This is a genomic window from Pseudomonas sp. FH4 (genome assembly GCF_000510915.2).
GTDB lineage: Bacteria > Pseudomonadota > Gammaproteobacteria > Pseudomonadales > Pseudomonadaceae > Aquipseudomonas > Aquipseudomonas brenneri.
Genome location: NZ_AOHN01000020.1, coordinates 113,795 through 171,465 on the forward strand (window position 1 = coordinate 113,795; position 57,671 = coordinate 171,465).

The following is a 57,671-nucleotide window of genomic DNA, read 5'->3' on the forward strand; positions in this document are numbered from 1 at the left end:
CGGTGCCGGTGGGCCATCCCTTGGCCAACCAGCCGGCAGTCACCCTGGAGCAAACCCTGGCCTATCAACATATCGGCCTGCACGAAGGCAGCACCTTGCTCAGTTTCTTGCGTGAACACGTCGAACGCCTGGGCAAGCAGCTGTCACTGCGTATCCAGATGTCGAGCTTCGAGGCCATCTGCCGGATGGTCGAAGCCGGGGTCGGCATCGGCATCATCCCCGAGTCCGCTGCCGTGCGGCACAGCCGGACCATGCAACTGGTGACCGTCAAGCTCGATGAAAGCTGGGCGGTGCGCGAACGCAGCATTCTGGTACGCGAACTGGATGCCCTGCCGGGGGCGATCAAGGCGCTGATTGCCACTTTGCGAGCAGAGCCAACAGGCTGAAACCCGCGCTTAACAGTCTTTGACAGTTTCCCGACAAAGCTGTCAAAGACCGCTGGACACCCACTGCCTAGCATTTGAGCCTTCGATAGAACGATGAAGGCCATCATGCGTACAAAAACGATCTACCTGTCTGCCACGTCACTGTGGCTGGTTACCTGGGCCCAACTGTCCACCGCGGCTGACTGGGAGTACAGCCTTCAGGCCGGCGTAGCCAGCATGCCACGCTATAGCGGCAGCGATGAGCGGACGACCTTGCCAGTGCTGGGCGGGCAAATCGTCAGCCCGTGGGGGATTTTCCTCGACACCCATACGGGGCTGGGTTGGGGCTATGAGGATGACAACGCCAGCTTCAGCGCCTACGTCGGGGCCAGTGCGTCGCGCAAGGACAAGAAGAAAAGCGGCCACCTCGGCTCCGATCGACTCAAGGGCATGGGCGATATCAAGTCGCGGCCGCAGATCGGCGTCAGCGCCAGCTACACCTTGGGCTCGGCGATCCTGGGCGCGACCCTGGAACATGCCTTGGAGGAAGACGACAAGAAAGACAGCGGCAAGGCGTTCACCTCGTTAGAACTGAGCATCGGCACCAACCTGTATGACGGTGACTACGGCACCGTGGACGCCAGCCTCAACAGCCGTTTTGGCGATAGCAACTATGTGCAGACCTGGTATGGCGTGACCCCAGGCCAGGCCCAGCGCAGCCGCTTTCGCGCGTATGACGCCAAGGGCGGGATGGTCAGCCGCGGCTTGAATGTGAGCTGGACCCTGCCCATCAGCGACCAGACCACCTTCTCCACCCAGCTGGATATGCAGTATTTGTCCGGTGATGCGGGTAAAAGCCCGATTGTCGAGCGCAGGATGCAGACGTCGGTGATGGGCGTGCTGAACTACACCTTCTGATCCGATAACCGCTTCAACTGTAGGAGCTGGCTTGCCAGCGATAGCGGTCTGTCAGTGATAGATGTACTGATTGATCCACCGCAATCGCAGCCTCGCCGGGGCTCGACAGCTCCCACCTTTGATCTTCACTCAGCCCAAAATCCCGGCTCCACCGCCAATCCCCTGTGGGAGCTGTCGAGCTTCAGCGAGGCTGCGATGGCGGCGGCACAGGCAGCGAAGATGTCGCCTGATCCACCGCTATCGCAGCCTCGCTAAAGCTCGACAGCGCCTATCAAAAATAAAATAAGCTGCTGATTTTAAAGGGTTAAAAATTACCTCTAAAAGCTGAAATTTAGTAGGTGCCTCCAGTTTGCTGCGCGACAGCGCTACGTCGAAGAGGTAGTGGGGACTCCCACATATTTTGAACTTCACAGGATCAGTCGGCATAAGCCCAGGTCATGCGGAACGACGCCCCGCCCCACTGCGAATCCAGGACCTGTACCTGCCCGCCGTGCCACTGGCTCACCCTCTGCACCAATGCCAACCCCAGGCCGAAACCACCGGTGCGACGGTCACGGCTGGCGTCCAGGCGCATAAAGGGCTGGAAGATTTTCTCCCGACCGTCCTCGGGAACGCCGGGGCCATCGTCGCAGACGCGGACCTCATACCCACCGCCAAACCTGACCAGCGACACCTCCACCCGATGCTCGGCGTATCGAATGGCGTTGCGCAGCAGGTTGATCACCGCGCGCGCCATAAATCGCGGCTCGATCTGGATGAAATCGACTTCACAGGTGCGCAGTGACAACTGCACGCCTTCGGCCTCCGCTTCCAGGGCCACGCTGCCGATCACACTGTCGAGCCAGCTGTGGGCTTCGATATTCTCCCGGGTGACCTGCGTTGCACCACGCTCCAGGCTGGCGTAGGTCAACAGTTCGGAAACCATCTCCTCCAGCTCGCCGAGGTCGGCGTACATGTCGCCAATCAGCGCGCGACTCTGGCGCGGATCCGCTTCCTGCTTGAGCTGATCGAGCTCGAACGACAGGCGCGCAATCGGTGTGCGCAACTCATGGGACACCGCATTGGTCAGTTCGCGCTGGTTGGCGATCAGGTGCTCGATGCGCTCGGCCATCTGGTTGAAGTGCCCGGCCAACTCACGCACGGTGGAGCGGCGCGGCAACAGGATGCGCGAGCCCAGGTCATTGTCACCAAAGCGCTGGGCCGCCAGGCGGATGTGCTCCAGGTCACGCCAGTGCGGCCGCACCCAGAAATACAGGACGATGGCCAGGCACAAGCCCAATAAGCTGTAGGCCCACAGGTACAGCCAGCGCGGTTCCACCGGCAGCTTGACCTCAAGCAACTGCACGCCGCCGTCGATTTCAGTAATGAATGCCATGAAATCGCCGCGCACCACCAACTTGCCGTCTGCCAGTAATTGTTGTTCGCGGGGGTTGAGCCCGGCGGCGTCGCGGTCAATAAACCCCAGGCGCAAGCCATAGTGCTTTTGCAGCTCGGCCAGGCGCGCCACGCGGGCCTCGCCAGCCGGCAACGGGCGCAACTGCTCCACCAGGCCGTAGGCCGGACCGCGCAAGGCTTCACGGTTGTAGGTTTCGTTGGCTTCGGGCAGCAATTCGTCGAAGGTGTAGTTCACCAGCCAGATCGCCCCTGCCAACCCCAGGGCCAGGATGATGTAAAGACGCAGGAACAGGCGCAGCATCTGGCTAGACCTCCCAGGCAAACGGATTGAACAGGTAGCCCTTGCCCCAGATGGTCTTGATGCACACGGGCTCGCGGGGGTTGTCGTTGAGTTTGCTGCGCAGCTTGCTGATATACACATCGACACTACGGTTGAGCCCATCGAAGGCGATCCCGCGCATGCGATTGAGGATATCGTCACGCGAGAGGATCTTCCCCGCGCTGCTGGCCAGCAACCACAACAACTCGAACTCCATGGTGGTCAGGTCGATCTTCTCGTCACCCAGGCTCACCCCCCGGCAGCTGCGATCAATCGCCAACTGGCCGAACGCCAGCGAACCACGCACGGTCGGCTCGGGCGCCTGGCGCCGTTGCAGGGCCCGCAGGCGCGCCAGCAACACCGGGGGCTTGATGGGTTTGATGACATAGTCATCGGCGCCGGACTCCAGGCCGAGGATGTGGTCCAGGTCATCTTCCTTGGCGGTGAGGATCACGATGGGCGTGTCGGACACATTACGAATTTCGCGACACACATGCAGGCCGCTCTGGCCTGGCAGCATCAGGTCAAGGACGACGATCTTGGGCTTGAATGCGAGAAAGGCCGCCAAGGCCTGATCCCCGCGATACACGGTCGACACCTCGAAACCGTGCTGGGACAGGAAGTGCGCAATCAGGCCTGCAAGCTTCTGATCATCCTCAACGAGCAATACCCTGCCAAGACCCAAGTTTTCCATAAGCTTCCACTGTACGAGCACTGATTGAAGTGCGCGCATTATAGGGGCCAACACCGGTCGACACGCGCACCCAACCCCTTTGCCGAGGGGCTTTGGCGCAAACTTCATGTTTTTAAGAGTTTTTAACAAATAGCCCGCAGTCTTTTACGGGGGTTTAGCCTCAGGCTGGCACGCCGCTGTGGAAACGGAACTCGACGTCCGGCGATTCGATCAACGCCTGCTCGGCGGCACGCACCCGTTCGATCACTTGGGCAACGTCCTTGGCCTCACCATACTGATAGGCCAACTTCAGGTAACCCTGGAAATGCCGCGCCTCGCTTTTCAGCAGGCCGAAATAAAACTTGCCGAGCTCTTCGTCCAGATGTGGCACCAGTGCTTCGAAACGCTCGCAACTACGGGCTTCGATAAAGGCGCCCACCACCAGGGTATCCACCAACTTGACCGGTTCGTGGCTGCGTACCACCTTGCGCAAGCCCGAGGCATACCGGCTGGCATGCAGCTGGCGCAGCTCGATCTTGCGCTTTTTCATCAGGCGCATGACCTGCTCATGGTGCACCAGCTCTTCGCGGGCCAGGCGCGACATCATGTTGATCAGGTCGACATGGGAGTGGTACTTGGCAATCAGGCTCAAGGCGGTGCTGGCGGCCTTGAACTCGCAGTTCTTGTGGTCGATCAGCATCGTTTCCTGGTCGGCCAGTGCCGCCTGGACCCAGGCGTCGGGGGTGCGGCAACCGAGGAAGTCGTGGATTTCTGGCAGGTTCATCGGGCTCACGGGCAAAGGATCACAAAAGGCCGCCGATTATACCGACCCCGCCGCAGACCACCAGTCACGGGCCTTGATGTGCATCAACATGACGTACGGCGGGCAACAACTATAGTTGTTCCAAGCCTTGCCCTTCCCACCCCTGGAGATCCCGCTCATGAACGAAATTGGCAAAATCCTGGTGATCATCGAGCCCGAACATTCAGAAAGCCTGGCCCTCAAGCGCGCCAAGCTGATTGCCGGGGTGACCGACGCCCACCTGCATTTGCTGGTGTGCGACAGAAAACATGAGCATTCGGCATTGCTGAGCTTGCTCAAGGAACAACTGCTAGCAGACGGCTACAGCGTCAGCACCGAACAGGCCTGGAGCAACAACCGACACGAAACCATCATCGACGTTCAACAGGCCGAAGGGTGCGCATTGGTGATCAAGCAGCACTACCCCGACAGCCCGTTGAAAAAGGCCCTGCTGACGCCGGATGACTGGAAACTCTTGCGTTTGTGCCCAGCGGCAGTGCTGTTGGTCAAGACCGCGACCCCATGGACCGACGGTGTGATCCTGGCGGCCATCGACGTGGGCAACCTCGATAACGAGCATAAAACCCTGCATGCCGCCATTGTCGATCATGGTTTTGACATCGCCAGCCTGGCCAAGGGTCAGTTGCATGTGATCAGCGCCCATCCGTCGCCCATGTTGTCGGCCGCGGATCCGGTGTTCCAGCTCAAGGAAACCATCGAAGCCCGCTATCGCGAGCAGTGCAAGGCATTCCAGGCCGAATTCGACATTGATGACAGCCGCCTGCATATCGAAGAAGGCCCGGCCGATGTGCTGATTCCCCATGCTGCCCATAAATTGCGCGCGGCGGTCACGATCATTGGCACCGTGGCGCGCACCGGGATTTCCGGGGCATTGATTGGCAATACGGCGGAAGTGGTGCTGGATGCGCTGGAGAGTGATGTGCTGGTACTCAAGCCCCAGAGCATCATCGATCACCTGGAAGAACTGGCCAGCCAGGAATAACAAAGATCAAAAATGTGGGAGTGGGCCTGCTCCCACATTTTGATCGGTGTCTTCAGCCAGAAAGTGCATCCTTGAGGAACCCAGGCGCGATGTAACGCTGGTAATGCGCCTCGGACAGGATAAAAAACTCCCGATCAATGGCATCGCGCAGTTCCGGCAGGTTCCAGTCGCGAAACTCCGGCATCAGCACCATCCCATAGGCTTCCAGATTGTTGATCACCCGCGCACCCCGGGCGATCAACTGGTAGGCCCAGCAGTATTCGGACTGGTGCGGCACAAAGCGGATTTTGCGCTGTTCCAGCTGCCAACGCAGCTGTTTGGGATCGAAAACCTCCAGTTTGCCCGCCATGACCTGCACCAGCAGTTGCTCAAGCCGCAGCCATACGGCACGTTTTTCTTCCTCGCCATAGCCGTTCCACTGGATCACTTCGTGGTGGAAACGCTTGCAGCCCCGGCATACAAGATCGCCGTAAACCGTGGAGCACAGGCCGATGCAGGGGGTCTTGATGGTTTGGTTGGACATGGGTGGCAACGCACGAATCAGAAACAGTGGCCCATGTTAGCCCTTTGTCTAAGGTTCATCACCCTGCAAACTTGCTGTGGCAACTTACCTTTAGAAATTTTTTGCCGTAGAATCATCCGGCCTTGTAAGGCGCCAAATAATCCGTTGGAAGCTGTTTTCAAAGCGTCACGAGCACAGTCGTTCCTTCAGAACGGTGTTGGCGCTGGTTATTTACCCTTTAAATAACCAGCGCCAACCCTCATCAGCTCCGTTCTGCAGGCGTAAAACTTTGAAAGCAGCTTCTGTGAGAAATGCCGGCAGCGCTGGCTCTACGGCCCAAAAAGCCCCCGAGCGCATGCGTGCCGTGCATGTCTGGATGAGCGTCCCGTGGGACCACTGATGAGGGTAATAACTGTGCTTGAAGCCTACCGCAAACATATCGAAGAGCGTGCAGCCCTGGGTATCGTTCCCCAGCCGCTAAACGCCGAACAAACCGCAGGCCTGGTCGAGCTGCTAAAAAATCCCCCGGCTGGCGAAGAAGAGTTCCTCGTTGACCTGATCACCAACCGCATTCCACCAGGCGTTGACGAAGCTGCCTACGTCAAGGCCGGTTTCCTGTCTGCCCTGGCCAAGGGCGAAGTCTCTTCTCCCCTGATCGACAAAAAACGCGCTGTTGAACTGCTCGGCACCATGCAAGGCGGCTACAACATCGTGACCCTGGTCGAGCTGTTGGACGACGCCGAACTGGCCTCCGTTGCAGCTGCCCAGCTCAAGCACACCCTGCTGATGTTCGATGCTTTCCACGACGTCGCGGAAAAAGCCAAGAATGGCAACCAGCACGCCAAGGAAGTGATCCAGTCCTGGGCCGACGGCGAGTGGTTCAAGAACCGCCCGACCCTGGCCGACAAGATCAGCCTGCGCGTGTTCAAGGTCACCGGCGAAACCAACACCGACGACCTGTCCCCTGCTCCCGATGCCTGGTCCCGTCCTGACATCCCGCTGCACGCCCTGGCCATGCTGAAAATGGCCCGTGAAGGCATCGTGCCGGACGAGCAAGGCAAGACCGGCCCGATGAAGCAGATCGAAGAAATGCGCGGCCAGGGCTTCCCGATCGCCTACGTCGGTGACGTGGTCGGTACCGGTTCGTCCCGTAAGTCGGCGACCAACTCGGTACTGTGGTTCTTCGGCGACGACGTTCCTTACGTGCCGAACAAGCGCGCTGGCGGCTTCTGCTTCGGCAGCAAGATCGCTCCAATCTTCTACAACACCATGGAAGATGCTGGCGCACTGCCAATCGAATTCGACGTCACCAACATGCACATGGGCGACGTGATCGACCTGTACCCGCATGCTGGCAAAGTCTGCAAGCACGGCACCGATGAAGTCCTGACCACCTTCGAAATGAAGACCCCGGTCCTGTTGGACGAAGTCCGTGCCGGCGGTCGTATCCCGCTGATCATCGGCCGTGGCCTGACCGAGAAGGCGCGCACCGAACTGGGCCTGGGCCCTACCGACCTGTTCAAGCTGCCTGAAGCACCTGTCGACACTGGCAAGGGTTTCACCCTGGCGCAGAAAATGGTCGGCAAGGCCTGCGGCCTGCCAGAAGGCAAAGGCGTTCGCCCAGGTACCTACTGCGAACCGAAGATGACCACCGTCGGCTCCCAGGACACCACAGGTCCCATGACCCGTGACGAACTGAAAGACCTGGCGTGCCTGGGCTTCTCGACCGATCTGGTGATGCAGTCCTTCTGCCACACCGCGGCTTACCCTAAGCCGATCGACGTGACCACCCACCACACCCTGCCTGACTTCATCATGACCCGTGGCGGTGTATCGCTGCGTCCAGGCGACGGCATCATCCACAGCTGGCTGAACCGCATGCTGCTGCCGGACACCGTGGGTACCGGTGGTGACTCCCACACCCGTTTCCCGATGGGCATCTCGTTCCCGGCCGGTTCTGGCCTGGTCGCGTTCGCCGCAGCCACTGGCGTGATGCCACTGGACATGCCGGAATCGATTCTGGTGCGCTTCAAAGGCAAAATGAAACCTGGCATCACCCTGCGTGACCTGGTTCATGCCATTCCTTACTACGCGATCCAGTCCGGCCTGCTGACCGTTGAGAAGAAAGGCAAGAAAAACGCCTTCTCCGGCCGCATCCTGGAAATCGAAGGCCTGAACGACCTGACGCTGGAACAGGCTTTCGAACTGTCCGACGCCTCGGCCGAACGTTCGGCTGCCGGTTGCACCATCAAGCTGTCGAAAGACTCCGTGACCGAGTACCTGAACTCCAACATCACCCTGCTGCGCTGGATGATCGGTGAAGGCTACGGCGATGCGCGTACCCTGGAACGTCGTGCCCAAGCGATGGAAGCCTGGGTTGCCAACCCAGAACTGATGGAAGCCGATGCCGACGCCGAATACGCCGAAGTCATCGAGATCGACCTGGCACACATCAACGAGCCAATCCTCTGCGCACCAAACGACCCGGACGATGCCCGTCTGCTGTCCAGCGTGGCTGGCGAGAAGATCGACGAAGTGTTCATCGGTTCGTGCATGACCAACATCGGTCACTTCCGCGCTGCCGGCAAGTTGCTGGAACAGGTCAAGGGTCAGCTGCCAACCCGTCTGTGGCTGTCGCCGCCGACCAAGATGGACGCTCACCAACTGACCGAAGAAGGCTACTACGGCATCTACGGCAAGGCTGGCGCGCGCATGGAAATGCCGGGCTGCTCGCTGTGCATGGGTAACCAGGCACGTGTTGAGCCGAATTCGACCGTAGTGTCGACGTCGACCCGTAACTTCCCGAACCGTCTGGGTGATGGCGCCAACGTCTACCTGGCCTCGGCCGAGCTGGCGGCAGTCGCCTCCACGCTGGGTCGCCTGCCGACCGTCGAAGAGTACATGGGCTACGCGGCCAAACTGGACACCATGGCCAGTGACGTCTACCGCTACCTGAACTTCGACCAGATCGCAGAGTTCCGCAAAATCGCTGCAAGCGCCAACATTCCGGTGGTTCAAGCCTAAGGTCTGTTGATGTAAAAACGCCGCGTATCGCAAGGTACGCGGCGTTTTTTTATGCCTGGAGAAATGTGGGGCCTGTTGTGGCCTCATCGCGGGCAAGCCCGATCCCACAGGGGATCTCGGCGAGGTAGGGAGTTTTGGACACACCACAAAACAAATGTGGGAGCTGGCTTGCCTGCGATAGCGGTGGGTCAGTCGACATCTTAATTGACTGACCCACCGCTATCGCGAGCAATCCCGCTTAGCGCTGTACAGCCTTGAGGCTTAGGCCAACAGGGAGTACACCACCGCGGTGATCGCCACCAAGCCTACCGCCGTGACAAAGATATTGGACGCCTGCCCACGGTACTTGGCCATGGCTGGCACCTTGCGAATCGCATACATCGGCATCAGGAACAGGATCGAAGCGATGATCGGCCCACCCAGTGCCTCGATCATTCCCAGGATGCTCGGGTTCAGCGTGGCGACGATCCAGCACACCACCAGCATGAAGCCTGCGGTCATGCGGTCCAGGGCCTTGGCACCCGGGCGGCGGCCACTCTTGACGATCAGGCCCTTGAGGCCTTCGCTGGCGCCGATGTAGTGGCCCAGGAACGACTTGGCAATTGCGACGAACGCAATCAATGGCGCAGCAAAGGCGATGGTCGGGTTATCGAAGTGGTTGGCCAGGTAAGACAGGATCGACAGGTTCTGCGCCTTGGCCTCGGCCAGTTGGCCTGGCGACAACGTCAGTACGCAGCTGAATACGAAGAACATCACCATCGCCACCATCAACAGGTGGGCACGGGACAGAATCTGCGAGCTACGCTCCTCGGCGTGGGCGCCGTACTGGCGTTTCTGGTCAACGGCGAAGGCCGAGATGATCGGCGAGTGGTTGAACGAGAACACCATCACCGGAATCGCCAGCCACAGCGTATGCAGCAGCGCCGACGGCGCCGGCACGGTGCTGGCAGTGCTCAGGATCCCGCCATTCCAGTGCGGGACCAGATACACCGCCAGGAACAGCAAGGCGACAATAAACGGATACACCATCAGGCTCATGGCCTTGACGATCACCTGTTCGCCGCAACGCACCACGGCCAGCAGGCCAAGGATCAGCACAAACGACAGCAGCGCCCGAGGTGGCGGTTCAATGTGCAATTGGTGCGACATGAAGCTGCCCACCGTATTGGTCAGCGCCACACTGTAGATCAGCAGAATCGGGAAAATCGCGAAGAAGTACAGCAAGGTGATCAATGCACCGGCCTTGATGCCGAAGTGCTCCTCAACCACCTCGGTGATGTCCGAGCCCGCACGGCCCGACAAGACAAAACGCGTCAGGCCACGGTGTGCGTAGTAGGTCATCGGGAACGCCAGCAGCGCCAGGATCAGCAACGGCCAGAAGCCGCCCAGGCCAGCATTGATGGGCAGAAACAAAGTACCGGCGCCAATCGCCGTGCCGAACAGGCCAAGCATCCAGGTCGTGTCCTGGCGGCTCCAGCCCGTGAGGGTTACAGGTGTCGTTGCGTAGCGTTCATCGACGCTATTGGCCTGATCATTCATCCGCTCGGATCTCCGCTTTCATACGATCGCGACGAGTCAGAAAAACCTGACAGGCAGCGCCACGACCGTAACAGGGGCGCGATTGTCCGGGATTCGCCTGAATAAGCAAAGACTTAGCTGAGGAATGGTTGTGCGGAGCAGATAAATCCGATTGACGACAATATGTGTGAGTCAGGAACGCTTTTTACGATGCAGCCCACTCAGTTGAAGCTCTACCCCTGACTGGAGACTCATTATGACAACCTCATTATCGAGCATAGACAACGCCGGCCACATCATCGATAGCGTGTCATCCCACATTGCAGACCAAATGGCTGCGCAAGGCAAACCCAAACAACAACAGACTAATACCTTCACGTTCGGCGGTGTGGAATACACCGCCCCGCCCAAGCCTCGCAATACCTTGATACCCACGCCTCGAATTGGCTAAACCTCGCCACACCCTGTGGGCACCGAATCTATTACGCAATAGATTCGTTGCCCTATCACTACGGGTGCAGGCGCTCACGCCGCCATCACATAAAATATCGCATACTCTCTCTTCCATCCGCCCCCTCAGGAAGAGCCGCCCCATGCCCGCAACCGTTCTGGTCCTGGTTGAAACCATCAATGATTACCTGCCGATCATCGAGAGCAACGGCTTTCACGTGATCCTCGCCCCCACACCTGCTGAGCGCAGCCAGGCAATCAAGACCCATGGCGGACAGATCCAGGCCGTATTGACCCGTGGTCCGCTGGGCTTGTATGCCGAGGAAATCGCTGCCCTGCCCTTGTTGGAGATCATCTGTGTGATCGGTGCCGGCTATGAGCATGTCGACCTGCAAGCCGCCAGCAATCGGGGAATAGTGGTGACCAACGGCGCGGGCGTGAATGCGCCGTCGGTGGCAGACCACGCCATGGCACTGCTGCTGTCGATGGTGCGAGACATTCCCCGGGCAGACGCTGCCGTAAGGCGCAGCGAATGGCCCAAGGTCATGCGCCCGTCCCTGGCCGGCAAGCACCTGGGCATCTTGGGCCTTGGCGCGGTGGGCCTGGCGATCGCCAAGCGCGCAGCCCTGGGGTTTGACATGCAGATCAGCTATCACAGCCGCCAGCCCCGTAGCGATGTGGACTACACCTACTGCGCCACGCCGGTTGAACTGGCCCGTACCGCGGACTTCCTGGTCATCGCCACCCCCGGCGGCCCCGGCACCCGCCACCTGATCGACCGCCAAGCCCTGGACGCCCTTGGCCCCCATGGCTTTTTGGTGAACATCGCCCGTGGCAGCGTGATTGCCACCGCCGACCTGATCAGCGCCCTCGAACAACGGCGCATTGGCGGTGCGGCGCTGGATGTGTTCGACGATGAGCCCAGCGTACCCGACGCCCTCAAGCGCCTCTGCAACACCGTCCTCACCCCGCACGTAGCCGGTCTGTCGCCGGAAGCGGCCCATGACACCGTGCAACGGGTGGCGGACAACCTGCTGGAGTACTTCGCCGGGCGCCCGGTCCTCACGCCGGTGGCCTTGCCTGCGCCCGAAAAGTGACCGATCAGGCACGCTGATTATCATCCAACACGCTAACCTATTAAGCCGTGCCAGCCTTGTGGCGGGTCGGCTGTGCGCATTAGATTAGCCAATAGTCCAAGGCCTCAAGAATAAGCAGAAGGGATAAGCATGGCGCTCAATGACCAATCCACCCAGATCCGCCCCGGCGAAGAACTGGATGCCAGCCTCATCGACCCGTACCTCAAGGCCCATATCCCTGGCTTGAGTGGTAGCGCCAAAATCAGCCAGTTTCCTGGCGGCGCCTCCAACCTGACCTACCTGCTGGAGTACCCCGACCAGGAATTCGTCCTGCGGCGCCCGCCCTTTGGCCACAAGGCCAAGTCCGCCCATGACATGGGCCGTGAGTTTCGCATCCTCAATCAGCTCAAGGATGGTTTCCCCTACTGCCCCAAGGCCTACGTGCACTGCACCGACGAATCGGTGATCGGCGCCGAGTTCTATGTGATGGAGCGGGTCAAGGGCATCATCCTGCGCTCGGACCTGCCGCCGGAGCTGGGCCTGGACGCGGCGCGCACCGAGGCCTTGTGCAAGAGCTTTATCGACAAGTTCGTCGAACTGCACCAGGTCGACTACAACGCCTGCGGCCTGGCAGACCTGGGCAAGCCCGAGGGTTACGTGCAGCGCCAGATCCGTGGCTGGAGCGAGCGCTATGAAAAAGCCCTGACCCCCGACGCGCCGAAATGGGAGGCCGTGCGTGCCTGGCTCAATGACAAGATGCCGGCCGATCATCCGACCTCCAGCATCGTGCACAACGACTATCGCTTCGACAACGTAATCCTAGACCCGCACAACCCGATGCAAATCATCGGTGTGCTGGATTGGGAACTGACCACCCTGGGCGATCCCCTGATGGACCTGGGCAACAGCCTCGCCTACTGGATCGAAGCCGCAGACCCTGCGCCCGTGCAACTGATGCGCCGCCAACCGAGCAACGCCCCCGGCATGCTCACCCGCCGCCAGTTTGTCGATTATTACGCCGAGCGCTCAGGCATCCAGATCGACAATTTCGACTTCTACTACACCTACGGCCTGTTCCGCCTGGCCGGCATCGTGCAGCAGATCTACTACCGCTTCTTCCATGGCCAGACCCAGGACAAACGTTTTGCGCAATTCATTCACATGAACAAATTACTGGAGCAGATGAGCCTGAATGTCATCGGCAAATCCGCCCTCTGATAGCCCTCACAAGGAACCACCATGTCCAAGACCAACCTGTTTGACCTCGACGGCAAGATCGCTTTTGTCTCCGGCGCCAGCCGTGGCATCGGTGAAGCCATTGCCAAACTGCTGGCCCAACAAGGCGCTCATGTGATTGTCTCAAGCCGCAAGATCGATGGCTGCCAGCACGTGGCCGACGCCATCGTCGCCGCCGGCGGCAAGGCCACGGCCATTGCCTGCCATATCGGCGAGATGGAGCAGATCACCGAGGTCTTCGCCGGCATCCGCCAGCAGTTCGGGCGCCTGGACATCCTGGTCAATAACGCCGCCACCAATCCGCAGTTCTGCAACGTGCTGGACACCGACTTGGGCGCGTTCCAGAAAACCGTTGACGTGAACATCCGTGGCTACTTCTTCATGTCGGTGGAAGCCGGCAAGCTGATGCGTGAAAACGGCGGCGGCAGCATCATCAACGTGGCCTCGATCAACGGTATTTCCCCAGGGCACTTCCAGGGCATCTACTCGGTGACCAAGGCCGCCGTGATCAACATGACCAAGGTCTTCGCCAAGGAGTGCGCGCCATTCGGCATCCGTTGCAACGCCCTGCTGCCGGGCCTGACCGACACCAAGTTCGCCTCGGCGCTGGTCAAGAACGAATCGATCCTCAACATGGCCCTGGCGCAGATCCCGCTCAAGCGTGTGGCCGATCCGAGCGAGATGGCCGGCGCCGTGTTGTACCTGGCCAGCGATGCATCGACCTACACCACCGGCGTATCGCTGAATGTGGACGGTGGTTTCCTCTCCTGACCCACATTTTTGATTAGGGGTTTGGCGGTTGCTTGCGAAAGCTCACCGCCAAGCGATTCCAGCCGCTGATGGCAGACACCGCCATGGTCAGGTCCACCAGCTCCTGCTCACTGAGCACCTCGCGCATCGACGCATACAGTTCATCCGGCACATTGGAGCTGGGCAGCAAGGCAATCGACTCACTCCAGGCCAGCGCGGCCTTTTCCCGCAGTGTAAAAAACGGTGAATCCTGCCACACGCACAGGGCAAACAACCTGCGCTCACTTTCCCCATGTTGACGCGCAGCCGTCGAGTGCATGTCCGTGCAAAACCCACAGCGATTGAGCTGTGACACACGGATCTTGATCAGTTCCAGCAACGGCTTTTCGATGGACAGATCAAAGATCGACGCCTCCAGCATCAGCATGCCCTTGAGCGCTTGAGGCGAGGCGGTGTAGTAATTGAGGCGTTCCATTGGGCAATCTCGGGTGGCGAATGCGGTGACCGTCCAGCCTAACGGCACCCTGCCACAAGCCCAATAGCCAATCTGCAGGTTTAGCGGGAGGCCATCTTGACGATACCGGCACGCAGCACTTGCGAGTAACCTTGGCAGGATCGACCGCTTCGGGATCAAACATGGAACTGCACGTTGTCATCAACGGCCGCAAGGATCTGGCCGAACAGCTTTACCAACAATTGCGCGAGGCCATTGAATCGGGGCGCCTGGCAGCCGGCGCGCAATTGCCCCCCAGCCGCTTGCTGGCCGAGCAACTGGGGGTGTCGCGCAAGACCGTGTCCGACACCTACACCACGCTGACCTACGAAGGTTTGCTGATCGGCAAGACCGGGCGCGGGACCTTCGTCAACGCCCACGCGCTGCGTGCCAAACAGCTGCAAAGTGCCACGGACCTGGCCTGTGCCGCCAACCTCGCCAAGTGGCAGGCACTGCCCTCCCCCATGCGCCATCCAACCCGCGATAGCACCCTGCGCTACGAATTCATCGGCGGGGCCACCACCCGCAGCCTGTTCCCCCAGGACGAGTGGCGACGCTGCACCCAGGACGCATTGCGCCGCGCCGCCCAGAACAGTGGCTTCTACAGCCAGCCCGAAGGCCTGCCCGCCTTGCGCAGTGCGATTGCCGGGCACGTTGCCTTTTCCCGAGGCGTGAACTGCCGGGACGACGACATTGTGGTGTGCAACGGCGCCCAACAGGCGCTGGACCTGATCGCCCGCGTGGTGCTGGAGCCGGGAACTATCGTCGCCATGGAAGACCCCGGCTACACCCCGGCGCGCCTACTGTTCGAAGCCATGGGCGCATCGGTTGCCTGCGTGCCGGTGGACGAGCAAGGAATTGAAGTGGCGTTGATTCCCGACGGCACGCGGCTGATCTACGTCACGCCATCGCACCAGTTCCCCCTCGGCATGCCAATGAGCCTGCCACGGCGTGAAGCCCTTCTGGCGCGAGCCCTGGAGCTGGGTGCCATTGTGATCGAGGACGACTATGACAGTGACTTTCGCTACGAAGGCCGCCCCACCCACTCCCTGCAAAGCATGGACCAGTGGGGCATGGTCGCCTATGTCGGGACCTTCTCCAAAAGCCTGCTGCCGGAACTGCGCCTGGGCTATGCCGTACTGCCGCCGGTGATCCACGGCGCCGTCCTCAAGGCCAAGCAACTGACAGACCAGCACACCTCGACACTGGCGCAATGGGCGCTGGCCAAGTTCATCAACGAAGGCTATTTGCTCAAGCACATCCGGCGCTGTCACACTGTGTACGCTTCTCGCCGCGAGCGCATCCTCAGCCGCCTGGCCGGCGACTTGTCACCCTGGTTCGACGTCGTGCCCAGCGTGGCAGGCTTCCATTTGGCGGCGCTGTGCAAGGTGCCCGTCAACATTGCGCTGCTGATCGAGCTGGCGCGCCAGGTCGAAGTCGGGCTGTATCCGCTGGATGTATTTTTTCATCAGGCACCGGTGCGCAGTGGCCTGATCATTGGTTTTGGCGCCATCGAGACTCTGGATATCGACCCTTCGCTGGACAAGGTCCGCACGATCTTGCAGCAGATTGGCTGAGGGTTTTTCCGGCAGATTGGCTATAGGTACGCCACGCTGCCGGGCGTAGGGTTAAGGGGTCTGGAATTACTGGAAACCTCACCATGAAAACCCTGCTCGGCACCACCCTTCTATTGGCTTCGTTAAACGTCTTCGCCCACGAACCGGTCTACAACCAGGAATCGATCAAGGTGCTGCAAGAGCACGCCCTGAGCAACGTGCCAGGCAAGAAAACCATCATGCTGACCGTGGACTATGCGCCGGGCCAGGCCACCGTCCCTCACAGCCACACCGGCACCGCCGTGGCCTACGTGCTCGAAGGTGAAATCACCTCGCGGGTCAACGATGAGAAAGCCATTACCTACAAGGTCGGGCAGTCGTTCTACGAACCGGCCGGCTCGCGCCACTTCGAATCCAGCAATGCCAGCCAGACCCAGCCGGCCAAGTTGCTGGTGGTGATGGTTCTGGATGATAAGGCTGAGGTACTGACGCCCCTGCCAGCGCAGAACTAAAGTTCAGGGCGCCTGAACTGGCGCCGCAGATCTTCGATCGGCTGCCGGCAGGCGCAGCCCTCCAAGTGGTCATTGACCATGCCCATCGCCTGCATGAACGCATACATCGTCGTCGGTCCCACGAATGTCCAGCCACGCTTTTTCAAGGCCTTGGACAAACGCACCGACGCCGGCGACGTCGGATTGCCCGTCCAATAAGCCAGGTCCACCAACGCCGGACGCTCCTCGGTGCCCGGCTCGAACGCCCATAGCCAGGCGGCCAGCGACCCGCTTTCATCCACCAGCTCACAGGCCCTGCGCGCGTTATTGATGGTCGAGACAATTTTCGCCCGATTGCGCACGATGCCAGGATCAGCCATCAAGCGCTCAACATCCCGCTCGGTGTACAGCGCCACGCGGCGAAAATCAAAGCCCTCGAACGCCCGGCGAAAGTGCTCGCGCTTACGCAGGATGGTGATCCACGCCATACCGGCCTGGAAGCCTTCCAGGCAGATCTTCTCGTACAACGCAATGTCATCGGCAACCGGCACGCCCCACTCGTGATCGTGATAATCAGGGTATTGGGCGGCGGCCGTGCGCCATGTACAACGGGTCAGTCCCGTTTCATCCGTCGTCAGTCCGGGCTTATCCATTTATCACCTCAACGGCCAAGCGACAGATGATAAGCGAAAAAAATTCCAGGCCACCAACCGCTCAAGCATCACGCTTACCGAGCAACTGGTCAGACCGGAGACTCTAAACACCCCACTCCCCCCTTGTAGTTTTCAAAAAACCCAGCGTAGACTGGCCACGCACTGGACTTACCGGTCAGACCACAACAATTAAGCCCTGGACCCACCAGGGCACCGAATAGAGATCCTTCCCATGCTCAGATGGTGCTCGCGTTCGATTTTCCTGCAAGTCGTCATAGGCCTGATGCTCGGCATCGCTTGCGGCTTGGCCCTTCCCGAATTTTCCGCACAACTCAAACCCCTGGGTGACGGCTTTATCAAGCTGATCAAGATGCTGATTGGCCTGATCGTCTTCTGCGTGGTGGTCAGCGGTATTTCCGGTGCCGGCGACCTGAAAAAGGTCGGGCGCATTGGCCTCAAGTCGGTGATCTACTTTGAGGTGCTGACCACCATCGCGCTGGTGCTGGGCTTGATCCTGGCCTTCAGCACCGGGATCGGCAGTGGCGCCAACATCCACCTGGAACAGCTGTCTTCAGCAGGTCTCAATGAACTGGCGGATCGCGGCCAGCACATCAAGGGCACCAGCCAGTTCCTGATGGACCTGATCCCCAACTCGGTGATCGGCGCCTTTGCTGACAACAACGTATTGCAGGTGCTGTTGTTCTCGGTGCTATTTGGCAGCGCCCTGAACCTGGTGGGTGAAGCGGCCTCGGGCATTTCACGTCTGATCAACGAGTTGAGCCATGTGATCTTCCGCATCATGGGCATGATCGTGCGCCTGGCGCCGATTGGTGTATTCGGCGCCATCGCCTTTACCACCAGCACTTACGGCCTGGACTCGCTGCAACACCTGGGCAGCCTGGTGGGTTTGTTCTACCTGACGTGCATGGCGTTCGTCGCCATAATCCTCGGCGCCGTGATGCGCTTCTCGGGCCTGCGCATGTTGTCACTGCTCAAGTACCTGCGCGAAGAACTGCTGATCGTGATGGGCACCGCCTCCTCCGACGCGGTGCTGCCACAGATCATGCGTAAACTGGAGCATTTGGGCATTGGCAGCTCCACGGTCGGCCTGGTGATCCCAACCGGTTACTCGTTCAACCTCGACGGTTTCTCGATCTACCTGACCCTGGCCATTGTGTTTATTGCCAACGCCACCGGTACACCGCTGTCGATGACCGACCTGCTGACAATCTTGCTGGTATCGCTGATCACCTCCAAGGGCGCCCACGGCATCCCGGGCTCGGCCCTGGTGATTCTGGCCGCGACCCTGACCGCCATTCCCGCGATCCCGGTGGTAGGCCTGGTGCTGGTGCTGGCGGTGGACTGGTTCATGGGGATTGGCCGGGCGCTGACCAACCTGATCGGCAACTGCGTGGCCACCGTGGCTATTGCACGCTGGGAAAAAGACATTGATATCCAACGGGCCAACAAGGTGCTCGATGGGCAACAAGGGTATGCGTTCCAGGCCAAGAAGCCGGTGTTGCCGGCCCATCAGGAGTTCTGAACCTTCCCCATACACTGTAGGAGCGAGCTTGCTCGCGAAAAACTTCAAGGCACCGCGCGCACCCAGCCTGCCCGCGTTATCGTTGACGACCTTCGCGAGCAAGCTCGCGCCTACAGTTGAAGGGTTATTTAAATTCAAGGAGCCCACGACGTGATCAGCACCTCAACCGTCGTCAATTCAGTCGTAGAAAAACTGCGCGCCGCCCTGGCCCGAGGCCAATGGCGGCGTGGCGAAATGCTGCCCGGCCAGCGCGAACTGGCCGAACAAATGGGCATCAGCCGCCCCAGCCTGCGTGAAGCAGTGATCGTGCTGGAAACCCTCGGCCTGGTACGTTCGATGCCCGGCAAAGGCGTGGTCGTGCTGGAAACCAGCGTCAACGACCCCCAGTCCCATGACGCTGTGGCCGACGCCAGCCTCGCCGACATCCTGCAACTGCGCTACACCCTGGAGCCGTTTATCGTCGGCTTGGTGGCCCAGTCCATCACCAGCAAGGAAATCGGCCAACTGCGCCTGACCCTGATGGACATGCGCGAAGCCCTCGACGCCAACGACAGCGAGGCGGGAATGAACGCCTACATCGCGTTCCACGAAGAACTGTTCGCCCTGACCTCCAACCCGATCTTCCAGAATGTGGTGCAGCAGACCAGCAACGCCCTCAAGCAAAGCGCCCAGGTGCTGCGCAACTCCCCCGAGCACCTGGCCGAACGCCTGCAGGAAAACGATGCGGTCGTGCGCGCCATCCGCAATAAAAACAGTGCCCTGGCCAGTGCCGAAATGCGCCGCCATATCCTCAACGAAGGCCAGCGCATGGGCGTTGCCCTGAACATTCCTGACGATCATCTCGGCAACTGACTCCGGAGACTGGCCATGAACGCTCACGCCCTGCTACGCAACATCGCTGTCACCGCCCCGCCCAGCATGTGCCTGGTGGCCGGTAAAAAGCGCTCGGCGCAGGACATCTACCCACAACTGTTCGATGCCATTCTGGAGCAACGCATCGTGCCGACCAGTCGCTTTACCGAAGAAAGCCTGGCACACAGTTTTGGCGTCAGCCGCAGCGCAATTCGTCGAGTCCTGGCACGCCTGGCCGATCAGCAAGTAATCATCCTTCGCCCCAATTTGCGCGCCCAAGTGGCGGCACCGGATACCCACCACATGCAGCAAGTCCTGCAAGCACGGCGGTTAATGGAGGTGACGGTGGTCCACCTGGCTTGCGCCCAGGCAAAACCCGCTCAGATATCCCAATTGCGCGAGCTGATCGCACAGCAGGACGAATGCACCGAGCGGCGCCAGTATGGGTCGGCGATTCGACTGTCGGGGGAGTTTCACCTGCATCTGGCAACAATTGCAGGAAATCGACCGTTGGCACATTTCCTCAATAGCCTGGTGCCGCTGACATCGTTGTTCGTTGCCCGACACGACGCACAGGCCTACAGCGATAGTGCAGGCCAGGCACAGATGGCCATTGTTGAAGCACTAGGGAGCGCTGATGCGACAATCGCCGCTGCACGGATGACCCAACACCTGGAACATCTCCAGCACCGTTTGGGCCAGCCCGATCGAGGCTAATCGCCCGCAGACCCTTGCAGTAACTATCTAGCCACTCCTACCAGCAAATTCTCCATAGCCTGTATCTCGCACAACTTGAGTGCTTTATTACAGGTATCGAATATGTCTATTGATTCACCCGCGCTGTCGTCGCTGTTCACTCTGCTCACACAGCTGAACACCCAGGCCGAAACAACTCCAGCAGTCCTGGGCCTTTCCTTGGGCCAATTGAATGAGGCGGCCAAAAAAACCGGACTTGCACTGTTCAAACTGGAGAACTATGAAAAAGCCAGGTACCACCTGACCATTGCCGCCGCCGCTGGAGACGCAGAGTCGCAATACGCCATGGCGACCTGTGAAACACGCCTGGACGGAGGATTTCGCTCTGCGAGTGAGAACACCAAAAAATGGCTGAGACTGGCTGCAGCCCAGGATCACATTCCGGCACTGATGCGACTGGGCGACCGCGACTCGCTGGCAAAGGCCAAGGACTTGGCAACAAGTGCTGCAGCCGACGGCAGTGCTCGCGCCATGCTGTACCTGTATACACTGACCCAGGATGCCGAGTGGCTGGTCAAGGCCACAGCAACGGGCAACCCCGAAGCTCAGTACACACTTGCCGAGGCTTACCACGAACGACCAGAGCTGATTACCAACACGGTAGAACGTGCAGCACTGATTGCAGAGCTGCATCAAAAGTCTGCCGACAGCGGATATCCAGAAGCGGTCTACACCCGGGCTTTTACGTCGGATAAAACGATCAGTGTCGAGGAAAAACAAACACGGATTACTCAACTGGCACTGATGGGGCAGTTGGACGGAATCCTGGAATATGGCTATGCACTGGCCGGTCTGTCGCAGGACAGGACCAGGGCACCACACACTTATGGGCTTGAGAGAAACCTGCCCAAGGCCTATGCAATGCTGCAGTTCGTACTGATGAAAACAGACGGTGCACTGCTTCTACAGACCGTCGAGCAAGACGCCTGGGCACTGCGGCACCAGTTGTCCCCACAAGACAGCCACACGGCACAGACCATTCTCAACGAGCTCCAGGACACCCTGCCGGTCGTGTTCAAAACCCTCAACCCCATGGTCATTCTGGGCAGAGCCTACTGACGCCCAGCCTTTGCGCAAACCATGAAAAAGCCCCGTATCGTACGATACGGGGCTTTTTTTTCAGCGCTTGAGCGAGACGGTTACAGCACCGATTGACCACTCAACGCCAGGTCCAGCAACTCACGGTTAGCAACTGCATACATGGCGTAATCCGTACCGACTGCAGCACGAATTTCCACCATCATTGCGCGCCAGCGCTCGACCATGCCCAGGTTCTGCTCAAGCCACAGAGCCACGCGGGTCTCCATGTCTTCTGGCGCATCGGCCATCTGCAGCACCTTGATCGTGATCGCCCGTTGCTGCCAATCCACATCATCGCGGAAGGCTTCGCGGGCCTGGGCCTGCCAGTTGTTGCCTACCGGCAGATCGCTGATCTGCTGCAGGTACCACGGCAAGTCCAGGGCGCTGCCCACAGCGAAGTAAGCCTTGGCCACATCCGCGGCGCTCTGGCCGGTGACGTCGGCCGCTTCGATGATCGGCAACAGGGTGTACAGGTGGGTCGTGCCAGCAACCATGCGCGCCAGCAACTCCGGTACGCCAGCCTCGACGTACTTCTGATAACGGTTCTGCCAGCCTTCGCGGGTCGGCCCTTCCAGCAACTCGTCGAGCTTGAGGCCCAACGCCGCCAGATGCGGACCGAAGTGCGCCACATCTCGCGCTGCGTCCTGCTCATTACGACGGCTGCGCAGGAACCAACGCGTGGCACGGCGACCCAGGCGCATCAGCTCATCCATCAGCGCCAGCTGCACTTCAGCGGAGACCTGGTGGTCCAGGGCTTCGATCTGACGGAACCAATGTGGGAGGTGAAAGATGTCACGCACGATCACATAGGCGCCGGCCACGTTTGCCGGGCTCATGCCGGTCGACTCTTTGAGTCGTTGCACGAAAGTGATGCCCATGTGGTTGACCAGGTCGTTGGCGATCTGGGTGCTGACAATCTCGCGCTTGAGGCGGTGACGACGCATGGCCTCGGAGAACTTGGCCACCAGGCTCGGCGGGAACGCGGTCTCCATATCACGGGTCAGGTAGTCGTCATCCGGTACCAGGGACTTGAGCAGGGCTTCCTTGAGGTCGATCTTGCTGTACGAGATCAACACCGACAGCTCCGGACGGGTCAAGCCCTTGCCGGTGGCAGCGCGCTCGGTGAGCTGCTCCTCGGTCGGCAGGTACTCGATGGCGCGGTCCAGTTTGCCACGGCCTTCCAGGTCGCTCATCAGGCGTTTGTACTCGGCAGCACGCTCGTAGGCTTTGCGCGCGGCCAGGGACAGGGCCTGGGTCTGCTTGTAGTTGTTGCCCAACACCAGGTTGCCGACTTCGTCGGTCATGCTCGCCAGCAACTGGTTGCGTTGCTTGTCGGTCATGTCGCCGGCCTGCACCACTTCGTTGAGCAGGATCTTGATGTTCACTTCGTGGTCGGAGCAGTCCACGCCACCGGCGTTATCGATGAAGTCGGTGTTGGAACCGCCGCCATTGAGGCCGAATTCCACACGACCCAGTTGGGTCATGCCGAGGTTACCGCCCTCGCCCACCACCTTGCAGCGCAGTTCGTTGCCGTTGACCCGCAGTGCGTCGTTGGCCTTGTCGCCCACGTCTGCATGGCTTTCAGTGCTGGCCTTGACGTAAGTACCGATACCACCGTTCCACAACAGATCCACCGGTGCCTTGAGCAAGGCGTTCAGCAGTTCGGTCGGGGTCAGCTTGTCGGCCTGGATGTCGAAGCGTTCTTTCATCTGTGGCGAGATGGCGATGCTTTTGGCACTGCGCGAGAAGATCCCGCCGCCTTCGGACATGATGCTGGTGTCGTAGTCGCTCCAGGCCGAACGCGGCAGCTCGAACATGCGCTGGCGCTCGACGAAGCTGGTCGCCGGGTTCGGGTTCGGATCGACAAAGATATGCAGGTGGTTGAAGGCCGCGACCAGTTGCAGCTTGTCAGACATGAGCAAGCCGTTACCGAACACGTCACCGGCCATATCGCCGACGCCGACCACGGTGATGCTGTCTTCCTGCACGTTGATGCCGCGCTCGCGGAAGTGACGCTGCACACCGACCCACGCGCCTTTAGCGGTGATACCCATCTTCTTGTGGTCGTAACCGGCCGAACCACCGGAAGCAAACGCATCGCCCAGCCAGAAGCCGTAATCGATGGCGATGCCGTTGGCGATATCGGAGAAGGTCGCGGTGCCTTTGTCGGCCGCCACGACCAGGTACGGGTCATCGTTGTCGTGGCGCACCACGTTCAACGGTGGCACCAGGGCGCCGTCTTTCAGGTTGTCGGTAATGTCCAACAGGCCGGAAATGAAGATGCGGTAGCAGGCGATGCCCTCGGCTGCGATCTCGTCCCGGCTGCCGCCCAGTGGCAGGCGACGCGGCAGGAAGCCGCCCTTGGCGCCCACCGGCACGATCACCGAGTTCTTCACTTGCTGGGCTTTTACCAGGCCGAGCACTTCGGTACGGAAGTCTTCTTCGCGGTCGGACCAACGCAGGCCGCCGCGAGCGACGTTGCCAAAACGCAGGTGTACGCCTTCGACGCGTGGCGAGTAGACGAAGATTTCAAACTTCGGCACTGGCTTGGGCAATTCAGGAATGGCGTGCGGGTTGAACTTGAAGCTGAAGTACGACTTGTTCTGACCGTTGGCATCCGTCTGGTAGAAGTTGGTGCGCAACGTGGCCTTGATCAGGTCCAGGTAGCGCCGCAGGATGCGGTCTTCGTTGAGCACCTGCACATCGTCCAGGGCAGTGAGGATCGCTTGTTCCAGGCGTTGCTGCTTGTCTTCCAGGTCGTCGCTGGTCAGTTTGCGCGCTAGGTAGAAGCGGGTCTTGAACAACCGGGTCAACTCGCGGGCGATGTCGGTGTGGTTGTTCAGGGTGCTGGCGATATAGCCCAGGTCAAAGCCCAGGCGGATCTGCTTCAGGTAACGGGCATAGGCACGCAACAGCGCCACGTCACGCCATGGCAAACCTGCGGTCAGCACCAGGCGGTTGAACGCATCGTTCTCGGCATCGCCATTGACGATGTGTACGAACGCGTCCTGCAGGGTGTCGTTGAGCTGCTGGATATCGAGGTTCAGGCCTTCGGCGGCGGTGAACGCAAAGTCGTGGATCCAGAACTCGCGGCCATTGGCGTGGCGCAGGCGGTACGGGAACTCACCCAGCACACGCAGGCCGAGGTTTTCCAGGATCGGCAGCACGTCGGACAACGCCAGCGGGGTGTCGGCGTGGTACAGCTTGCAGTGCAACTCCTGCTGGCCAGTCACATGGCCCAGCGGCTGATAGAAACTCATCACCAGCGGCTTGGCTTCGGTCAGGTTCAACAGGTGCTGCATGTCGACCACGGCCGAGTGTGCGGCGAAGCGCTCCCGGTAGCCTGCGGGGAAGCCTTTCGGGAAGTCCGCCAGCACGTTGGTGCCGTGGGCTTCGCCGAAGCTCTCGACCACCAGGCTGGCGTAGTCGTCCTGCCAGCTGCGGCAGGCCTGCACCACTTCTTTTTCCAGCAGCAGCGGGTCGATATCCAGGCGGTTCTTCGGGTCAACCCGCAGAATCAGCTGCACACGGGCCAGCACGGACTCGGAGAAGAATGTCCAGAACTCGCAATCCGAGGCCTTCAGGCGATCCATCAGCACTTGCTGGATCTTCTGGCGCACTTCGGTGGAGTAGATATCACGCGGCACGTAGGCCAGGCAGTAGCAGAAGCGACCGTACGGGTCTTTGCGCAGGAACACGCGGATCTTGTTGCGTTCCTGGATCTGCACGATGGACATCACGGTGCTGAACAGCTCATCCACCGGGGTCTGGAACAGGTCGTCGCGGGGCAGTACTTCAACCACCTGGGCCAGTTCCTTGCCCAGGTGCGCCTTGGCCTGGAAGCCCGAGCGGCGCTCGATTTCCGCAACCTTGCGCCGGATATAAGGAATCACTCGCACGCTTTCGCCGTACACCGAAGAGGTGTAGAGGCCCATGAAGCGGCATTCCTTGATGACCTTGCCGTCAGCATCGATCTGGCGGATCGACACGTAGTCGGGGTAAGCCGGGCGGTGCACACGGCTTGGGTGCGCGGCCTTGGCGAACGACAATACAGTCGGCTCGCGCAGGTAGGCCACGGCGTAGTCTTCAATGCGCAGGTCTTCAGCGGTGAGGCCGGCGCGCAGCAGCTTGGTCAGGCCGAGGAAGGAATTGGCGTCATATTCCAGATGACCGCCGTCCTGCTCGTCGCGCACCACAAACTCTTCATAGCCCAGGAAGGTGAAGTGGTTACCCACCAGCCATTCGAGGAAGCTCTTGATCTCGGCCTTTTCTTCGCCTTCGATGGCGAACTGGCTGTTGTCGATCCCGGCCAGCAGCTCCTGGACCTTGGCCTTCATCGGCTCGAAATCAGCCACGGCCACGCGCACTTCGCCCAGCACTTGCTCAAGTTCCTTGCTCAGGACGTTGAGTTCGGCGGCATTGGCGCAGCGGTCGATTTCCAGGTACATCAGCGATTCTTGCTGAACGTCATCGCCCTGGGTGCCCTTTGGCAGGATTTCCAGCAACTCGCCCTTCTTGCCACGACGCACGCTGAGTACGGTGGTTTGCAGGGTATGGATGCTGTAGCCGCGACGGTTCAGCTCGGTACGCACCGAATCCACGAGGAACGGCAGGTCGTGGTGCAGCACTTCGACCGCCGTGTGGGTCGATTGCCAGCCGTGGCGTTCGTAGTCGGGGTTGTAGACCCGCACTTGCGGTTGGGTGTGGTCAAAGCGCTCAAGCAGGCGCCAGGCAGACAGGGTACAACCGGCCAGGTCGGACATGCGACGCTGGGTCAGTTCGTCCAGGGAAATGATGCCGAAGAATTGCTCAGCGAACAGCGCCACTTGTGGCAGTGCCTGTTCACTGATGTGCTGCGCCAGTGCCGCTTGCAGTTGATGCTGGAAGTCGGCTTTGCTGGCTGCGGTGAAGAACGCCATCTGTGGTACTCCGCTTGGGCTTGTTATTGATGGAAGCGTCGCGTGTTATCCCCTTGCGGGGAGACCGTCATTTCTGTTCGCAGGCAATGATGATAAACACCATAAACGAATCAGGGTGACAGGTGGGTGAAGCTGGACAAGTCAATGAGGTCACATTCGACGTCCACTGGATGTGCCACCTGCGGACGACGGCACGACGGGCAGGTCAGGGTCACGCAGAAGGCACATCCGTTACGCAGCTTAACGAGTGCAGCAAGCAGGCTGCTTGCTGCACTGCGACATATTCGGTCAACACCCGGCAATGCACGGTTGCACCAAGAGCAACCGCCCCCGCCACTCAAGTGTTGACTGCCGATTAAAAGCGAGGCGGGTCATGCATGAATGACCCGTTAGCTGACAGGTAAAATCTCATACATTCGTACAATCTAATTCCTAGCTCCATACAGGAACCGCACTTCAAAATTCAGTCACTTAGTTTGAGCAGGTATTTCCTTCAGCAAAGGCCCTACTACCACTCAACGAGGCTCAATTGAACATACATTCACCCGCCATTAGCACCCCATCCGGTGGGAACCAGGTCCCTTCCGTACGGCCCGCTACGCAATCAAGCCCGGACAAGGCAGCCATTGCACCCAGGCAGGACCTTTCGGCGGCCTATTTCGAAGCGCCAGTATCCGCTAATAAGGCAGTGGAACAACTCATCACCGACTATACGTACCCCAAGACACCGGACGAAGTCACTTCGCTTGAGGTTAGGCGCCAGATCAAGGAAAAGTTTGGTAAAGATATTGACCCCGATAAAACTTACTTAGTGAGTATTCAGTATGATCACCGTACTAACACCCCACCTTATAGTGGAGTCATTGTTCAAAAAATATCACTGACCCAGGCGGCAAGGCTCAACCAGCAGGACGAACCTGATTTCCACGGGGCGAAACGCTCAAAAGAAGACGGCCCCTTTGAAATAAGAAAAAGTTCAAGGCATACAGAAAAGCCTGATGCCTTTGGTATGTTCCCCCGCCCAAATGAGACCGGGTTCAGCAGCCACTTTCAAGGCATTTACACTGAACCGCAGCAGGCGTCTGCGAATGTCTATGATGCAAGCAATAGAATCGACATCTCAGCAACTGACTTCAAACAGATGGTCTGGGACAACAGCTACAAGTCCCCCTATGACCAGTATCTGAACAGTTACTGGACCAGCAATTCCCGACATGCCTATACCGAAGCGTCCAGAGGCGCCTTTTTGAAGGCATCGCACACACAACACCAGGACAGGTCCCTTACCGAAAATGATCGACAGACTGCCATGGGCGTCGCAGGCATACCGGCCGACAAAAATTACCTGTCCCTCAATCACAATGACCTGATACAGCCCTACAAGGCTGATCCAAATCTGGAAACCAAATTCCTCACGTTCAAAGGTTTTAACATGCGCGCTTTTTACACACAGGATAAGTCCACAGGAAGGATCTTGTTGTATCTACCTGGCCAGGCATCCATGTTGAAAGGCTTCGATTCCAAGAAAGAAATGAATAAGTGGCTGGCCGAGCAATTGAAAGATCCGGAACAAGCCGAAAATTTCAAACTTTACTTCCGCCCCCAGGACCGCCCCAATGAATTCCTGTCCAAAGGCATCGATGCACTCATAGACAATACCCGCGATGTGCTTAACAGTGACCTTCCTGTCTCCACGCAAGAAAAGCTCGGCTACTTTGACGAGGGCGGCCTATTCGGCGGCCAGGTTGTCCAAGGGAACCCGTTCGAGGAACTCCAGCAACGCACCGAGGAGGACCTGAAAAGCGCCACTCGTTTTCAATTCGTACTCAATCGCGACGTCACGGCAAAGACGGTGTTCAAGTACCTCGACTGGGCAAAATATGGGCTGCTCCTTCTAGCCCCGCTAGGCATCGCTTACCCACCGCTGGGGATTGCACTGACTGTGGCAAGCGTCTCACTGGGTGCAGCCGAGTTCGGCGTTGGCATAGACAGCTATATCAACAAGCGCCCAGAGGCAGACAAGCTCATCAGCGAAGGTGCCTCGAAAACCCTTACACCAATCTTTACCAGTGGTTTGGGGAATGCCTTAAAACCGATAGGCAGCACAATCAGTGCTTGGGCCCTCAAACCCTGATGCCCGCTTGATACAAAAGCCGACACAAAGTTCGAGGTAGTGGCAGAATTAAAGCCTGCCGGCCTGAAGCCGCCTTTCCAGACAGGATTTTACATGCAACTGACCACCCTCCACCTGCTCGCCACCCCCTGCGACGACGAAGAAGACAACATGGCCATGCTCTGCTGCCACGGCACCCATGGCGAGATGTTCATGCTGTCCCGTTATCCGGATGAGGACGAGGTGGAGCTCACCTGGGATTACGAGCCTTCGACCCTGGACGGCCTGAAGATCACCCTCGGTGCAACCACCTTGCTGGTGGAGATTGGTGCGGCGGACAAGGACGCATTGGGCGGCAGCGATCACCTGCAAATCACACACAGCACGCCTGATTCGGACATGGCCGAGGTGGAGCAAACCCTGCAGAACATTCTCAAGGGCACCGGCACCTACATCCGCACGCCTTGATTGGCGGCTGAAAAATCGCCATCGCGGGTAAGCCCTAATGCCAGTCAGTTAAGCGGACTCTGCTTTCTGTAGGAGCGAGCTTGCTCGCGAAGGACGTCAACGATAACGCGTGCTTGCTAGGTAAACGCGGCGCTTTCAAGTTCTTCGCGAGCAAGAACTAGGCGTCCCCCTCGCTCCTACAAAAAGGCTTAACTGACTGGTATTAGGGTAAGCCCGCTCCCACATTTGGATTGGTGTAGGAGCGGTCTTGCCCGCGATGAGGCCCTCAGCGACGCCAAAAACCCCAGACCTTTCCCACAAACCCCAAAAAATACCCCCCGGTTCGTTAGTCGCCAGCCCCTCCAATGCATTAAAGTAAGCCCCCCAGGCCCTGGCATTTTTCACACTCCCCAGGCTCATCTTTCCAGGAACCGTCATCGATGGAACATCGTGAAGCGCTGCTCGCGCTGCGAACCTTTCTTTCTACGCAGATTCTCGGCCAGGAAAAACTCATCGAGCGCCTGCTCATTGCCCTGCTCGCCGACGGCCACATGCTGGTAGAAGGCGCTCCCGGCCTGGCCAAGACCAAGGCCATCAAGGAGCTTGCCGAAGGGATCGAAGCACAGTTCCATCGCATCCAGTTCACCCCCGACCTGTTGCCCGCCGATATCACCGGCACCGAGATCTATCGCCCGGAAACCGGCAGCTTCGTGTTCCAGCAAGGGCCGATCTTCCACAACCTGGTGCTGGCGGACGAAATCAACCGTGCCCCGGCCAAGGTGCAGTCGGCCTTGCTGGAGGCCATGGCCGAGCGCCAGGTCAGTGTCGGGCGCAGTACTTATGAGCTGTCGCCGCTGTTTTTGGTGATGGCCACGCAAAACCCCATCGAGCAGGAAGGCACCTACCCCCTGCCCGAAGCCCAGCTCGACCGCTTCCTGATGCACGTCAAGATCGGCTTCCCTGACGCCGCCGTGGAGCGGCGCATCCTGCAACAGGCCCGTGGCGAAGCCCTGAATGGCGAGACCAAGCCCGAGCGGCGGGTCAGCCAGCAGGCGATTTTCGCTGCACGCAAGGAAATCCTCGGCCTGTACATGGCCGATGCGGTGGAGGAATACCTGGTGCAACTGGTCATGGCCACCCGTACCCCGGCCAAGTTCGACCCGGAAATGGCCGAGTGGATTGCCTACGGCGCCAGCCCCCGGGGCTCGATCGCCCTCGACCGCTGCGCCCGGGCCCACGCCTGGCTGGCCGGCCGCGACTTTGTCAGCCCGGAAGATATCCAGGCCGTGCTGTTCGATGTACTGCGCCATCGGATCATTCTGTCGTTCGAGGCCGAGGCGGCCGGCATCGACCAGGACCGCGTGGTGCAGCGTATTCTCGACGTCGTAGCCGTCGCTTGATCCCCATGAATACCGGCGACGGGATCCGTGTCACCCTCAGCGAATTGATCGAGATGCGTCATCGCGTGCGAGAGGTGCAACTGTTTTCCACGCCGAGCCAACGCAGCCCGTTGATCGGCCTGCATCACTCCAAGTTGCGCGGGCGCGGCGTCGACTTCGACCAGGTGCGGGTGTACCAGGCCGGCGACGACGTGCGCACCATCGACTGGCGCGTCACCGCGCGCACCCAGGAGCCCCACACCAAGCTGTTCCATGAAGAACGCGAACGCCCGATCTTTATCATGGTGGAGCAAAGTTGCCGGCTGTTTTTCGGCTCCGGGCTGATGTTCAAGTCGGTTCTCGCCGCCCAGGCCGCGAGCCTGATCGGCTGGGCCGCGCTGGGCCACAACGACCGGGTCGGCGGCCTGGTGTTCGGTGACAACGAACACTATGAAATCAAGCCGCGACGCAGCAAACAAAGCCTGCTGCAACTGCTCAACCGCCTGGTGCGGGTCAACCAGAGCCTCAACACCGAGAGCCGTCCCGAGGCCGATGCCCTGGGCATGGCCCTGCGCCGTGGCCGTGAAGTACTGCGCCCCGGCAGCCTGGTGATTGTGATCTGCGATGAACGCGCCCTGACCGAAGGTGCCGAGCAACAGCTGAGCCTGTTATCACGCCATTGCGACCTGTTGCTGCTGCCGGTGTCCGACCCGCTGGACCATGCCCTGCCCGCCGCCGGGCTGCTGCGTTTCGCCGAGCGCGGCGCGCAGTTGGAAATCGACACCTTGAACTTCGAACTGCGCCAGGCCTACAAGGCCCAGGCCGAAGCACGCATCGCCCGTTGGGAGTTGCTCGCGCAGAAGCTACGGGTCTTGCTGATGCCCTTGAGCACCCAGAGCGAAATGGTCGAGCAACTGCGCGAATACCTCAACCCGCAACGCCCGGTGAAAAAGCCATGAGCCGCCTGGACCCACTGCAACCGCTGATCGCCCCGCCGGCCATTGGTTTCTGGCCACCGGCGCCGGGCTGGTGGCTGTTGCTGGTGCTGATCCCCCTGGCGGGCTGGGGCGTGTGGTCACTGCGTCGTTTCCTGCCGGGCAAACGCCCCGTGGGCCGGGCCGAACAGCCTCTGGACCCATTGCGCATTGCCGCCCTCGCAGAACTGGCGCTGATGCCCAAGCCCTACGATGGCGCACCGGCCGGCGCCTGGCTGCAACAGCTCAATGGCCTGCTCAAGCGCCTGTGCCGCAACGACTACCCCTACAGCCAGAGCCACACCCTCAATGGCCGCAAATGGCTGGCGTTTCTCGACAACCGCTGCCCGGCGGCCGGCCTCACGCGATGGATGGTCCTGGTGGAAGGCGCCTACAAACCCGAATGCAAACTCGACGACAAGGCCATTGCCGGCCTGACGCAAGCGGTCGACACCTGGATTCGCAAACATGTTTGAGTTCGCCTGGCCGTGGGTCTTTGCCTTGTTGCCCTTGCCGTGGTTGATGCGCCTGATCCTGCCGGTGGCCGACAGCGGCGAGCCGGCCTTGAAAGTCAGCTTCCTCGGCGACCTCGAAGGCCTGGCCCGGCGGCGCGCGCGGATCAACCTGCCAGGCTGGCGCCAGCAAGCACCTTTCGTAGTGCTATGGCTGTTGCTGCTGACCGCCGCCGCCCGCCCGGAATGGCTCGGCGAGCCGTTGCCAATCGCTGCCAGCGGCCGCGACCTGCTGGTGGCGGTGGATGTATCCGGCTCCATGGACTTCCCTGATATGCAATGGCAGGACGAAGACGTCAGCCGCCTGAGCCTGGTCAAGCACCTGCTTGGAGACTTTCTCGAAAGCCGCGAAGGTGACCGTGTTGGCCTGATCCTGTTCGGCAGCCAGGCCTACCTGCAAGCACCACTGACCTTCGACCGGCGCACCGTGCGCACCTGGCTGGATGAAGCGCGCATCGGCATTGCCGGCAAAAACACCGCGATTGGCGACGCCATCGGCCTGGCCCTCAAGCGCCTGCGCCAACGCCCGGCACAAAGCCGGGTGCTGATCCTGGTCACCGACGGCGCCAACAATGGCGGCGAAATCGACCCGCTGACGGCCGCCCGCCTGGCCGGCGAAGAAGGGGTGAAGATCTACCCCATCGGCATCGGCGCCAACCCAGAGCAAACCGGGACCCTGGGCATGCTCGGCCTCAATCCGAGCCTGGACCTCGACGAGCCGGCACTCAAGGCCATTGCCGAGGCCACCGGCGGGCAGTACTTCCGCGCCCACGACGGTGCAGAACTGCAAGCGATCAAGGAAACCCTCGACCAGCTGGAACCGGTGGCGCAACAGCCGACCCAGGCCCGTCCGGCCCAGGCGCTGTATAGCGGGCCGCTGGCCCTGGCGCTGTTTCTGAGCCTGTTGCTGGTGATCCAGGAGCGCTGGCCGGACAACGCCCTGCAGCGTCTGCTCAATAAACTCTCGACCAAGGGCCATTTCCTGCAACAGCACCCGCAATGGCGCCAACGCCTCAACCGCCTGCGTTTACGGAGGCGGCGATGATCGCTTTATGGCCGCACTGGATGCGCCCCTGGTGGCTGTTACTGCTGCCTGTACTTTGCTGGTTGCTGTGGCAACTGTGGCATCGGCAGAAACGCGCCGGGCGCTGGCAGATGATCCTGCCGCCGGCTTTCCACGCCGCCCTGCTCAGTGGCGGCAATGGCCGGGAAAGCAAGTCGCCATGGCTGCTGCTGGGCCTGGCCTGGCTGCTGGCGACGCTGGCCCTGCTCGGCCCTGGCTGGCAGCGAGTCGAACAGATCAGCCAGAAACCCGCCGACCCGCTGGTGGTACTGCTGGAACTGACCCCCGAGATGCTCGCCACCGACAGCCCGCCCAACCGCCTGGAACAGGCGCGGCGCAAGCTGGTGGACCTGCTGCAGGCGCGCAGCGATGCGCAGACCGCCATCGTCGTCTATGCCGGGAGTGCCCATACGCTGGTGCCGCTGTCAGATGACCTGGCTACCAGCCGCAACCTGTTGGATGCCCTGCGCCCCTCGATCATGCCCGAGGCCGGCCATCGTGCGGACCTGGCAGTGGAAAAAGCCCTGGACCTGCTCAAGCACGGCGGCCTCGGCCAGGGTCGCTTGTTGCTGATAGGCTCGTCACTGTCCAAACAGGAGCGCCAGGGCATTCGCCTGCTGCTGCAAGGCCAGGCGCCGAGCCTGTCGATCCTCGGAATCGGCAGCCGCGAAGGCACACCTGTCACCCAGGAAAGCGGTGAGTTCCTCAAGGATGAACAAGGCGCGATCCTGATCCCGCGCCTGGACAGCCCGACGCTCAAGGCCTTCGCCAGCGAAATGGGCGGTCGCTATCGCCAGGCGCGCCTGGATGACAAGGACCTGCGCAACCTGGGTCTGCTGGACGGCCCGCAAAACCTGCGCGACGACGGCCAGCGCCTGCAACTGGACACCTGGGCCGACCAGGGTTACTGGTTGCTGCTGCCGCTGCTGTTGCTCGCCGCCTGCGCCGGGCGCCGGGGCTGGCTGTTCTGCCTGCCGTTGCTGCTATTGGCAGCACCACAGCCCAGCTATGCGTTCGACTTCCAGGATCTGTGGCTGCGCCCCGACCAACAGGGCCAGTACCTGCTCAAGCAAAAGCGCCCGGCCGAGGCCGCCGAACACTTTGAAAACCCGCAATGGCAAGGTGTCGCCCTGTATGAGGCAGGCAACTACGCCGAGGCAGCCCGGCGCTTTGCCGAGGGCAATGACGCCTATTCCCACTACAATCGCGGCAACGCCCTGGCCCGCGCCGGGGAGCTGGAAGCCGCGATAGACGCCTATGAGCAAGCGCTGGAAGCCCAGCCGGACTTGCAGCCCGCCTTGAAAAACAAAGCCCTTGTCGAAAGCCTGTTGCTGGAAGAACCGGAACCCGAACCGCCAACACCTGAAAAAAACGAGGATGACGAATCCGCCCAACCCGGCCAAACTGCGCAACCAGGCGACAACAGCCAGCAAACCAGCAGCGGCGAGCAATCCCCCCAGGGCGCGGGCCAGGCGGGCACGGCTGAGAAACCCACCGCCCCCCCGCCGCCTGCTGGCAACAACGAAGTACCCGGCAGCGAACTGGGCGACGAACAGACCACCACGCCCCCCTTGCGCCCGGCCGAAGCCAACCTCGACGAGGAGCACCGCCAGGCCCTGGAACAATGGCTGCGACAGATCCCGGACAACCCCGGCGAGTTGTTGCGACGCAAATTCTGGTACGAACAGCAACAACATCAGGACAAGACTCGATGAGCCGCTGCACCCCATTCCTCTTAGTACTCGCGCTGTGGGCCGGCCACGCCCAGGCGGTCGAACTGGCTGCCAGTCTCGACCGCAGTCGCGTCAATTCCGGGGAAACAGTGGAGCTGACAATCGAGTCCAACGACGTCACCCAGTTCGGCAAGCCGGACCTGTCGCCCCTGGACCCGCTGTTCGACGTACGCGGCACCCGCCAGATCAACCAACTCACCACCCTCGACGGAGCCAACCACGCGACGACTCGCTGGATCATCACCTTGCAGCCCAAGACCACCGGCACCGTGGTGATCCCGTCGCTGCAACTGGGTGAGTTCAAGACCCAGGCGCTCAGCCTGCAAGTGGACGAAACCCTGGGCCAGGACAGCGACAACCAACTGGCGCCGGTCTTCATCGAAGCCAGTCTCGACCAGGACAGCGTCTATGTGCAGGCCCAGGCCCTGTTGACCGTGCGCATCTACCATTCGGTGGCGCTGTATGACGACAGCAGCCTCGCCCCCTTGCAGTTGTCTGACGCGCGGGTCGAGCAAGTGGGCGATTCACGCACCTATGAAAAAGTCATCAACGGCGTGCGCCATGGCGTGATCGAAATGCGCTACGGGATCTACCCGCAGCACAGCGGACAACTGCTGATCCCCGCGCAAATGTTCAGCGCGACCATGGTCGAACCGCGCCCGGCCCAGGGCACTGCGCCCCAGGCGCCGAGGCCTGGCAAGCTGCTGCATGTCAATTCCACCGAGATCCCCCTGACAGTCAAGCCCAAGCCGGCGCTCTATCCAGCGGATGCCCCCTGGCTGCCGGCCCGCAGCCTGAGCCTGGGCGAAAGCTGGAACCCGGAACCGACAAACGTACAGGTCGGCGACTCCCTCACCCGCATCCTCACCCTCAAGGCCGAAGGCCTGGCCAGCGCCCAGTTGCCCGCGCTGCCAAGCACCGAAATCGCCGGTCTGCGGCGCTACCCCGACCAGCCGGTGCTGAGCAACCAGAACAGCGAACGCGGGGTGATCGGCAGCCGCGAAGACCGCGAAGCCCTGGTGCCCAATCGCGCCGGCGCCCTGGAGTTGCCCGCGGTGGAGGTGGTGTGGTGGAACACCCACGAGGACCATCTGGAACGCACCAGCCTGCCGGCCCGCACCCTGCAAGTGGCGATCAACCCGAGTCTGGTGGTCGACACCCCGGCCACCCCCACTGTCATCACTGCGCCGGACGATGGCCGTCTGTGGATCTGGCAACTGACCAGCCTGATCTTCGCCTGCACCACCCTGCTCGGCTTCGGCCTGTGGTGGCGCGCCCGCTCACGCCCGGCAATCCTGCGCGCCGCCCAGACCGGCCCCAGCCCGCGTACCTTGCTCGATGACCTCAAGCGCGCGAGCCAGGCCAATGACCCCCAGGCCACGCGTCAGGCCCTGGATGCCTGGGCACGCCAGCAACCGGAAACCCTGGCGGACATGGCCGCGCGGTTTGTGCCGTTGTCCGATGCGCTGGATGGGTTGAATGGTGCGCTCTACAGCGAAAGCGGCCAGTACTGGCAGGGCGAGGAGTTGTGGCGGGCGGTCAAGGCCATCCCCATGGCCGAACGCGAACAGGCGCCGGTGGCCGACAGCACCAGCCTGCCGCCGCTGTATCCCAAATAACCGTAAGCTCCCTGACATGCATTGTTAAAGGCCAGCAATCCCTATCCCTTTAATTTGCAGGACGTTTCCTAGACAATCCCACGGCCTTGCGCCTGTTCACCTCACTGGCTAGCCTTCGCTCCGTCGCTGCATATCAGCGATCGGGTGTGAGAACCTGTGAACCAGTAGGCGCCAAGCGCCACAACCGTCTGCACCATGTTCTATGGCGGCTGTGTGCGGGCAGACTTCGGTCTGGCCGGAGTCCTACTGTCCGGTATTCTCACCCCGCACATAGCTGCCACCTTGTTGTCGAGTGAGACCGGCATCGAGATGGCTCCCTTTTCAGTAGGAGCTTCTGCATGAACAAAATCGTCCCCGACCCACCCCGCTTTACCCCCGACCGCGAAATCTTCGACCGCGCCCTGCGCCACTACCTGCAACCCACTTCGCCCCCGTCCTTCACCGTGCAGCAAGACCTCAGCTTCGAAGACGCCCTTGCCCAAGTCTGCGACCTGCTGCGCTGCGCAGCCGCCACCGCCGCCGGCACCACCCAGGGACTGGCAGGTGATCGACGTCACATGTCAGGTGCCACAGAGCACTTGATAGATCAGGCTGGAATCCTGGCCGAACGCGCGCTTGGCTGTCTCAAACCGCAGTGACCCCGATAACGCGGGAAGCCTGAAGGAACGCGGCGGGCTTGCGTTTTTCGCGGGCAAGCCCGCTCCTACAGGGTGCGCGCACGCCTCTACGATCAGGGTTGCCTTCACGACCCGCCGGCATTGTCCTTGACATCATCAGGTGACTCCATCCACTTGGCCATTGAGAGTGCGTTGTACCCCCCTCCCATCGCCAGTTTCTGATCACCTTTTTCCGACGTCACCTCTTCAAGCCAGCGCTTGGACTCCTCGGGCGATGCTTTTGCTTCGCTTTTTGCCGCGGGCCTGTTTTCAGGCGTCACAGGTATGATATTTGAGAAAATATGATGATTACCGCCGGGAAAATTCACACTCATACGTAACACTCCTTGTATGCAGCTTATGGATCCCCCTACACAGGGTGACCGGTATTCAGTGGTGCCTTGCCATGCTTGGTTCCACTCCCAGGCGGCAGGTCGGCATTTACAGGGTAAACTCCCCTCCTTTATCAATTCCCCACGGAGTTCGCCTTGCGTCTGTTTCACACCTCCGACTGGCACCTGGGCCAAAACCTCCACGGCCAGGAACGCGACTTCGAACACGCCTGTTTCCTCGACTGGCTGCTGGGCCAGATCAAGCAGCACTGCCCCGACGTGCTGCTGATCGCCGGCGATATCTTCGACACGGTCAACCCGCCACTCAAGGCCCAGGAGCGGCTGTATGACTTCATCATCAGCGCCCATGAGCAAAATCCCACACTGACGATTGTGATGATCGCCGGTAATCATGACTCCGGCTCGCGTATCGAACTGCCTGCGCCGTTGATGCGCCGTTTGCGTACCCATGCAGTGGGTCGCGTGTTGTGGCTGGATGATGGCCAACTGGATGCCGAGCGCCTGCTGATCCCGCTGCCGGATGCCAAAGGCAAGATCGCCGCGTGGTGCCTTGCACTGCCCTTCTTGCGCCCGGCAGAAGTGACCGGTGCGCACCTGGGTGACGACTACCTGCGCGGTATCGGCCAGGTCCATGAATGGCTCATTGCCGCTGCCAACGCCAAACGCAAAAAAGGCCAGGCGCTGATTGCCATCAGTCACGCGCATATGGCCGGTGGTTCGGTGTCGGAAGACTCCGAGCGCAGTCTGATCATCGGCAACGCCGAGGCGCTGCCCGCCAAGCTGTTCGACAAAAGTGTCAGCTATGTTGCCCTCGGCCATTTGCACAAGCCGCAAAAGGTGAATGGCGAAGAGCGGATTCGCTACAGCGGCTCGCCGATTCCGCTGTCGTTTTCCGAAATCGGCTACAAACACCAGATCCTCGACGTGACATTCCAGGGCCAAATGCTGGTCAGCGTCGAACCCCTCCTGATTCCGCGCGCGGTCAACCTGCAACGCCTGGAAGCCGCGCCCCTGGCCGATATCCTCAAGGCCCTGGCAGATCTGCCGGATATCGACCTGCTCGCCGAAACCCAGCGCCACCCTTGGCTCGAAGTGCGGGTGCGCCTCGACGAACCGCAACCGGACCTGCGCCAGCAAATCGAAACCGCCCTACTTGGCAAGGCCGTGCGCCTGGTGCGCATCGCCGCTGAGTACGCCGGTCAACGCGCCAGCGATGCCAGTGACGAAAACAGCCTGATCGAACTCGACCAACTCACCCCCCAGGAGCTGTTCAGCCGCGCCTGGCAGGACAGCTACGGCAATGATGTGGACGAACAGACCCTGAAGGATTTCGCCGTGCTGCTCCAGGAAGTGCAACAGGAGGATGAACAGCCATGAAAATCCTCGCCATCCGCCTGAAAAACCTCGCCTCCCTGGCCGGGCCGTTTGAGATCGACTTTACTGCCGAACCCCTGGCCAGTGCCGGGTTGTTTGCGATCACCGGGCCCACCGGTGCCGGTAAAAGCACACTGCTCGATGCCCTGTGCCTGGCACTGTTTGGTGCCGTGCCACGCCTGGGCGACACCGGCCAGGCGAAAATGCCCGATGCCGATACCGATATTTCCATCGGCGACCCACGCACCCTGATCCGACGCGGCACCGGGGGTGGTTATGCCGAGGTGGACTTTATCGGGGTCAGCGGGCGCCGCTACCGTGCGCGCTGGGAAGCCAACCGTGCCCGCGACAAGGCCAGCGGCAAGCTGCAGAGCAGCCGGCAAAGCCTGATCGACCTGGACAGCGAGCAATTGCTGGCCAGCCAGAAAACCGAATACAAGACTCAGCTGGAACTGGCCCTGGGCCTGAATTTCGAGCAGTTCACCCGCGCCGTACTGCTGGCACAAAGTGAGTTCAGCGCCTTTCTCAAGGCCAACGACAATGAGCGCAGCGAATTGCTGGAAAAGCTCACCGACACTGCGCTCTACACCCAGCTGGGGCAGCGCGCGTTCGTCAAGGCCAGAGAGGCCAAGGAAGCCCACAAACTGCTGCAGGACCAGGCCAGCGGCGTCACGCCGCTGCCGGCCGAAGACCGCGCCGAGCTGGATCAACAGTTGAGTACGGCCCAGCAACAGCTCAAGACCCAGCAGGCCCAGCTCAAGCAATTGGAGCTGCAGCACACCTGGCTCAAGGAGCTGCGTGAGTGGCAAGAGCGCCAGCACAGTGCGGTTGAGCAACTGCAACAGGCCGAGCAGGCGTGGCACAACCAGGGCCCGCAACGCCTGGACTTGAGCCGCCTGGAACAACTGGCACCGCAGCGTCATCATTTCGCGCGGCACAGCGAGTTGACCGGCCAACTGGAGCCCCTGGCCGCGCAGATCCGCCAGCACCTTGAGCAGCAGACCGCCCTGCACGCGCGCCAGGAACAACTGCAACAGCAGCAAGCCAGCGCACACAGCGCCTTGGCCGCCGCCCTGCAACAGCAGACCGAGTCCGTGCCTCTGCTACGCCAGGCCTTCGAAGCGCAAAGCACCCTCGCCCGCCTGACTCGCGAACTGGCCCAAAGCTGCGCACAACAGCAACTGGGGCAAACCGCCTGCACCGAGGGCCAGGCCAGCCTGGATGCCTTGCACACCCAGCAACAGCTGGTTGCCAGCCGCCTGCAACAACTGGCGGCACAGCTTGAACGCAGTGCTGCCCTTGCGCCCTTGAGCGATGCCTGGAACGCCTACCGCGACCGCCTGCAACAGCTGATGCTGATCGGCAATCGCCTGAACAAAGGCCAGGCCGAACTGCCCCAACTGGAGGCTCGTGCCAACAGCGCCAGCGAGCAATGGGCCCAACAGCGCACGGCCCTGGACCTCTTGTATCAGGAAGCCGGCGCCGAACCCCACGCCGTGGCCGAGCAGATCCAGTTGCTCGACAGCCTGCTCAAGGACAACCGCAAGCAGCAACGGGCCTTCGAGGACCTGACGCGGCTGTGGGACAGCCAGCAGCAATTGGACCAGCAGCAACAGGAGTTGGCCCTCAAGCAGGCCACCGCCCAGCAACAGCGCGAGCAGTTGAACCAGACCGGCCTGCAAGCCAAGGCCGAACTGAGCGTGGCCGAGCAGACGCTGAGCGTGACCAAGCAGTTACTCGAACGCCAGCGCCTGGCGCGCAGCGCCAGTGTCGAAGAACTGCGTGGGCAATTGCAGGATGAGCAGCCTTGCCCGGTGTGTGGCAGCGTCGAGCATCCGTATCACCAGCCTGAAGCCCTGCTGCACAGCCTCACGCGCCATGATGAAAATGAAGAAGCCAATGCGCAGAAGGCCGTCGACACCCTCAAGGAAAAGCTCACCGAGTTGCGCGGTGAAGTCGGCGGCTTGATCGCCCAGCAAAAGGAATTTTTGCAACAGCAGGAACAACTGGCGTCCCAGTGCCAGGCGCTGGTCCCCAGCCTCGATGCCCACCCGTTAAGCGCCGCCCTGTTCAATCAGGACAGCGGCAAACGCAGCGCCTGGCTGGCGCAGCAACTGGGCCAGCTCAACCAGAGCATCACCCAGGACGAACAACGCCAGGGCGCCCTGCTCAACCTGCAACAAAACGCCGGGCGCATGCAGCAGCAGTTGCAAGCCGCCCAGGACGCCAGCCAGCAGGCCCGCCAACAGTTGATCGACCAGCAACGGGAACTGGCCAACGACCGCGAACGCCTGGACGAGGAACTGAGCGCCTTCGCCAGCCTGCTGCCGGCCGAGACCCTCGAAGGTTTGCGTACAGAGCCGGCCGCCACGTTCATGCTGTTGGACCAGCAGATCAGCCAGCGCCTGGAGCAGCTTGGCTACCAGAAGGATGAACTGGCCGAGCAGCAACAGCGCCAGCAAGCCATCGAAAAAGAACAGGACCGCCAGCAACATCGCCAGCAACAGTTGGCCGTGCTGCACCAGCAACTGGTCGACCTGACCACCCAGCAGCAAGCCGCCGAGGAAAAACTCCGCGCCCTGGTGGGCGAACACTCCAGCGCCGAGCACTGGCAGCAGCAACTCGACCTGGCCGTGGAACAGGCGCGCCACAGCGAGACCCAGGCCAATCAACAGTTGCAGGACACCCGCAACGAACTGATCCAACTGGCCGCCGACCTCAAGTCCCGGCAGGAACGCCAGCACGCCCTGGACACCGAACTCCAGGCGCTGCACAGCCGTATCGGCGAATGGCGCGCCCAGCATCCGCAACTCGACGACACCGGCCTGGCGCACCTGCTGGCCTTCGACGAGGCCGGCATCAGCGAACTGCGCCAGCAGGTGCAGCACAGCGAAAAAGCCATTGAACAAGCCAAGGTCCTGCTGCAAGAACGCGAGCAACGCCTCAAGGACCACCAGGCCCTGCACAACGGCAACCTTGACGCCGAACAGCTGGACAGCGCCCTGGCCGAGCTCAACCAGCAATTGAGCAGCGGCGAAAAACACTGCGCCGAACTGCGCGCACGCCAAGCCGAAGACCAGCGGCGCCAGGACGCCAACCAGACCCTGGCACTCGCCACCGCCCAGGCCTATGAGCAATGGCAACGCTGGGCCCGGCTCGATGCGCTGATCGGTTCGGCCACCGGCGACAAGTTCCGTAAATTCGCCCAGGCCTACAACCTCGACCTGCTGGTACACCACGCCAACGTGCAACTGCGCCAACTGGTGCGTCGCTACCGCCTCAAGCGCGGCGGCAGCATGCTCGGCCTGCTGGTGCTGGACACAGAAATGGGTGATGAACTGCGCTCGGTGCATTCGTTGTCCGGCGGCGAAACGTTCCTGGTGTCGCTGGCGTTGGCCCTGGGGTTGGCATCGATGGCCTCCAGCACGCTGAAAATCGAGTCGTTGTTTATCGACGAAGGCTTCGGCAGCCTGGACCCCGAATCCCTGCAATTGGCGATGGATGCCCTGGACGGCTTGCAGGCCCAGGGCCGCAAGGTGGCGGTGATTTCCCATGTGCAGGAAATGCACGAGCGGATTCCGGTACAGATCCAGGTCAAGCGCCAAGGCAATGGCCTGAGCACCCTGGAGGTGAAATGAGCGACGTCGTGCTGTATTCGTTCCGCCGCTGCCCCTACGCCATGCGTGCGCGCATGGCCCTGCGTTACTCAGGCGTGGCGGTGAACATTGTCGAAGTCAGCCTCAAGGCCAAGCCCGCCCAGATGCTGGCGCTGTCGCCCAAGGGCACGGTGCCGGTGCTGGCGGTAGCTGGCCAGGTGATCGACGAGAGCCTGGCGATCATGCACTGGGCGCTGGCGCAAAATGATCCCGAAGATTGGCTGCTCAAGGACGATCCGGCGGCGCAGGCGCTGATGGCGGGTTTACTTGAAGAGAATGACCAGGCCTTCAAGGTGCATTTGAATCGCTACAAATACGCCGAGCGCTACCCGGAGCAGACGATGGAACAGTATCGGGCCGAGGGTGAGGTGTTTTTGCGCAGGCTGGAAGAGTTGCTGGGCCAACGCGATTACCTGCTGGCCGATCACTTGAGCCTGGCAGATGTGGCGCTGGTGCCGTTTGTACGGCAGTTTGCCCATGTCGATCGGGAGTGGTTTGCAACCACGCCTTATCTGCGTCTGCAGCAATGGTTGGAGCGGTTTTTGGCGTCGTCGCTGTTTACCGCGATCATGGCCAAAAACAACCCACTGTAGGAGCCCGCTTGCCGGCGATAGCCATCTGTCAGTTGGAATTACTGTGACTGACACACCGCCATCGCCGGCAAACTGACGCCTACAAGACTTCAGGCTTGGGTCTTATGGTCCAGGGCAGCATAGAAATTGGCGCTCTGTTGCAGGTACTTCTGGGTGTAGGCGCTGGTGCTGGAGTTTTTGCTGCTGATCTCCACGCTGGCGCTGGCAGGCAGGGCAACGGTGGCGGAAACAGCGGAGGCGGCGATGATCGAGAAGAGATTGAAGTTCATGGCGGTAACCCTTGTGTTCAGTTGGCTGGATGGCTTGTGAAGGCCTTGGAGCAAACTTACGCCTGGGTACCGGCTGGCTGAAATGCTTTGAAACAGTAGCCGTTATCACTGGGATTAATACAACGAGTCAGGCCCCGCACGGCGGGGCCTGTGGCTTATTGACGCAGCACGAACTTGAGGTCGCTGGGGGCATCAATCGGCAGTTTTTGTACCGTCTTGCCCAATTGACCGGTCGTGGTATCGCGCTCGATCACCACGATCTGGTTGCTCTTCTGGTTGGCAATCAGCAGGAACTTGCCGCTCGGGTCAAGGCTGAACTCACGGGGATGATCGCCTTCCACGGAGCGTCGCTGGATCTCTTTGAGCTGCGCGCTGGCCGGATCGATGGCAAACACCACGATCTGATTGGCGGTCCCCCGATTGCTGACGTAGAGGAACTTGCCGTCACTGGACGCATGCAGCGCCGCACCGGCCTTGTCTGACACTGGCTGGCCGGCGGCAAATTCCACCAATTGACGCTGGGTCAGCTTGCCGTCCAGGTAGTCGTATACCGCGACCTGCGCGCTCATCTCAGTGGTCAGCCAGGCATGCTTGCCGTCCGCGCTGAACAGCAGGTGCCGCGGGCCACTGCCTGGCGGCAACTGCACGAAGGCCGGATCGGCCGGCGTCAGCGGCAGTTCGGGGTTGGCCTTGGGGTCGTAGCGGTAGGCAAAAAGCCTGTCCGCCCCCAGGTCCTGCACGAACACGTACTTGCCATCGGGCGACGACACCACCGAATGCACATGGTTGGATGCCTGGCGCTCGGGGTTGACCCGGCTGGCCGGGTGCGCGCTCAGTTGCACCGGCGGCGACAGTTTGCCCTCGCCGTCTACCGGCAGGATCGCCAGGCTACCGCCCGGATCTTCCAGCACCGAATAGTTGGCGACAAACAGGTAACGCCCATCGGCGGCCAGGCTGGCGTGGGTCGGCTCGTTACCCAGGCTCTGCACCTGGTTGATCAGGGTCAGTTGATGGGTGGCCGGGTCAATGCTGTAGCTGCTGACACGCCCTACCGGGTCTTGCTGGCCGGGGCCGTTTTCGTTGACCACAAACAGGCGCTTGCGGTCCTTGGACAGGGTCAGCCAGGACGGGTTTTGCGTCTTGGCTGCCAGCACCGGCGGGCCGCTGAACTGGCCGGTGCGGCTGTCGAACTGCAGGCGGTAGATGCCTTCACTGGTGCCGGCGGTATAGCTGCCCACCAACAGCTCAACGGTATCGACCGGTGCGGCCTGGACCGACATGGCGCCGACACTGCCAGCCATCAGCAGGGGCCAGAATTTACGCATCAGCATGCTCGTCTTCCTCGTCGTCGTTGTTGCCGGTGACCGCGCTCAGGCACACCAGGCGATGCTCGCCCGTATCGCCGGAAAGGGTCCAGCTTTGCAAGCTTTCATCAAAGATCGCCGCCTGCACTTGCGCGATGCTGAACGTCCAGCGCTTCTCGGCCCGACCGTCCATGCTTTTAATCAGCAACTGTTGATCCGTTAAGTTGAAATCAAAGGCATGCAGGCCATCGATTACGAGCATATCGCTGGAGGCAAGTTCAGTCAGCAGGGTAGCGGCAGTCATCGGGAATCATTCATCCGTTGGAAAAACGCTGATGATAGGGCAATCCCTTGCGTCTTTCCTGCCTTGCTTTGCCCAGCGGTAGCGGGTTACCGCACCAGGCGCGACGTTGACAGTACTTTACGGGGGAATACGCCTCCCTCTGTAAAGGACTTCATCTGTGCCAAGACCCACGACAAACCCATCCGAAAATATTCTGCAAAAAGCAGTGGCCGCACACTTCTCCACTCGCCCCACTCTGCGCTCAGTGGCCGCTCAGACACTGACATACACCCTGAAAGAGAAATATGCACTCTTACCCTATCAATCCAGCGACCTTTACTTGGCGCTCCCCCGCGACGGTGGCGGTCGAACCCTGCAGCCACTGCTGGATGTGGCACTGCAGCATATTGCCGACGGCAGCTTCCCCGACTTGTCCACTCGCGACAACCTTGACTGCTACCTGAGTGATGCCACCGGTACCCGTCTGGACACATATGACGTGCACGTCGTCAAAGCCGTGGTATGGGAACTGTCCTTGATTCTGTTTATCAGCTTTCAAGATGCCCTGGCTGACTACTGGGGACAAAACAGCGACGCCGGTGGCAATCGCTGGCAGTGGCTTGCCAGGCTGCTGCAAGGCATGCTGAGAACTGCGGCCATTCGCCAATCGGGCGATGATGCCGAACAATTGCAGATACTCAGCACACTGGCCAGCTACCCCAGCCGGGAAGCCAGGGCCAACCTGCCCTGGCCCGATAATTCGATCCATGCCTATACCCTCGAAGCGCATCTGGTACGTGACAGCACCACGCTGACCTTGCAGTCCAGCGATCTCTTGGTGGTCAGCGGCAAGCGCGTGTTTCTGTACACCCTGGCAGGCCAGGTCGAGCGTTACGCCAGCCTGGATGCATTCGCCCAGGCATGGGGTGAGCGCATGGGGCAGCAGTTCATCGCCGACAAAATCACTTGGCGCCAATACGAGCCCGATGGCGATATTTTCGAGGTACAAGCCGCGTTGGCATTAAACCAGCAGCTGGAAGATCTCGCGGCGATCCAGCTGCCTGCTGGCACCTCGGTAAGCAAGGTGGAAGGACTCTTTGAGTCGATCACCAACCCAGCTACGTTGTTTACCCATTCGCCACTCACACCAGTCAAGACCCTGTCACCGATCCAGGCCGCCCTCCCCGAGTGGCTGCGAGCGGCCTCGCCCGCTGACCTCTTTGCCTATCGCCAATGCGTGATCGAACAGGCCAGCCTCAGGCGCTTGACACGGGGCGAAGGCTACTTGAGTGGGTTGGACGATATCCGCACCTATGCCGCCAGCCATCTGAACCACCAACTGTGCTTGAAGAGAAACTTCGTGCTGCACGGCACGCACACCTGTACAGACATTGCACACTCAAAGTACAAGGCCAACGAACTGGAACTGACCTTCGATGTGGCCGTCGGCACTCTACAAAGTGGCTACATCGAGAAGGTGACGATGAGCCTGGTCGATCTGGCCCTGAAAAACCTTTCGGGAAAACCCAGTGGCACTGTGAGCTTGCGCCACACTGGCGGTCAGGAGATCGAGGCATGGCTGACCCAGGCTTACCTGGATGAGCTGGTCCAACGCGTCAATGTCGGCCTGAACTACCCGGTCTATATCCAGCAGCAACTGCTGAGTGACACTGCGGAGGCTGAAAAACGCAAACACCTGTTCTGCGGGCAACGGCCAATCGACCTGAAGATCCAGGCCCTGGAGCACAAAATCAAGGGGCAAGCCGGGCTGACGCCGAGAGGTTTGCGCTACGTCATGGCCGTGGTCGGCACCCACCGTACAGAGCGCTGGGTCGACAATGATGAAATCGTCATTCGAGCCCTGGCGTTTCAACGCAAACCTGGGGCCAAGGCCGATGTGGCGCAGAACATGTTCATCATTGAATCGCGCAACGGACAGTCCGGGCCGCACCTGCTCTATCGCCCGGCTTATCAGGACGCGCTGTTGGAGTTTGCCAGCCGCCACAGCTTATTGGCGGCCATCGCACAGCCCGGGGCAATCCAGGAGAGCGTGCTGACGTGGCTGGCGGATGATGCCAGGGATGTCTACAGCAATGGTGGCTTTAAAGAACCGCATTACGTACGTGTCAGCGGGATAGGTTCAGAGTTCGACCCTTTGCCCAGCGTCCCGACCCCCCCGACGCTGGCAAGTACCGACGATGAAAGCAACGATCAGATCCTGCAGGCGTTGAACAACAACCAACTGATGGAGTACTTGTTTGTTTGCGAAGCCCGTCAGTTACTGGGCCAGGCCGACCGAGAGTCAACGTCCAATGCCGAAAGCCGATGGGCGTTGATTCTTGAAGGGGTACAACTGGGTTTCAATACATTGTTGATGCTGGTGCGCGGCCCGTTGGCGGCAGTGGGTTGGTTCATGCAACTGGCCCTGAGCCTTGAGCATGACCTGCCGGCCCTGGCGAGCCAAGACCCTATTGCCAGGGAACTTGCGTGGGTTGATCTGCTGCTCAACCTCAGCATGGTCTTGATCCACCATGGATTGCCCGCCCCAGCAGCAGGCAGGCCATTGATCGAAGATAGTGCAGCCCAACAGCCCTTGGTAGCCCTGCCATTGAGGCAGCCTTACGACCAGGCAATCAGTCAGCGCCCCATCGTTGAGCGAGGCATCGTTGGACTGCCTTCCGAACCGCCAGGGGGCGGCAAAACCCTGCTGGATATTGACCGTTCCCTGGCCAGCGACAGTGCATCGGCGCGTCTGCTGCAAAAACTGCTTGAGGTCAACGTTCCCTGGCCCGAACCGGCACCGGAACCCATCGCGACAGGTGCGCTCAAGGGGTTGTTCAAGGTCGACAACCTCTGGTACAGCTCCGTGGCCGGCTTGTTTTTCCGCGTGGGGATTACCCCAGGGGTTGATGAAGTATTCATCATTGCCCCCGAAAAACCAGAGCATCCCGGAATCAAGCTCCGCGCCGATGGCTTAGGCCGTTGGACCCTGGATCGCGGGCTGAAACTGGCAGGCGGTGGCCCCAAGCGCCTGGCAGCCTTGCGCGAGGAAAACCAGCGTCAGATAGAGCAGCTCCAGGGGCGCATGCAAGTACTCAGTGTAGAACTTACCCACGCGATGCCCGAACTCAAAAACTGGCTGACTCGAATAAACAGCAACCGCGAAACGCTGATAAAACAAATCAATACATTGAAACTGGTATGGCGCCTTCTGGAAACAGCCAGCGGCGCTCAGAAAACGGCCCTTCAAGCGCGCCACGAGCAAGAAATATCAAACTACTCAAAGATCCGCACCGACTATGAACTCGTCCTGGAGAGGCTGGAGCGACAACATGCCCTGCTGCTGCCAAAGCGGATTGAACTGTTCAAGGTGGGCCAGGACCTGGAAAGATACGCAGGAGCTCGTGGCCATGTCCAGGACCGGGCGACAACCCTGAAAACGCTCTGGGACGACCAGCAGCGTGTGCATATCCACCTGCAGAAATGGGCAGATACCTTTCTATTCAGCGATCTTGGTGAGCCTATGAATGACCTGGTTCAGCGGATGCTGCCTGAGTTACAGAGCGGACGTCCCTGGATCTATAACGAACACATGACTCGATCGATTGGACTGGCAGACGTCATCCAACGCATGGCCGCTCGCTCTAGAGAAATGGAAACCACCCTTGCGCTGTTGGAGCAGGACTCCGTAGCGGGACGTGCCATCCGTGAAGAGTTACTGGCAAAAATCGACTTCCCCCAACATTTTTTTTCAGACAACCTGGAAATCCACGCGCTAATCCCGCTGTCGTGGGGGGTCGTCAAACCGTCAGCGATTGAGCCCTCCCCACTGGAGGCCCTGTATATCCAACATCTCGATGATTCAGGCCTGAGCCAGGCCTTGCTGTCGCACACCGAAGTGCGTAGCAGCACCGGCTACCCACTCGATGCGCAGCGTATGCTCTACGACACCCTGCTTGATAAGTACCGCAGCTATGCGCACGCCATCGAAGCTCTCAAGTTTATAAATCCGCAACGCGTACACCCCATCGCCGAGCGGCTGCTCAATGGGCTCAAGCATGCCCACACGCTTGCCGAAACAGAGCTGGAAGCCGTAGTCCGCAGCCAGGAGGCACTGGAGGTCGAGGCATCATTGGCAACGTTACGCAGACCGAAAGCGCCGACAAAGCGCATTTTCAAAACCCGCAATCGAAAATACCTGGTGGGTAACCTGATACCTGCTGATGGCCAACACCCTCATGAACATCTCACCATTACCAACACATTCACTGGCGAAACCGTTTCCTCATTCAATCAATTTGACTCCGATAGTTGGGTAGAGGCTCCCCAGACACGCGTTGCCCTACCAGAACCAGCCCCCCAAGCGAGTTCCCTGGTGGTGCTCAGGACCCAGGGCGAAATACTGATCCAGCAGCGTACCGAGATCGAACGAGTCATAACCACTCAGCAACAGAAGCTGGAAAGCCCCATCAGCCTGCAAGACGTCAACCCAGCAGACTGGAATGAGCTGCTTACCGAACAAGCCAAAACGTTAACCGACCTGGCCGATGAAATCTCGCGAGAACACCGCAACCAGCCGTTGGCGCTGGACCTGATCGACAACTATCAGGCACATGCCAGAGACATGCAGCGAATGGCGAAGCGGGTGTGCAGCGAGGCCTACAAACGCCAGTGGCCAACACTGCAAAGCCTTGAATACTTGTGGCGACAAAAAGAAATCGACATCAACCTGACCAGCCAGGCAGACCCGCAGCGGCCCACCCTCAGCGGTGATTTTTTCACCGAGTACGCCGTGTATGACAAAGCTCAAAAGCCACCGCAGGTGCTCTGGTATGCCCATTTCCACTATGCAACTGCCAACGCACCGCCCAGTCGCTACACCAGGGCGCATTTGAAATTGGCCAGTCAGCGTAAATACACGCAAAAGGACCTGCTCAAGGCCCATATTCAAGCGCGGTTAAGCAACCAGCAGGTGCCGGGGGCCGAACCTATCGAGAAGATTCTGTATGTATTGATCACGCCGCCTGAGGATCAACTGTTTTTAGCCATCGCCCCCTCAACCACCTGATCAAAAACGCCCGATGGTTCTGACATCGGGCGTTTCTGCAGGCTGGGCGGGATCAGTGGGCAAACAACGAATTGCCCTTCTGCCCGGCAAGTTTCTCCGGCTTGATCAGGAACCGCGCCAGTGCCGGCAGCAGCCACAGCGCACCAAACATGTTCCACAGCAGCATGAAGGTCAGCATCAGGCCCATGTCGGCCTGGAACTTGATGGCCGAGAAGATCCAGGTGCACACGCCGATCGCCAGGCACAGGCCGGTGAACAGTACGGCTTTACCGGTGGACTTGAGCGTCTGGTAATAGGCTTCCTGCAACGGCAAACCGGCACGCAGGAAGCTTTCCAGGCGGCTGTAGATGTAGATGCCGTAGTCCACGCCAATCCCCACGCCCAGCGCCACCACCGGCAAGGTCGCGACCTTGACGCCAATGCCCATGAACGCCATCAGCGCGTTGCCCAGCACCGAAGTCAGCACCAGCGGCAGCACAATGCACAGGGTCGCCGCCCAGGAGCGGAAGGTGATCATGCACATGGTCGCCACGCACAGGTAGACCAGGATCAGGATGGTCAGCTCGGCTTCCTTGATCACCTCGTTGGTGGCCGCTTCGATCCCGGCGTTGCCGGCGGCCAGGATGAACTCCAGGCCGTCCTTGTTGTTTTCCTTGGCAAAATCCTGCACTGCCTTCACCGCACGGTCGAGGGTCTCGGCCTTGTGGTCGTTGAGGAACACCAGCACCGGCGCCAGGGAGCAATTGTTGTTGTACAAGCCATCGGCACGGGCGATGGAGTTGTTCAACACATCCGGGTTACGCGACAGGGTTTCCCATTTCAGGTTGCCCTCGTTCATGCCCTTGATCATCTGCTTGGACACGGTCACCAGGGAGATCGCCGACTGCACGCCCTCGGTGTTCTGCATCTTCCACATCAACTGGTCGATGGGCGCCATGGCTTCGTAGCGCGAGCAGCCTTCGGACTTGGTCTTGACCATCACCACCAGCACATCGGAGCTGGTGGAGTAGTTGCTGATGATGAAGTTGTTGTCTTTGTTGTAGCGCGAGTCCGGACGCAGTTCCGGGGCACCCTGGTCGAGGTCGCCGATCTTCAGGTTCTGGCTGTACCACAGGCCGCCACCGAAGGCGACCAGGGCCAGGGCAATGGAGATGGGGGCGACTTTCGGGCTGGCGAAGTTCGACAACAGGCGCCAGAACGGATGGTCGCGGTTTGCGTCTTTCTTGCTCTTGGCGATCGCACGTTTGCTGATGCCGACATAGGAAATCGCTACCGGCAGCAGGATCAGGTTGGTGAACACGATCACCGCCACGCCGATAGAGGCCCCGATGGCCAGCTCACGGATCACGCCGATGTCGATGATCAGCAGGGTAATGAAGCCCACCGCATCCGCGAGAATCGCGATCATCCCCGGCAGGAACAACTGCCGGAACGTGCGGCGGGCCGCCGTCAGGGCGTTGTCTGCCTCACTCGATTGCAGGGCGATGCCGTTGATCTTCTGCACACCATGGGAAATGCCGATGGCGAAGATCAGGAACGGCACCAGCATGGAATACGGATCCAGGCCGAAGCCGAAGAAGTGCATCAAGCCGAGCTGCCAGACCACGGCCACCAGCGTCGTGATCAACACCGCAATGGTGCTGCGCACGCAGTTGGTGAACCACAGCAGCAGCACCAGGGTGATCACGAACGCGATGCCGAAGAACAGCACTACCATGATCAGGCCGTCGATCAGGTCGCCGACTTTCTTGGCAAAACCAACGATATGGATCTGGACGTTGGGGTTTTGCTCCTGGAACTTGGTGCGGATCTTGTCTTCCAGTTCATGGGAGAACTTCTGGTAGTCCAGGGCCAGCAACTTGCCCTGGTCCTGCGGGTCTGGATAGGACTCCAGCAGCGGGATATCGACGATGCTCGACTTGAAGTCGTTGGCCACCAGGCGCCCGACCTGGCCGGACTTGAGCACGTTGTTGCGCAACTGATCGAGGCTTTCCGGCGAGCCGTTGTAGCTCTGCGGGATCACTTCACCGCCGGCAAAGCCTTCTTCGGTCACTTCGGTCCAGCGTACGCTGGGGCTCCACAGGGACTTGAGGCCGGAGCGGTCGACACCTGAGATGTAGAACACCTCGTCGTTGATCTGACGCAGGGTCTCCATGTACTCCTTGCTGAAGATGTCACCGTCCTTGGCCTCCACCGAGATGCGCACGGTGTTGCCCAGGTTTGCCAGGTCGTTGCGGTGCTCCATCATCTTTTCGATGAAGGGGTGCTGCAACGGGATCATTTTTTCAAAGCTGGTGGACGGGCGAATCAACGTCGCCTGCCAGAACAGGAAAATGCTCACCAGCAGGCAGATCACGATCACTGCCGGGCGGTTGTTGAAGATCAGGCGCTCAAGAAAGGTCGCTTTATCGTTGTGATGACTGCTCATTCTATCCCCGCCTTCTTATTGTTTTTTGCGTTCGGCGCCGGTTGGCAGGGCGACGCGCACGCCACCCTGCCCCACCAGAATCAAGTCGCCATTGCCCGCTGCCGTGACTGCCGAGAGTGAAATGCGGTCCGGGCGATTGAATACGCTGAACGTCAGGCCATCATCGTGGCTGACCACCACGCTGCCGCCGTTGCCGACCACCACCAGGGTGCCGTCGTCGAGCAGCGTCGCACCCGACAGGCCAAACTCCAGGGCACCACGGTCGGCCTTGAGCGCCACCGGCTCCCAGGTGTCGCCAAAGTCGGTGGAGCGGAACAGGTTGCCGCGCAAGCCGTAGGCCAGCAGGGTCTTGGGCTGCGCGGTGCCGATCACGCCGAACAGCGAGCCCTCGTAGGGGCCTTCGAGTTTTTCCCAGGTCTGCCCTTCATCGCTGGAGCGGAACATGCTGCCCTGCTCGCCGACGATAAACAGGCCGGCGTCCTTGACCTGGGCGATGGCGTTGAGGTGGTACTGGTCTTCGTTGTCCAGGCGGTCGCTGACATCGGTCCAGGTCTTGCCCGCATCGGTGGTCTCGATCAACGCACCGTAGGCGCCCACGGCAAAGCCATGGTTGGCGTCGTTGAAGAGCACGTCCAGCAACGGGGCTTCACGGCTGAGGTCTTTGAACTGCTCAGTCCAGGTGGCCCCGGCATCGGTGCTGGCGAGGATCTTGGCGTCATGCCCCACCGCCCAACCGTGCTGCTCGTCGATAAAAAACACTGCCGTGAGCAGTTGCCGGGTCGGCACCTTGGCTTGCACCCAGGTGGCGCCCTGATCATCGGAATAAAGGATATGCCCGCGATCACCGACCGCCACCAGGCGTTTGCCGGCGTGCACGACGTCGATCATCAGACCTTTTTCGGCCCTTGGCGATTCAATGGCAAATGTCGCAGGCTCTGCGACGTTGGTTGCAGCCTGGGCAGCCGTCGACAACGCGACAACCCCCAGCAGCGAGAGCGCTGTAGCCAGCACCGCGACCTTGCGCGACGCGAGCGGGCGGCAAAAACCCACACCCATGACAGGCTCACTCATAGACCTTTCTCCCATTTATTATTGTTAGGTCGTAACACCTTCCAGGGTGTTCGCAGTGCGCAAACCTGCAATCTAGAGCCCCTTGAGGAAGCAGGGGCCATCCTATCGGGCTTTCGAATCGTCTGACAATCGGCGCTACGTTATCTTTTGTTAACTGAAGGCCTTTTGCCTGCTGGCTGAATATAGCCGCATTCGCCGAAATGATGACTTCCTACATTCCTCTGTAGGAGCGAGCTTGCTCGCGAAAACCTTCAGGGCACCTCGGGGAACCTGATGCCCCGCGTCATCATTGACGACCTTCGCGAGCAAGCTCGCGCCTACAAGGCATCGATATTTTTATTCTAGATATTGATAGTTGAGAATTTTTATTCTATTAATTGCCCTCCTGAAAACAATAATCCACAAGGACCACCGCTATGCGAGCACTTGGAATCGGCCTGATCGGTACAGGCTTCATGGGCCGTGCCCACGCGCTGGCGTTCAATAACGCCCGTACGGTGTTTGAGTTACCGGTCAATGTGCAACTGGCGGCCCTGGCCGATGCCGACACCGAACGCGCCCAGCACTGCGCCAGCGCCTGGGGTTTTGCCCAGGCCCATGGCGACTGGCAACAGTTGATCGATGACCCGCAGGTGGACCTGGTGGCCATCACCACCCCCAACCACCTGCACTACCCCATGGCCATGGCCGCACTGGCGGCGGGCAAGGCGGTGTATTGCGAAAAGCCCCTGGCCGTGAGCCTGGAACAAGCTGACGCCATGCGCCGTGCCGCCCGCGCGGCCGGGGTGGTGACACGGGTCGGCTACAACTATCAGCACAACCCGATGATCGTCCTGGCACGGCAGATGATCGAGGCTGGCGAGTTGGGGCAGATCATCAGTTTCCAAGGCGAGTTCAGTGAAGACTTCATGGCCGACCCGACTTCGCCGTGGTCATGGCGCTGCGAAGTGGGACATGCCGGCGGCGCCCTGGCGGACTTGGGCAGTCATCTGCTGGCGATGGCGCGGTACCTGGTGGGCGATATCACTCACGTTTGCGCCGACAGCCAGACGGTACACGCCCAACGACCGGCCAGCCCTGGCAGTAGCCAAATGCGCCCGATCGAGATCGACGACCAGGTGCATGCCTTGCTGCGCTTTACCAACGGCGCGCGTGGGACCGTCAGCAGCAGTTGGCTAAAGCGTGGCTACAAGAACCATTTGAGTTTCGAAATCAGTGGCACCCGAGGCACGCTGGCCTTCGACCAGGAGCGTTTGAATGAACTGCGGGTATGCCGGGCTGGAGCAGACAGTTTCCAGCGTTTACTGGCCGGCCCCACCCTGCCCGGCTATGCCGCGTTCAGCCCGGCGGCGGGGCATCAGTTGGGGTACAACGAGTTGAAGACCCTGGAGGTGCAGGAGTTGATCATGGCGCTGGCCGGGCAAGGTGCAGAGGGCACTGATTTTGAAGCAGCCTGGGCAGTGGAGCGGCTGGCGACAGCCATTCGCATGGCTGCGCGGGAAGAGCGCTGGGTCAAGGTGAACGAGGTCTGAATAATATAGACAATCCTCTGTGGGAGCAGGCAAGCCAGCTCCTACATTAGATCGGGTCAGGTCAGCGTAGCGCCCGGCGCAGGACTTTGCCCACGGTGGTCTTGGGCAGTTCCTCGGTGCGAAACTCCACAAACTTGGGCACCTTGTAGCCCGTCAGGTACTCCCGGCAATGAGCCAGCAGTTGCTCCTGGGTCAGGTTCGGATCACGGCGCACCACCACAATCTTCACCTTCTCCCCGGTCACCCCGTCTTCCACACCAATCGCCGCCACTTCCGCCACGCCCGGGTGCAAGGCCACCACATCCTCGATCTCATTGGGGTACACGTTGAAGCCCGACACCAGGATCATGTCCTTCTTGCGGTCCACCAGGCGAATGAAACCCTGTGCATTCATCACCCCGATATCCCCGGTCGACAGCCAACCCTCGGCGTCCAGCACCTCGGCGGTTTCCTTGGGGCGTTTCCAGTAGCCCTGCATCACCTGCGGGCCGCGCACCTGCAATTCGCCCGGCTCGCCGATGTCAGCCACTGCACCGTCCTCGCGAATAAAGCGCACCCAGGTCGACGGCAATGGCACGCCGATGCTGCCGGTAAATTCCATGTCGCGCATGCGTGAGATATCGATGGGGCTGATGCTCACCACCGGCGAGCATTCCGTCAGGCCGTAGCCCTCGATGATCGGCAGGCCGGTGACTTCTTTCCAGCGCTTGGCCACCGCGGTGTGCGTGGCCATGCCGCCAGCGATCACCAGGCGCAGGTCGGAAAAATCCCGCGCACGGAACTCCGCGTTCTCCAGCAAGCCGTTGAACAGCGTATTGACCCCGGCGATCCCGTTGAAACGCTCCTTGCGCAGGATCATCTGCACGCGCTTCACGTCCCGAGGGTTGGCGATCAGGATGTTGCGCCCGCCCAGGCACATGAACATCAGGCAATTCACCGTCAGGGAAAAGATGTGATAGAGCGGCAACAGGGTGACGTTGGTTTCCTGCTGATTCTGGTCCAGTTGATCGCCGACCCACGCCTTGGCCTGCAACAGGTTGGCGATGATATTACGGTGACTGAGCATCACGCCCTTGGCATCGCCGGTGGTGCCTCCGGTGTATTGCAGGAACGCCAGTTCTTCACGCGCCAGCGGCACCGGCGTATGGGTCTGGCCACGCCCCTGCTTTAGCGCGGTGTTGAAGCGTACCGCGCCTGGCAGGTTGAACGCCGGCACCTGTTTCTGCACGCGGCGCAGGATGAAGTTCATCGCGGCGCCCTTGAAGGTGCCGAGCAGGTCGCCGATAGCGGCAATGACCACACGTTTGACTGTGCTGCCGGCCACGACTTTTTCCAGGGTGTGGGCGAAGTTTTCGAAGATCACCACGGTCTCGGCGCCACTGTCCTTGAGCAGGTGCTTGAGTTCGTGAGAGGTGTACAGCGGGTTGACGTTGACCACCACCGCGCCGGCGAGGAGGGTGCCCAGCAGGCAGATCGGGTACTGCAAACAGTTAGGCATCATCAACGCCACGCGGTCGCCCTTGCGCACACCCTGGGCCTGCAGCCAGGCGGCAAAGGCAATGCCCTGGGTTTGCCAGGCGGCGTAGGTCATTTCGGTGCCGATGCTGACGTAGGCCACACGGTCACGGTACTTGTGCAGATGCTCCAGGAAGACCTCGCGCAACGACGGGTAGTCCTCGATACCGGCCTCAATGTCCGTGGGCACCCCGGGCAGGTAGGTGTTCAACCAGATACGTTCGGTTTGTTCCTGGCTCACAGCGTTCATGGCAGTCTCCTTTGTTGTTGTTTTTGTACGGCTACTTTTCAACGATGGCGGTAATGCCCAAGCCACCGGCGGCACAGATGGAAATCAGCCCGCGCCCGCCACCGCGCTGGTGGATGGCCTTGGCCAGTGCTGCCAATTGTCGGCCCCCGGTGGCGGCAAATGGATGACCGCACCCAAGCGAGCCGCCGTTGACGTTCATCTTGGCTCGCTCGATTGGCCCCAGCGGCGCTTCCAGCCCCAGGCGCTCCCGGCAATAATCAGCGTCTTCCCAGGCCTTGAGGGTGCACAGCACCTGGGCGGCGAAGGCTTCATGGATCTCGAAAAAATCAAAATCGGCAAAACTCAGGCCTTCCCGCGCCAACATGCGGGGTACCGCATAGGCCGGGGCCATCAGCAAGCCTTCGCTGCCATCGACAAAATTCACCGCGGCGGTCTCACCGGTACGCAGGTAGGCCAACACCGGCAGGCCGCGTGCAGCGGCCCATTCCTCACTGGCCAGCAACACCACCGAAGCGCCGTCGGTCAGCGGCGTGGAGTTACCGGCCGTGAGGGTGCCGTTCTGCCGGTCGTAGGCCGGGGCCAGGCTGGCGAGCTTCTCCAGGCTGGCATCGGCGCGCAGGTTGTTGTCGCGGGCCAGGCCGCGATAGGGGCTGATCAGGTCGTCGAAAAAGCCGTTTTTATAGGCCGCGTCGAGGCGCTGGTGACTGTTGAGGGTCAACTCGTCCTGGGCCAGGCGCTTGATCTGCCAGCGCTTGGCCATTTCTTCGCAATGTTCGCCCATGGACAAGCCAGTACGCGGCTCGCCATTGCGCGGCAGCAGCGGCTTGAAAAACATCGACGGGCGCACCTGCAACAGGCTGCGCAATTTGTTGCCAGTACCCTTGGCGCGGTTAGCCGCCAGCAGCGTACGGCGCAGGGCTTCGTTGATGCCGATGGGCGCGTCGGAGGTGGTATCGGCGCCCCCGGCAACCCCCACGTCAATCTGGCCGAGGGCGATTTTATTGGCCACCAGCAACGCCGCCTCCAGGCCGGTGCCACAGGCTTGTTGCAGGTCGTAGGCCGGGGTCTCGGCAGACAAGGTGGTGGACAGCAGCGATTCGCGGGC

The 57,671-nt window shown here is 60.5% G+C and carries 44 protein-coding genes and 2 pseudogenes (2 of these 46 running past the window's edge); 27 read left to right on the plus strand and 19 right to left on the minus strand.

Annotated features, from left to right (window positions below):
• Positions 1–386 carry the final stretch of a LysR family transcriptional regulator gene (locus H097_RS15695; RefSeq protein WP_032860868.1) on the plus strand. Its footprint begins 508 nt before the window's first position, so the window shows 386 of its 894 coding nt (coding positions 509–894); its start codon lies beyond the left edge, outside the window; the stop codon is at positions 384–386.
• Positions 387–491: 105 nt separating this feature from the next.
• Positions 492–1,283, plus strand: a complete 792-nt coding sequence (locus H097_RS15700) for a MipA/OmpV family protein (RefSeq protein ID WP_032861113.1) — start codon at positions 492–494, stop codon at positions 1,281–1,283.
• 415 nt (positions 1,284–1,698) lie between these two features.
• On the opposite strand, the gene H097_RS15705 is transcribed toward H097_RS15700, so the two are convergent.
• From H097_RS15705 to miaE, 3 genes are all read right to left on the minus strand, one after another.
• Positions 1,699–2,979 carry an ATP-binding protein gene (locus tag H097_RS15705; protein ID WP_032860869.1) on the minus strand — a complete coding sequence of 427 codons (1,281 nt, stop codon included), beginning with the start codon at positions 2,977–2,979 and terminating at the stop codon, positions 1,699–1,701.
• A 4-nt stretch (positions 2,980–2,983) separates the two neighbouring features.
• A complete protein-coding gene (locus H097_RS15710; protein ID WP_032860870.1) occupies positions 2,984–3,691 on the minus strand; it encodes a response regulator in 708 nt (235 codons plus the stop codon).
• A gap of 160 nt (positions 3,692–3,851) precedes the next feature.
• A complete protein-coding gene (gene miaE, locus H097_RS15715) occupies positions 3,852–4,454 on the minus strand; it encodes a tRNA isopentenyl-2-thiomethyl-A-37 hydroxylase MiaE (protein WP_032860871.1) in 603 nt (200 codons plus the stop codon).
• A 157-nt stretch (positions 4,455–4,611) separates the two neighbouring features.
• Here miaE and H097_RS15720 point away from each other — a divergent pair, with 157 nt between their 5' ends.
• The gene (locus H097_RS15720; RefSeq protein WP_032860872.1) at positions 4,612–5,475 is read left to right on the plus strand and encodes a universal stress protein; all 864 of its coding nucleotides are present in this window, start codon (positions 4,612–4,614) and stop codon (positions 5,473–5,475) included.
• A gap of 52 nt (positions 5,476–5,527) precedes the next feature.
• Here the strand turns inward: H097_RS15720 and H097_RS15725 are convergent, their stop codons facing one another.
• Positions 5,528–5,998 (minus strand): DUF1289 domain-containing protein, encoded by a 471-nt coding sequence (locus H097_RS15725; protein ID WP_029294834.1) that lies wholly within the window; start codon positions 5,996–5,998, stop codon positions 5,528–5,530.
• A 393-nt stretch (positions 5,999–6,391) separates the two neighbouring features.
• On the opposite strand from H097_RS15725, the gene acnB reads away from it, so the two are divergent.
• Positions 6,392–9,001 (plus strand): bifunctional aconitate hydratase 2/2-methylisocitrate dehydratase, encoded by a 2,610-nt coding sequence (gene acnB / locus H097_RS15730; protein WP_032860873.1) that lies wholly within the window; start codon positions 6,392–6,394, stop codon positions 8,999–9,001.
• Positions 9,002–9,262: 261 nt separating this feature from the next.
• Here acnB and H097_RS15735 read toward each other — a convergent pair whose 3' ends face one another.
• Entirely contained in the window at positions 9,263–10,540 is a 1,278-nt protein-coding gene (locus tag H097_RS15735) for an HAAAP family serine/threonine permease (RefSeq protein WP_032860874.1), read from the minus strand.
• A gap of 572 nt (positions 10,541–11,112) precedes the next feature.
• Between H097_RS15735 and H097_RS15745 the strand changes: the two genes are divergently transcribed.
• From H097_RS15745 to H097_RS15755, 3 genes are all read left to right on the plus strand, one after another.
• Entirely contained in the window at positions 11,113–12,066 is a 954-nt protein-coding gene (locus H097_RS15745; protein ID WP_032860877.1) for a 2-hydroxyacid dehydrogenase, read from the plus strand.
• A gap of 129 nt (positions 12,067–12,195) precedes the next feature.
• Positions 12,196–13,263 carry a phosphotransferase family protein gene (locus H097_RS15750; protein ID WP_032860878.1) on the plus strand — a complete coding sequence of 356 codons (1,068 nt, stop codon included), beginning with the start codon at positions 12,196–12,198 and terminating at the stop codon, positions 13,261–13,263.
• A gap of 21 nt (positions 13,264–13,284) precedes the next feature.
• Positions 13,285–14,052: an SDR family oxidoreductase gene (locus H097_RS15755; protein ID WP_032860879.1), complete on the plus strand. Its 768-nt coding sequence runs from the start codon at positions 13,285–13,287 to the stop codon at positions 14,050–14,052.
• 13 nt (positions 14,053–14,065) lie between these two features.
• On the opposite strand, the gene H097_RS15760 is transcribed toward H097_RS15755, so the two are convergent.
• Positions 14,066–14,506 carry a carboxymuconolactone decarboxylase family protein gene (locus H097_RS15760; RefSeq protein WP_032860881.1) on the minus strand — a complete coding sequence of 147 codons (441 nt, stop codon included), beginning with the start codon at positions 14,504–14,506 and terminating at the stop codon, positions 14,066–14,068.
• A gap of 161 nt (positions 14,507–14,667) precedes the next feature.
• Between H097_RS15760 and H097_RS15765 the strand changes: the two genes are divergently transcribed.
• Both H097_RS15765 and H097_RS15770 read left to right on the plus strand, forming a co-directional pair.
• Positions 14,668–16,101 (plus strand): PLP-dependent aminotransferase family protein, encoded by a 1,434-nt coding sequence (locus H097_RS15765; RefSeq protein ID WP_032860882.1) that lies wholly within the window; start codon positions 14,668–14,670, stop codon positions 16,099–16,101.
• A gap of 83 nt (positions 16,102–16,184) precedes the next feature.
• Entirely contained in the window at positions 16,185–16,592 is a 408-nt protein-coding gene (locus H097_RS15770; protein ID WP_032860883.1) for a cupin domain-containing protein, read from the plus strand.
• Here H097_RS15770 and H097_RS15775 read toward each other — a convergent pair.
• Positions 16,589–17,224, minus strand: coding sequence for a DNA-3-methyladenine glycosylase I (locus H097_RS15775; RefSeq protein ID WP_032860884.1), 636 nt, complete (start codon positions 17,222–17,224; stop codon positions 16,589–16,591). The two genes, H097_RS15770 and H097_RS15775, sit on opposite strands and share 4 nt — an antisense overlap.
• Positions 17,225–17,441: 217 nt before the next feature.
• Between H097_RS15775 and H097_RS15780 the strand changes: the two genes are divergently transcribed.
• On the plus strand, positions 17,442–18,767 hold the full coding sequence (locus H097_RS15780) for a C4-dicarboxylate transporter DctA (RefSeq protein WP_191982829.1): 1,326 nt from the start codon (positions 17,442–17,444) through the stop codon (positions 18,765–18,767).
• Between the two features lie 9 nt (positions 18,768–18,776).
• Here the strand turns inward: H097_RS15780 and H097_RS28785 are convergent.
• A pseudogene (locus tag H097_RS28785) lies at positions 18,777–18,869 on the minus strand (outer membrane lipoprotein carrier protein LolA); the annotation flags it as partial.
• Between the two features lie 48 nt (positions 18,870–18,917).
• Here H097_RS28785 and H097_RS15785 point away from each other — a divergent pair.
• From H097_RS15785 to H097_RS15795, 3 genes are all read left to right on the plus strand, one after another.
• Positions 18,918–19,619: a FadR/GntR family transcriptional regulator gene (locus H097_RS15785; protein ID WP_032860887.1), complete on the plus strand. Its 702-nt coding sequence runs from the start codon at positions 18,918–18,920 to the stop codon at positions 19,617–19,619.
• Positions 19,620–19,634: 15 nt separating this feature from the next.
• Positions 19,635–20,336: a GntR family transcriptional regulator gene (locus tag H097_RS15790; protein WP_032860888.1), complete on the plus strand. Its 702-nt coding sequence runs from the start codon at positions 19,635–19,637 to the stop codon at positions 20,334–20,336.
• Between the two features lie 102 nt (positions 20,337–20,438).
• Positions 20,439–21,434 (plus strand): sel1 repeat family protein, encoded by a 996-nt coding sequence (locus tag H097_RS15795; RefSeq protein ID WP_032860889.1) that lies wholly within the window; start codon positions 20,439–20,441, stop codon positions 21,432–21,434.
• An 80-nt stretch (positions 21,435–21,514) separates the two neighbouring features.
• Here the strand turns inward: H097_RS15795 and H097_RS15800 are convergent, their stop codons facing one another.
• On the minus strand, positions 21,515–26,374 hold the full coding sequence (locus tag H097_RS15800) for an NAD-glutamate dehydrogenase (protein ID WP_032860891.1): 4,860 nt from the start codon (positions 26,372–26,374) through the stop codon (positions 21,515–21,517).
• A gap of 529 nt (positions 26,375–26,903) precedes the next feature.
• Between H097_RS15800 and H097_RS15805 the strand changes: the two genes are divergently transcribed.
• The 9 genes from H097_RS15805 (at position 26,904) to H097_RS15845 (ending at position 36,852) form a co-directional block, all read left to right on the plus strand.
• Positions 26,904–28,508, plus strand: coding sequence for a DUF6543 domain-containing protein (locus H097_RS15805; RefSeq protein WP_055725673.1), 1,605 nt, complete (start codon positions 26,904–26,906; stop codon positions 28,506–28,508).
• A 93-nt stretch (positions 28,509–28,601) separates the two neighbouring features.
• The gene (locus tag H097_RS15810; RefSeq protein WP_032860895.1) at positions 28,602–28,955 is read left to right on the plus strand and encodes a hypothetical protein; all 354 of its coding nucleotides are present in this window, start codon (positions 28,602–28,604) and stop codon (positions 28,953–28,955) included.
• Positions 28,956–29,374: 419 nt separating this feature from the next.
• The gene (locus H097_RS15815) at positions 29,375–30,334 is read left to right on the plus strand and encodes a MoxR family ATPase (RefSeq protein ID WP_003218556.1); all 960 of its coding nucleotides are present in this window, start codon (positions 29,375–29,377) and stop codon (positions 30,332–30,334) included.
• Between the two features lie 5 nt (positions 30,335–30,339).
• Positions 30,340–31,272 carry a DUF58 domain-containing protein gene (locus tag H097_RS15820; protein ID WP_032860897.1) on the plus strand — a complete coding sequence of 311 codons (933 nt, stop codon included), beginning with the start codon at positions 30,340–30,342 and terminating at the stop codon, positions 31,270–31,272.
• The gene (locus tag H097_RS15825; protein WP_032860898.1) at positions 31,269–31,763 is read left to right on the plus strand and encodes a DUF4381 domain-containing protein; all 495 of its coding nucleotides are present in this window, start codon (positions 31,269–31,271) and stop codon (positions 31,761–31,763) included. Before H097_RS15820 ends, H097_RS15825 begins: the two co-directional genes overlap by 4 nt.
• Positions 31,756–32,844, plus strand: a complete 1,089-nt coding sequence (locus H097_RS15830; RefSeq protein WP_032860899.1) for a VWA domain-containing protein — start codon at positions 31,756–31,758, stop codon at positions 32,842–32,844. Before H097_RS15825 ends, H097_RS15830 begins: the two co-directional genes overlap by 8 nt.
• Positions 32,841–34,577 (plus strand): tetratricopeptide repeat protein, encoded by a 1,737-nt coding sequence (locus H097_RS15835; protein ID WP_032860901.1) that lies wholly within the window; start codon positions 32,841–32,843, stop codon positions 34,575–34,577. Before H097_RS15830 ends, H097_RS15835 begins: the two co-directional genes overlap by 4 nt.
• Entirely contained in the window at positions 34,574–36,214 is a 1,641-nt protein-coding gene (locus tag H097_RS15840; RefSeq protein WP_032860903.1) for a BatD family protein, read from the plus strand. The genes H097_RS15835 and H097_RS15840 overlap by 4 nt, the downstream gene beginning before the upstream one ends.
• Before the next feature lie 338 nt (positions 36,215–36,552).
• A complete protein-coding gene (locus H097_RS15845; protein WP_082445609.1) occupies positions 36,553–36,852 on the plus strand; it encodes a hypothetical protein in 300 nt (99 codons plus the stop codon).
• 104 nt (positions 36,853–36,956) lie between these two features.
• Here the strand turns inward: H097_RS15845 and H097_RS15850 are convergent, their stop codons facing one another.
• Positions 36,957–37,205: a hypothetical protein gene (locus H097_RS15850; protein ID WP_032860905.1), complete on the minus strand. Its 249-nt coding sequence runs from the start codon at positions 37,203–37,205 to the stop codon at positions 36,957–36,959.
• 153 nt (positions 37,206–37,358) lie between these two features.
• On the opposite strand from H097_RS15850, the gene H097_RS15855 reads away from it, so the two are divergent.
• From H097_RS15855 to H097_RS15865, 3 genes are read left to right on the plus strand one after another with little or no spacing between them, the layout of a single operon-like run.
• On the plus strand, positions 37,359–38,600 hold the full coding sequence (locus H097_RS15855) for an exonuclease SbcCD subunit D C-terminal domain-containing protein (RefSeq protein WP_032860906.1): 1,242 nt from the start codon (positions 37,359–37,361) through the stop codon (positions 38,598–38,600).
• Positions 38,597–42,235, plus strand: coding sequence for an AAA family ATPase (locus H097_RS15860; RefSeq protein WP_032860908.1), 3,639 nt, complete (start codon positions 38,597–38,599; stop codon positions 42,233–42,235). The genes H097_RS15855 and H097_RS15860 overlap by 4 nt, the downstream gene beginning before the upstream one ends.
• Complete coding sequence (locus H097_RS15865; protein ID WP_032860909.1) at positions 42,232–42,846, plus strand: glutathione S-transferase; 615 nt, start codon at positions 42,232–42,234, stop codon at positions 42,844–42,846. Before H097_RS15860 ends, H097_RS15865 begins: the two co-directional genes overlap by 4 nt.
• A gap of 89 nt (positions 42,847–42,935) precedes the next feature.
• On the opposite strand, the gene H097_RS15870 is transcribed toward H097_RS15865, so the two are convergent.
• The 4 genes from H097_RS15870 to H097_RS28790 all read right to left on the minus strand — a co-directional run bounded on the left by H097_RS15870 (position 42,936) and on the right by H097_RS28790 (position 45,711).
• Entirely contained in the window at positions 42,936–43,115 is a 180-nt protein-coding gene (locus tag H097_RS15870) for a hypothetical protein (RefSeq protein WP_032860910.1), read from the minus strand.
• A 155-nt stretch (positions 43,116–43,270) separates the two neighbouring features.
• Positions 43,271–44,446: a lactonase family protein gene (locus tag H097_RS15875; protein WP_032860912.1), complete on the minus strand. Its 1,176-nt coding sequence runs from the start codon at positions 44,444–44,446 to the stop codon at positions 43,271–43,273.
• A complete protein-coding gene (locus tag H097_RS15880) occupies positions 44,433–44,723 on the minus strand; it encodes a DUF5629 family protein (protein ID WP_032860913.1) in 291 nt (96 codons plus the stop codon). The genes H097_RS15875 and H097_RS15880 overlap by 14 nt, the downstream gene beginning before the upstream one ends.
• A gap of 292 nt (positions 44,724–45,015) precedes the next feature.
• Positions 45,016–45,711 carry a hypothetical protein gene (locus H097_RS28790; RefSeq protein WP_241495435.1) on the minus strand — a complete coding sequence of 232 codons (696 nt, stop codon included), beginning with the start codon at positions 45,709–45,711 and terminating at the stop codon, positions 45,016–45,018.
• On the opposite strand from H097_RS28790, the gene H097_RS15885 reads away from it, so the two are divergent.
• Positions 45,637–49,770 (plus strand): DUF6543 domain-containing protein, encoded by a 4,134-nt coding sequence (locus H097_RS15885; protein WP_241495436.1) that lies wholly within the window; start codon positions 45,637–45,639, stop codon positions 49,768–49,770. The two genes, H097_RS28790 and H097_RS15885, sit on opposite strands and share 75 nt — an antisense overlap.
• Positions 49,771–49,822: 52 nt before the next feature.
• Here H097_RS15885 and H097_RS15890 read toward each other — a convergent pair whose 3' ends face one another.
• From H097_RS15890 to H097_RS28795, 3 genes and pseudogenes are all read right to left on the minus strand, one after another.
• Entirely contained in the window at positions 49,823–52,198 is a 2,376-nt protein-coding gene (locus H097_RS15890) for an RND family transporter (RefSeq protein WP_032860914.1), read from the minus strand.
• Between the two features lie 15 nt (positions 52,199–52,213).
• The gene (locus H097_RS15895) at positions 52,214–53,254 is read right to left on the minus strand and encodes a YCF48-related protein (RefSeq protein WP_032860916.1); all 1,041 of its coding nucleotides are present in this window, start codon (positions 53,252–53,254) and stop codon (positions 52,214–52,216) included.
• Positions 53,255–53,491: 237 nt separating this feature from the next.
• Positions 53,492–53,578 (minus strand): annotated as a pseudogene (locus tag H097_RS28795) (outer membrane lipoprotein carrier protein LolA); the annotation flags it as partial.
• A gap of 107 nt (positions 53,579–53,685) precedes the next feature.
• On the opposite strand from H097_RS28795, the gene H097_RS15900 reads away from it, so the two are divergent.
• Positions 53,686–54,801: a Gfo/Idh/MocA family oxidoreductase gene (locus tag H097_RS15900; protein ID WP_032860917.1), complete on the plus strand. Its 1,116-nt coding sequence runs from the start codon at positions 53,686–53,688 to the stop codon at positions 54,799–54,801.
• Positions 54,802–54,862: 61 nt separating this feature from the next.
• Here H097_RS15900 and H097_RS15905 read toward each other — a convergent pair whose 3' ends face one another.
• Both H097_RS15905 and H097_RS15910 read right to left on the minus strand, forming a co-directional pair.
• Positions 54,863–56,566, minus strand: coding sequence for an AMP-binding protein (locus tag H097_RS15905; protein WP_032860918.1), 1,704 nt, complete (start codon positions 56,564–56,566; stop codon positions 54,863–54,865).
• Positions 56,567–56,597: 31 nt separating this feature from the next.
• A protein-coding gene (locus H097_RS15910; protein ID WP_032860919.1) for an acetyl-CoA C-acetyltransferase crosses the window boundary here: on the minus strand, positions 56,598–57,671 show its 3' portion. Its footprint extends 225 nt past the window's final position; 1,074 of the gene's 1,299 nt are visible here — the last part of the coding sequence; its start codon lies off the right edge, out of view; the stop codon is at positions 56,598–56,600.

Excerpts from the sequence above, each read along its gene's own strand:
- H097_RS15840 (WP_032860903.1), top strand. The coding sequence starts at position 34,574 with ATGAGCCGCTGCACCCCATTCCTCTTAGTACTCGCGCTGTGGGCCGGC.
- H097_RS15700 (WP_032861113.1), top strand. The coding sequence starts at position 492 with ATGCGTACAAAAACGATCTACCTGTCTGCCACGTCACTGTGGCTGGTT.
- H097_RS15735 (WP_032860874.1), bottom strand. The coding sequence starts at position 10,540 with ATGAATGATCAGGCCAATAGCGTCGATGAACGCTACGCAACGACACCT.
- H097_RS15880 (WP_032860913.1), bottom strand. The coding sequence starts at position 44,723 with ATGACTGCCGCTACCCTGCTGACTGAACTTGCCTCCAGCGATATGCTC.
- H097_RS15870 (WP_032860910.1), bottom strand. The coding sequence starts at position 43,115 with ATGAACTTCAATCTCTTCTCGATCATCGCCGCCTCCGCTGTTTCCGCC.
- H097_RS15850 (WP_032860905.1), bottom strand. The coding sequence starts at position 37,205 with ATGAGTGTGAATTTTCCCGGCGGTAATCATCATATTTTCTCAAATATC.
- H097_RS15900 (WP_032860917.1), top strand. The coding sequence starts at position 53,686 with ATGCGAGCACTTGGAATCGGCCTGATCGGTACAGGCTTCATGGGCCGT.
- H097_RS15860 (WP_032860908.1), top strand. The coding sequence starts at position 38,597 with ATGAAAATCCTCGCCATCCGCCTGAAAAACCTCGCCTCCCTGGCCGGG.
- H097_RS15905 (WP_032860918.1), bottom strand. The coding sequence starts at position 56,566 with ATGAACGCTGTGAGCCAGGAACAAACCGAACGTATCTGGTTGAACACC.
- H097_RS15760 (WP_032860881.1), bottom strand. The coding sequence starts at position 14,506 with ATGGAACGCCTCAATTACTACACCGCCTCGCCTCAAGCGCTCAAGGGC.
- H097_RS15790 (WP_032860888.1), top strand. The coding sequence starts at position 19,635 with ATGAACGCTCACGCCCTGCTACGCAACATCGCTGTCACCGCCCCGCCC.
- H097_RS15800 (WP_032860891.1), bottom strand. The coding sequence starts at position 26,374 with ATGGCGTTCTTCACCGCAGCCAGCAAAGCCGACTTCCAGCATCAACTG.
- H097_RS15820 (WP_032860897.1), top strand. The coding sequence starts at position 30,340 with ATGAATACCGGCGACGGGATCCGTGTCACCCTCAGCGAATTGATCGAG.
- H097_RS15755 (WP_032860879.1), top strand. The coding sequence starts at position 13,285 with ATGTCCAAGACCAACCTGTTTGACCTCGACGGCAAGATCGCTTTTGTC.
- H097_RS15705 (WP_032860869.1), bottom strand. The coding sequence starts at position 2,979 with ATGCTGCGCCTGTTCCTGCGTCTTTACATCATCCTGGCCCTGGGGTTG.
- H097_RS15890 (WP_032860914.1), bottom strand. The coding sequence starts at position 52,198 with ATGAGCAGTCATCACAACGATAAAGCGACCTTTCTTGAGCGCCTGATC.
- H097_RS15795 (WP_032860889.1), top strand. The coding sequence starts at position 20,439 with ATGTCTATTGATTCACCCGCGCTGTCGTCGCTGTTCACTCTGCTCACA.
- H097_RS15745 (WP_032860877.1), top strand. The coding sequence starts at position 11,113 with ATGCCCGCAACCGTTCTGGTCCTGGTTGAAACCATCAATGATTACCTG.
- H097_RS15825 (WP_032860898.1), top strand. The coding sequence starts at position 31,269 with ATGAGCCGCCTGGACCCACTGCAACCGCTGATCGCCCCGCCGGCCATT.
- H097_RS15865 (WP_032860909.1), top strand. The coding sequence starts at position 42,232 with ATGAGCGACGTCGTGCTGTATTCGTTCCGCCGCTGCCCCTACGCCATG.
- H097_RS15815 (WP_003218556.1), top strand. The coding sequence starts at position 29,375 with ATGGAACATCGTGAAGCGCTGCTCGCGCTGCGAACCTTTCTTTCTACG.
- H097_RS15720 (WP_032860872.1), top strand. The coding sequence starts at position 4,612 with ATGAACGAAATTGGCAAAATCCTGGTGATCATCGAGCCCGAACATTCA.
- H097_RS15845 (WP_082445609.1), top strand. The coding sequence starts at position 36,553 with ATGAACAAAATCGTCCCCGACCCACCCCGCTTTACCCCCGACCGCGAA.
- H097_RS15895 (WP_032860916.1), bottom strand. The coding sequence starts at position 53,254 with ATGGGTGTGGGTTTTTGCCGCCCGCTCGCGTCGCGCAAGGTCGCGGTG.
- H097_RS15875 (WP_032860912.1), bottom strand. The coding sequence starts at position 44,446 with ATGCTGATGCGTAAATTCTGGCCCCTGCTGATGGCTGGCAGTGTCGGC.
- H097_RS15765 (WP_032860882.1), top strand. The coding sequence starts at position 14,668 with ATGGAACTGCACGTTGTCATCAACGGCCGCAAGGATCTGGCCGAACAG.
- H097_RS15775 (WP_032860884.1), bottom strand. The coding sequence starts at position 17,224 with ATGGATAAGCCCGGACTGACGACGGATGAAACGGGACTGACCCGTTGT.
- H097_RS15710 (WP_032860870.1), bottom strand. The coding sequence starts at position 3,691 with ATGGAAAACTTGGGTCTTGGCAGGGTATTGCTCGTTGAGGATGATCAG.
- H097_RS15770 (WP_032860883.1), top strand. The coding sequence starts at position 16,185 with ATGAAAACCCTGCTCGGCACCACCCTTCTATTGGCTTCGTTAAACGTC.
- H097_RS15810 (WP_032860895.1), top strand. The coding sequence starts at position 28,602 with ATGCAACTGACCACCCTCCACCTGCTCGCCACCCCCTGCGACGACGAA.
- miaE (WP_032860871.1), bottom strand. The coding sequence starts at position 4,454 with ATGAACCTGCCAGAAATCCACGACTTCCTCGGTTGCCGCACCCCCGAC.
- H097_RS15750 (WP_032860878.1), top strand. The coding sequence starts at position 12,196 with ATGGCGCTCAATGACCAATCCACCCAGATCCGCCCCGGCGAAGAACTG.
- H097_RS15830 (WP_032860899.1), top strand. The coding sequence starts at position 31,756 with ATGTTTGAGTTCGCCTGGCCGTGGGTCTTTGCCTTGTTGCCCTTGCCG.
- H097_RS15885 (WP_241495436.1), top strand. The coding sequence starts at position 45,637 with ATGGGGCAGCAGTTCATCGCCGACAAAATCACTTGGCGCCAATACGAG.
- H097_RS15725 (WP_029294834.1), bottom strand. The coding sequence starts at position 5,998 with ATGTCCAACCAAACCATCAAGACCCCCTGCATCGGCCTGTGCTCCACG.
- H097_RS15835 (WP_032860901.1), top strand. The coding sequence starts at position 32,841 with ATGATCGCTTTATGGCCGCACTGGATGCGCCCCTGGTGGCTGTTACTG.